Raw genomic sequence first — 55,670 nt, forward strand, 5'->3', positions numbered from 1 at the left:
ATTAGGCACGCCGCCAGCGTTCGTCCTGAGCCAGGATCAAACTCTCCGATAAAGTTGTGCCGGCCTTACGGCCAGCGATTTATCTCAAGCTGATTAAGCTCAATCATTCGTTGCTGACGAGAATTTCTTCTCATTAATGTCTCGATTTCTCGAGACGCTTCAATCACTCGTTGTTCAGTTTTCAAAGGACAATCTCGGCTTTAATGGCCTCGTCGTCGTTCGCTAAGTTTCAGCGGCGACTTGATTAATATATCACAGATTGACTATTCATTGCAAGCTTTTTTTAAATTTCTTTTTTGCTTGGCTTGTTAAATGAAAACTTTGTCGAATCAGCGAAATTTAATTTACCATGAAGGTCCGTCTTAAGTCAAGACTTTTTTTGATGCTGGACACGATTCCTCGCGTATTTAGAAATTTCCCTCGGCGAAGCAAGCCTGGCATACATACGGAAGATAACCTTATAGCGGGATTCTATAGCTTTCTTAATCTCCTCGTCCATTCTCTTATCGTTCAGATCGAAGAGCATTTCGTCTAATTCTTTTCTTAGCACATAGTCCAGTTCTCTGCATTCCCTGTCATTAAAAAGAAATCCAAGCATCAACTTATTCTAGCTCCCCTCAAAATCGACTCTGCATCCACAACAGCGAGAAGGCTCCTGCATCCATTCGGACGCAGGATACCGTTCCGCTTTACTGTTATGCTCATGTTTTGTCATTTTTATGACGGGGTTCAAGAAAATTTTTACAATTGTTATCCTTTTAAAAGCCAGAGAGTCACTGTGCTTTCAACGACAGCTGCAAGGAGCAACGTTCCTACGACAAGCAAAATTAACGGTCGGGTCAGCCTCATAACACGCTTAAATTCTGCCGCGGCGTTCCCGCTTCTTTTGGGAGAGAAGAGTCCCCCGATCATTTTGATAACAAGAATTCCGAGTCGAAGACCATAGGCGCAAGCTACGATAATAGCCGGAATCTCCAGTATTCCATGCGGCAGGATTCCTTTCAGAACATAAGCAAGGCTTTGCGCTTCCATCTGATATTGGATGACATACCCCAACAGCATCCCGTTTACCAGGAGCACCATTAAGGGAAGAATACCGAAAAACAATCCTAGGTATACAAACATCAATGACTTGATCGCGTTGTTCAGGAAAATAACGATAAACAGCCAGAGGTTAAGATTTTCTTTGCCTTTAACCAGTCCTGAAATTTGCTCAAGGCCCTTCATCTGCTGGTCCAGAAAAGCCTGAAAGCGGTCCGGATACATTGTCCCCAGTACTAAACCAGCTGCGAAAACCAAAACGGAAGCAATCAGGTAATGCTTCATTTCTCCGAAATGCTTAAACAGCTCTCTCCACTTCAATTTCCTGTTCTCCTTTCTCTTTAACGCATAACTCGATGGTACGAGCATACATTTTACTAAGCCGGAATACAAGTCCAAGGAGAAGGAGGCAGGAGCAAGCGTGAGCCATTTTTACGTCTTTAACGGCAAGAAAATAAAACAAGCCGTCTTTATCGGCGTCGCCGTAGTTTTCGCCGCAGGTATCGTTTATTCCGAACGGGGGAATATGGCGGTTTTTTCAAGCGGGGGTCCCGCGGCAATTTACAATGTCAAAACGGAGAAGAAACAGATCGCGTTGACGTTCGACATCTCATGGGGGGAAACGCGTACGGCTCCGATCCTGGATGTGCTGGAGCAGAAAGGTATCAAAAACGCGACGTTCTTTCTTTCCTCGCCCTGGAGCAAAAGCCACCCCGATATTGTAAACCGAATTATCAAGAGCGGTTATGAAATCGGAAGTCACGGCCATAAGCATGTGAACTACAGCAGTCTGGGAGACGAAGAGATCCGCAAGCAAATTCAGACCGCAGACGGAGTCCTAAAGGAGTTTACCGGCAAAAGTCCGAATCTGATCCGTATGCCTAACGGCGATTTCGACAAGCGCGTTCTCGGTATTGCAGACCAGCTGGGATATAAGGTTATTCAATGGGATACGGATTCACTGGATTGGAAAAATCCCGGAGTGGATACCATTATCAATCGCGTTGTAAGTAAAGCGCATCCTGGCGATATCGTCCTGCTCCATGCCAGCGATTCCTGCAAACAGACCCATGAAGCCCTTCCCGCCATTATCGACCAGCTTAAGAACAAGGGGTATGAATTCGTGACGGTAACGGAGCTGATGAAACAGGCGCAGACTGAAAATAAAGCCGTAGAAGAACAGTCGTTTAAACAGGTTTACTAAACTCCTCCGGTACATACATTTTTTTTGAAACGGCCAAATCTAACCAACTTTCTCAGTAATCAACCATGTCACCCCTTTATGAAAAGGCTCCCCCCCACACATACTAACGGTACTAATTTAGGGGAAAGGAGCTTGTGTGCACAATGAATCGGAAAACAGTGCGTTATGTTCCTGCCTTAGTTGCAGTTATTCTCTTGGCTTCCTGCAGTTCCAACAATTCTTCACAGGGGTCTTCATCGTCCCAGGGCAATTATAAAGAAACCAAATCCATGGTGCTTGACATTCTAAAGTCGGACGAGGGCCGTGCGGCAATCGATAAAGCCTCCCGCTCCAGCTTATCTTCGGCAGGTTCGGGCAGTTCTTCGGTCAGCATGTTGACCGACGGTCAAAAATTGCAGATGCAAACGGCGGTCAAGGATGTTCTGACCAGTACGGAAAGCAGTAAATTCGTAAGGGATATGATGAAAGACCCCCGTTTTGCCGGTGATTTCGCCAAAGTGGTGAGTACGCAGAATAAACAGCTCCACAAGGATCTCATGAAAGATCCGGAGTATCAGAAACAACTCCTGCAAATTATGAAAAATCCCGAATACCAGCAGCTCATGATGGAACTGACTCGGACGACCCAGTACCGTCAACAGATGATGAATGTCATTCAGGAATCTTTCCAGAGCCCCTTGTTTCAAGCTCAAATGCTCACGATTATGAGAAAAGTAATGGAAGAGGGTATCATACCTAAAGGGGCCGGGGGCCAAGGCGGCGGACAGGGTGGCCAAGGCGGTAAAGGCGGTAAAGGCGGCGGCCAAGGTGGTGGCCAAGGTGGCGAAGGCGGTCAGCAAGGCCAGGGGGACCAAAAAAACAAACAAGATCAAGGCCAGGAAAGCGATCAAGGAGATCAAGGCCAGGATGAGAAGGAATCCCCGAACAAAAAGGGAAAGAAGGATCAGGACTCCGAATATTAAAAAAAGGACTGATGCTTGTGCATCAGTCCTTTTGAGTGTGTTGAACGACACTCCGTGCCAGCTCCAGATACAGTTGGCCTGTGTTGGAATCTTCTTTGTACACCGACGGGGAATAATCCGGTTCGGAAATATGATTGTCCGGTGCGCCCAATGGAATTTGGGCAAGCAATTGAGTATGCAGCTGTTCCGCCAGCATGCCTCCTCCGCCGCGGCCGAAGACGTAGTCTTTCTCCCCGCATTTGGAGCACTCGTAGTAAGCCATGTTCTCCACCACACCGATAATCTCATGTTTGGTATGCACGGCCATGGCGCCCGCTCTGGCTGCTACAAAAGCGGCAGTAGCGTGAGGGGTCGTAACCAGGATCTCTTTGCTTTGCGGAAGAAGCTGATGAATATCCAGCGCGATGTCGCCCGTACCGGGAGGCAGATCGAGCAGCAGGTAGTCCAGTTCTCCCCAATCCACTTCGTGGAAGAAGTTATGGAGCATCTTCCCCAGCATAGGTCCACGCCAAATCACCGGCGAGTTATCCTCCACAAAGAAACCCATGGAGATAACTTTAACGCCGAACTTTTCTACGGGGATAATCCGGTTATCAACAAGCTGAGGCTGCTCCTCTATTCCCATCATATCCGGAATACTGAAGCCGTAGATGTCCGCATCCATAATCCCCACTCTCTTACCGAGACGCGCCAATGCAACAGCAAGGTTCGCCGTTACGGTGGACTTCCCTACACCGCCCTTACCGCTTGCGACGGCAATAAAATTAACGGGGGACTCCGGATTCAGCAATGGAGCCGTTTCTTGTCCCGTTCCGGCAATGGTGCCGGCAGTCTCCGCGCTTCCCGCCTCAGATACATTCGCATAAGCGGAAAGCTGGTTTTTCTCATAATCCGTTATTTCACGAAAACGAATATGAACCCCTTCGGCTCCGGTTTGGGACAAAGCGGATTCAATGCGTTCCTTTAGACTTGCTTTGTAGCTTTCATCCGTAACGGACAAAACACACGTAAGAGAAACGCGGTTCTCTTTAATGACCACGTCTTTAACGAAGTTCAGTTCTACGATAGAAGCTCCGTAAGTCGGATCTGTTATAGGCTCAAGCGATTGCCGGATAAGCTCTTTGGTCACCATCTGTTCCACCTCGGTAGGCTTATTTCTGTTCAGATCATTATAACATACCGATTAGGACGAACGCACTTTCTCCCCGGAGAAATAACGCAGAATCGCTTGATAAACGGACGCGGCAACTTTCTTTTGATACTTATCGTCGGCCAAGAGCCTCGATTCCTCCGGATTGGATAAAAACCCGACTTCGACGAGCGCACTCGGCATTTTCAAGGTTTTCAGCAAATAAACGCCGGTATCGGCCTTCTTGGCGACACGCTCCGTATTTTCCAGATTTTTTTTGAGTTCGTTCTGGATGAGTGTGGACAAAGTTGCGTTGTCCGGGTGATTCGGGTAGTAGAACGTTTGTGCGCCCCTCCACTTATCGGACGGAATGCTGTTCAAATGAATGCTGAGAAACAAGTCGGCTTTCTTGCTGTTTATGAATTCGGCTCGGCTTAACAAATCTTCTGTTTTTCGGCGGCTGAGTCCCTTCGTTCCCTCCAAGGCCAAATCCGTATCCGTTTCTCTTGTCATCACCACCATAGCACCGGCCTGCTGCAAATAATCACGCAAATACAAAGTGATCGCGAGGTTGATATCCTTCTCTATTACGCCGGATTGGCTGACCGCCCCTCCGTCAGGGCCTCCGTGCCCGGCATCCAAAGCAATCGTCTTCCCTGAAAGAGGCATGGACCATTCGCTCCATGTTCGTGTCGAGGGCAGCTCGTAGGTGTACATAAAGGCCATCAGCATAACCAGCAGGCCCGCCATGATGATCTTAATGCCGCTGTCCCAGGTCAGCCATACGACAAACCTTTTTCTTGGTCTCCGCATGAAAAAATCCACCTCTGTTCCCCAATAGACTCCATTCATCTATATGGGACAGGGTGGACAATTATACCTACTGCGCGGACGTGCCTACAGGCTCTGACATGCCCTCTATGAGCACTTTCGCCACTTCCGGGCGTGTAAACTCCTGCGGCGGACATTGGCCGTCACGCAGCAAGGCGCGTACTTTCGTACCCGACAGGTGCAGATGGTCAGCTTTGTCGTGCGGGCAAGTTTTGCTCGATGCCATATTCCCACATTTCGTGCAGTAAAAGCTATGCTCGAAGAAAAGAGGCGTAATGCCGATTTCCTCCGGTGTAAAGTTACTGAAGATTTCCTGGGCTTCATAAGTACCGTAGTAGTCGCCTACGCCCGCATGGTCGCGGCCTACGATAAAATGGGTACAGCCGTAGTTTTTGCGGACCAGAGCATGGAAGATCGCTTCCCGCGGACCCGCATAGCGCATGGCAGCCGGAAAAACACCGAGAAAAGCACGATCCGAAGGATAATAATTTTCAAGGAGAACGAGGTAGCTTTTCATCCGGACATCTGCGGAAATATCATCGGACTTGGTCTCGCCAACCAACGGATTCAGAAAAAGGGCATCGACGATTTCCATGGCCGATTTTTGAATATATTCATGGGCCCGGTGGACCGGATTGCGGGTTTGGAACCCTACGATAGTCCGCCAGTTCTTCTCGTCAAAAATTCGGCGAGTCTCGGCCGGATCATAGTAAAAATCTTCGAATTTGGCCGGTTTCGGCCTGTTCAACACTTGGACGGGCCCTCCGACATAGGTGGATGGTTTCGTCAGCAGCTTTTGGACGCCAGGGTGCTCCTTATCGTCCGTTTTAAAGACTTTACGGGCTTCGAGCTGCTGAGCGGCCTTGTAGATGCTGGCCACGTTTATAAGACCGTATACGACGCCATCCTCTTCTCCCACCAAAGCCGCTTGCTTACCAACAGCGAGTTCCTTCGCAACGGCTTCTTCAACCGCCAGGGTCACAGGTATGCTCCATACGGTGCCATCCGCCAATCGCATGCGTTCGACAACCGAAACGTAATCTTCTTCATTCAGAAAACCGGTTAACGGGGAAAATGCTCCTACACCAATAAGATCAAGGTCCGAAATGGCCCAGTTGTTTATACGGATTTGAGGCAGTTCGCCCGCCGCTGCAAGAAGTTGTTCGCGTTCGCTTCCCGTAACCAGGCGATTAATCAAAGTGCCGCCGTGAGGCGCTATTGAAGATGGCATGGATGTCTCTCCTTTAGTCTTCTAATAATTTCGGTTTCTCGCTTACTTATGGAGCCCGCATTCCGTTTTGTCATTGCCTGCCCAGCGGCCCGCACGCGGATCTTCACCCGGAGCGACCGCCTTAGTGCAGTGGCTGCAGCCGATACTAGGGTAGTTCTGATCGTGAAGCGCATTATAAATAATACCATTGGAACGAATATACTCCCATACATCGTCCGAAGTCCAGCTAGCAAGCGGATTAAACTTAACCAGACCGAATTTCACATCGTATTCAACCTTCTTGGCATTTGCCCGGGTCGGAGCTTGATCTCTGCGAATTCCCGTAATCCATGCGTCATAATTTTTCAAAATATCCGTCAAGGGATCCACCTTACGGATGTTGCAGCATTCGTTCGGAGCGGATAGCCACAGCTCGGCGCCATACTGAGCCGCTTGCTCTTCCAGTGTGAGCTTAGGGAGAACTTGAATAAAAGATTTTTGATAGTGGTCTTGTAAACGATCTCTTGTGTCATACGTCTCCTGGAAATGCACATTAGTGTCCAGATAGAAAATGTCTGTTTCCGGACTCACCTTTTGCAGCATATCCACCAGCACTACGTCTTCCGCACCGAAGCTACATGCGAGCGTAATGCTTGGGAATGTATGAACCGCCCATCGAATAAGCTCTTCGGGTGACTGGTTCTCAAATTCTTCGGCGGCTTTGTTCACTAACGCTTCCTTTTCGAACAAATTCATATTTGTACCCTCCCATTTTAATTCCGAGTATCCTAATCTGTTTTGTTATTTTACTTCATTATAAATCACAACTTAGTGTTGTCAATAGTCTAAAGGCAACCTTTTTATCATATTGAACAAAAGGTCGATAAATTCGGATGTTATGTCGGAATTATAGAGTATTATAACGAACATTTTAAGGGGCCATTAATCCGTAACGGTCAAAAGACTGCTAAAAGGACACAAAAAAACCCTTCCGGTACATTTCTGTACACAGAAGGGTTTGCTTTGTATAACCGATCTTAACGTTTCGAGAACTGAGGAGCACGACGAGCTGCTTTCAAGCCGTACTTCTTACGTTCTTTCATACGAGGATCACGAGTCAAGAATCCAGCGCGTTTCAGAGAACCGCGGAATTCAGGATCTGCTTTAAGCAGTGCGCGGGAGATGCCATGGCGAATTGCGCCGGCTTGTCCGCTCATTCCGCCGCCGTTAGCCAGTACGAGTACATCGTACTTGCCAATTGTTTCGGTCAGCGTCAGAGGTTGTTTCACGATTAGTTTCAGCGTTTCCAGGCCGAAGTATTCGTTAAGGTCACGTTTGTTGATGATGATGCGTCCTTCGCCCGGTACTAGACGCACACGTGCTACCGAATGCTTACGACGACCGGTTCCGTAGTATTGAACTTGTGCCACAAGTCAGTCCTCCCTTTCAATTAACCCCGAAGTTCCCAAACTTCTGGTTGTTGTGCTTGGTGTGGATGTTCCGCGCCTGCATATACTTTCAGCTTCAGCTTCATGCTGTTGCCAAGACGTGTCTTAGGCAGCATGCCGTGAATAGCAAGTTCCAGTACACGCTCAGGCTTTTTGTTCAGCATATCTTGAGCTGTCGTAACTTTCAGACCACCTGGGTGCATCGAGTGACGGTAGTATTTCTTGTCTTGCAGTTTGTTGCCGGTCAGATGAATCTTCTCAGCGTTGATGATGATTACGAAATCTCCGGAATCCACGTGCGGGGTGAATTGCGGTTTGTGTTTGCCGCGGATAATGCTTGCAGCTTCACTAGCCAGACGTCCGAGCGTCTTGCCGGTAGCATCAATGATGTACCATTTGCGTTCAACTTCATTCGGCTTAGCCATATATGTGGTACGCATGCTCTGATCCTCCTAAAAATATATCTCCGAACTTTATTAACAAACATAGTCATAGGTTAAAATACGTCTTGAATCTTTGAGTGTTTTTGAAGTCGGGGCCGTGGGGTAGCCCTTCAAGAAACACCATCACATATTTTACAGCATAGTCCAGGGAATAGCAAGAATTAAATTACATTATTCCGCGTATTCTACATTCCACAGCATCAGCCCGTGGGCTTCGGCCGTCGGGCCCGCAAGCGCCCGGTTACGTCCCCTCAAAATCGCAGCCATTTCTTCGGCTGGGCGTTTGCCTTCCCCGATTTGTATCAATGTTCCCACGAGAATCCGGACCATGTTGTAGAGAAAACCGCTGCCGGTGAAATAAAAGCGAAGCTGACCCGGCTGGTTGGGCTCGACAGACATTTGATCCGTTTCTTCAACGATCCAAGCGTCATAAATCGTACGAATACGCGATTCGGCTACGGTTTTGACCGAACAGAACGAGGAGAAGTCGTGCGTGCCTAGGATCGCCGCTAGAGCGTCTCTCATGGCATCCACATCCAAAGGGTTGGGATGGTGGAATTGGTATCGGCGTTGAAAAGTATCCGGTATCCGCGCAGTACGGATCGTATAGGAATAGGTTTTTCTTTTTGCCGACTTGCGGGCATGAAAAGATAGGGGCACTTCATCCGCACGAAGCGCAACGATATCTTTCGGAAGCCTGGAATTAAGAGCAAGGCACCAGCGTTCTGCGGGGATCTGGGAGGCTGTAGTGAAGTTGATCACCTGAGCGCGGGCGTGAACGCCAGCGTCCGTCCGCCCTGATGAGGTGATCTTCACCGTCTCCCCGGACAGCATCCGAATGGCCCGTTCCAGATAATCCTGGACCGTATTGCCATGAGGCTGCGTCTGAAAACCCGAGTACGAGGTGCCGTCATAACTTACCGTTATTCTTATATTTCTCACGAAACCATACCCTCCGTATACCGAACGGACAGGTTGATCGGGAGGTGAGTACAATCCGGTCAGATTGCAAAAAAAGGGCTTCAGCAGAATCCAAAGATTCTGTCCACCCTTTCCCACCCTTCGTTACGCCCGGTCTACCAGTTCCAGATATACCATAGGAGCAGCATCTCCACGACGAGGTCCCAGTTTCAGGATACGTGTGTATCCACCTGGACGCTCAGCATAGCGAGTTGCCAGCTCGGAGAACAACTTCTGGATTGCATCCTGGTCTCCTGCGGTTTCACGACGAACAAATGCAGCTACTTGACGACGAGCATGCAGATCTCCGCGTTTCGCTAATGTGATGAGCTTCTCGGCGATAGAGCGAACTTCTTTCGCTTTCGCTTCAGTTGTTTGAATGCGCTCGTTAATGAAAAGGTCCGTTACGAGGTCGCGGAACAATGCTTTCCGCGCACTGGAGTCACGGCCTAACTTTTGATATGCCATGTCTTAACCCTCCTTCTGAGGTGATTATTCTTCCGTACGCAGGCCAAGACCCAGCTCTTCGAGCTTCTCTTGAACTTCCTCAAGAGATTTACGGCCAAGGTTACGCACTTTCATCATATCTTCTTCGGTTTTGGTGATCAGCTCTTGCACGGTATTGATACCGGCACGCTTCAGGCAGTTGTAAGAACGAACGGAAAGATCCAGTTCCTCGATCGTCATCTCGAGAACTTTCTCTTTCTTATCTTCTTCTTTCTCTACCATGATCTCCGCATCTTTGGCTTCATCGGTTAATCCAACAAAGAGCATTAGGTGTTCCGTCAGAATCTTCGCACCCAGACTTACTGCTTCCTCAGGGCGAATACTTCCGTCCGACCACACTTCGAGGGTTAGTTTGTCGTAGTTCGTCACCTGGCCGACACGAGTGTTCTCTACCGTGTAGTTCACACGCGTGATCGGAGTGTAGATCGAGTCAACCGGAATGACGCCAATAAGTTGCTCATCCCGTTTGTTCTTATCAGCCGGCACATAACCGCGGCCTCTGTTCGCATGAATTCTCATATGAAGACGAGAGTCAGACGATAGAGTCGCGATATGAAGATCCGGGTTCAAGATCTCCACATCACTATCTCCGCGAATATCAGCAGCTGTGATTCTACCTTCTCCTTCGGCGTCGATCTCCAGTACTTTTTCTTCGTCTGAATGGATTTTCAAAGAAAGACCTTTCAGATTCAGAATAATCTCCGTTACGTCCTCCATAACTCCCGGAATAGTCGAGAATTCATGGAGAACTCCGTCGATTTGTACAGAGCTAACCGCAGCACCCGGTAGTGAAGACAGTAAGATACGACGTAGTGAGTTACCTAATGTGGTCCCGTATCCGCGTTCCAGCGGTTCTACGACGAATTTGCCGTAAGCTCCGTCTTCGCTTAAAGATACGGTCTCTATTTTTGGCTTTTCGATTTCGATCATGAAATTAACCCTCCTTCAAAACGTCGTTACCCTGGAACATTTCCATAAACGATGTAGTATGCCTATCCTTCAACATCATTATTCACATGTTTAGAATATTTATACCACATGCCGACTTGAAATTACACGCGACGACGTTTTGGAGGACGGCAACCGTTATGCGGAATTGGTGTTACGTCCTTAATCAGGTTGACTTCGAGACCAGCAGCCTGCAAAGAACGAATTGCTGCTTCACGGCCGGCGCCAGGGCCTTTAACCATGACTTCAACAACTTTCAGACCATGTTCCATAGCGGCTCTAGCTGCAGATTCAGCAGCCATTTGCGCAGCAAACGGAGTGCTTTTACGGGATCCTTTGAAGCCCAGGTTACCGGCACTTGCCCAGGAAAGCGCGTTTCCATGAGGATCCGTGATCGTTACGATTGTATTGTTGAATGTGGAACGGATGTGTGCCACACCGGATTCAATATTTTTACGGTCACGACGTTTCGTACGGACGACTTTTTTAGGTTTAGCCATTGTTCACTCTAACCCCCTTTATTATTTCTTCTTGTTAGCTACAGTCCGACGAGGACCTTTACGTGTACGAGCATTGGTTTTCGTGCGTTGACCACGAACAGGCAGGCCACGACGATGACGGATACCACGGTAGCATCCGATTTCAACCAGACGTTTGATGTTCAGAGCGATTTCGCGACGAAGGTCGCCTTCCACTTTGATCGTTTTGTCGATAACTTCACGAATTTTGCTTACTTCTTCTTCCGTAAGATCGCGAACACGAGTGGATGCGTCAACGCCAGTTTGGCTCAGAACTTTCTGAGAAGTCGTTTTACCGATACCAAAAATGTACGTCAATGCGATTTCAACGCGCTTGTCACGCGGTAAGTCTACACCAGCAATACGTGCCATTGTTGAACGTGCACCTCCTTTTAGCCTTGTTTTTGTTTATGTTTCGGGTTTTCACAAATTACCATGACGTTGCCTTTGCGACGAATGACTTTGCATTTCTCGCAGATCGGCTTGACCGACGGTCTTACCTTCATGTTTATTACCTCCTGAGAGTTTGCCACCGCAAACTTGCTTCGTAAGGGTTGGCCGCTATGTCGGCTAAGACTGCGGCGTTGCAGCTATTTATTTGAACCGATAGGTTATACGACCTCTCGTCAAGTCATATGGGGATAATTCTACAGTAACCTTGTCGCCAGGTAAAATCCGAATGAAGTGCATTCTGATCTTTCCGGAAACATGGGCCAAAATTTTATGTCCGTTCTCAAGCTCTACCTTAAACATTGCGTTCGGAAGAGGTTCGATTACTGTACCTTCCACTTCAATTACATCTTCTTTAGCCACCGATTATTCTCCTTTCTCATCTGCCTCAGATTGTAGACTGTCGATAAACTTCTTCACCGCATGTCTTAACTTGGCATTCGTAACACGGCTGCTTTCCGTTAAACTTCTGGAAACTTCTCCGCTGATCACAGGCTGAAGCTGAAGATGCTGAACATTCTTCTTCTTCGGCTGGTCGAATCTGCGTTTATCGCCATCGGCAATCCAAACGAATCTGGAATCCTCCGCTCGGATGATAACCGCATATTGACCTTGATCTTTGCCTCGGAGAATTTTTACGATTTGACCGGGCTGCGGCAGCTGTTCCTGACCTACCAATTCGCTCACCTAAGCCTTCAGCTGGGTTAATATTTCATAACCGTCTGCCGTAATGGCAATGGTATGTTCGAAATGTGCACATAAGGAATTATCTACGGTAACTACGGTCCAATCATCCTCGAGTGTCTTTACGAATCGCTGTCCGACGTTCACCATAGGCTCGATCGCAAGTACCATACCGGGTTTAAGCCGGGGGCCTTTGTCCCGAATCCCATAGTTGGGAATCTGCGGATCTTCGTGAAGCTCCGTGCCGATCCCGTGACCGACATATTCACGAACAACCGAGAAACCCGCGTCTTCGATCACTTGCTGTATGGCGTGTGAGATCGTATACAGCCGGGCGTCCGGTTTGGCTTCCGCCAATCCGGCTAACAGCGAACGTTCAGTTACTTCCAGAAGTTTCTTTGCGGTTTCAGAAATTTCACCGACGCCATAAGTCCAGGCCGAATCACCATGATATCCTTTGTATTGTGCCCCGATATCAATGCTGATAACGTCGCCTTCGACTAATTTGCGGCTGCCGGGAATGCCGTGCACCAATTCTTCATTAACTGAAGTGCAGATGCTGCCAGAGAAACCGTTGTAGCCTTTGAAAGAGGGTACGGCACCTTGACTGCGAATGTATTCCTCAGCGATTTTATCCAGGTCCTTAGTCGTAACGCCCGGGCGAACCGATTCAGCCATCAACTTGTGGGTTTCGGCTACGATCCGACCTGCCTCACGCATAAATTCCAACTCTACTTCGGACTTACAAATGATCATTCAGAATGACCTCGCAGCAATGAACTGATTTGGGAAGTTACATCTTCGATATCCTGCTCCCCATCAACCTCGCGCAATACGTTACGTTTCTGGTAGTACTCAAGAAGCGGTGCTGTCTTCGACGTGTATTCGTCCAAGCGGGTACCGACTTTCTCTTCCGTATCATCGGATCTCTGATACAATTCGCCGGAGCATTTGTCGCATACGCCTTCCTGCTTCGGAGGATTGAAAATCACGTGATACGTGGCGCCGCAGGATTTGCAGATACGGCGACCGGTCAGTCTGGCCAGCAGGAAGCTGCGATCCACTTTCAAGTTAATGACGTGATCGATTCGCTTACCAAGAGATTGCAGGATCTCATCTAAAGCTTCCGCTTGAGCAATCGTACGCGGAAAACCATCGAGAAGAAATCCTTTATCGCAATCCGGCTGCTGCAGTCGTTCACGAACAATACCGTTAGTGATTTCGTCTGGAACAAGTTTGCCTTGATCGACATAGGATTTAGCTTCTATGCCGAGCGGCGTCCCTTGACTCATTGCCAATCTAAAGGCATCGCCGGTTGAAATGTGAGGAATCTGAAATTCACTGACAATTTTCTCCGCCTGAGTACCTTTACCCGCACCCGGAGGACCCATAAATAAAACGTTCACGTTTTCCCCTCCTTCGGCACTTAGTAGTACGAACAGCACAATAGGTGCCGATGCCGCAACAAAGTGCCTACATCAGAACCTATTGCTATTTGTTGATAAATCCTTTGTAATGACGTTTGATCAGTTGGCTTTCTACTGTTTTCAACGTCTCCAATGCCACACCCACGAGGATGAGAAGTGAAGTTCCGCCGATCCGAACCGAAGTTGGCAAGCCTGCCAGAGCCCCGAAGATCATTGGGAGAATCGAGATGAAAGCCAGGAAGAAAGCGCCGGACAAAGTAATTCTCGACATTACTCTTGTCAGATAGCTGGAAGTTGGTTTTCCGGGACGAACGCCTGGAATATAACCGCCATTCTTCTTCATTTGATCAGCCATTTGCACCGGATTAATCTGTACAAACGTGTAGAAATAGGTGAAACCGACAATCAGTAGCACATATAGAGCAAGCGCAATCGGCGCCGAATTGTTAATGCTTAGATTGCGGATAATCCAATCCGCAAATGGATTCCCCGCCCAGAAACCTGCAATAATCGTCGGGAATTGAAGCAGTGATACGGCAAAGATGACCGGAATTACTCCTGCAGCATTCACTTTCATGGGAATGTGCGTGCTCTGTCCGCCGTACATTTTCCTCCCTACAACACGCTTAGCGTATTGTACGGGTATCTTCCGAACTCCCTGCTGAACGTAGATAACGCCAACGATAATGGCTACTACTACGATCAGAATGAGGACGACTTTCAAGATGTTCAGGAACAGGGCATCTCCTGCATTCGCAAACTGCGTCTGGTAAATCTGACTGATTCCTGTCGGAATAGCAGCTACGATTCCCGCGAAGATAATAATCGAAATCCCGTTTCCGATCCCTTTTTCAGTGATCTGCTCACCTAACCACATCAGGAACATCGTTCCTGCCGTCAAGACAATCGCTATCAGAGAGTAGGTAGCAAAGCTTGGATTGATCACAAGCCCCTGGAAGGAGTTGTTAAACATGATCGCATATCCATAAGCTTGAATCACGCCAAGCACAACCGTTAAATAGCGAGTAAGCTGGGCCGATTTCTTTCTCCCCACTTCTCCCTCTTTCGCCCACTGTGTAAGCCTTGGAACAACGTCCATGGACAGTAGTTGAACGATAATCGAAGCCGTAATGTACGGAAAGATCGACATCGAGAAGATGGAGAACTGGAAAAGCGCTCCGCCGGAGAAAGTATTCAGCAATCCGAACACGCTATTCTGGTTGGCCTGATCCTGCAGCTTCAAAAGCTCTGCATTGATATTGGGTACCGGAATGAAGGCACCGATTCTGTAGATGATTAACACGAGAAGCGTGAAAATGATTCTCTTACGCAAATCCTCTACTTTAAAGATGTTGGACAGGGTCCGGAACATTAAATCACCTCGGATTGACCGCCGGCAGCCTGGATTTTATCTACCGCAGATTGGGAAAACTTGTTCGCCTTAACTGTAAGCTTTACAGTGAGTTCGCCGTTTCCAAGAATCTTAATTCCATCTTTAGGTGATTTAACAACACCCGTTTCCATCAGAAGCTCAGGAGTTACTTCCGTACCAGCTTCGAACTTGTTCAGGTCTTCCAGGTTAACGATAGCAAATTCCTTACGCGTTGGGTTCACGAAACCACGCTTAGGGAGACGACGGTAAAGTGGGTTTTGTCCACCTTCAAAGCCTGGACGAACACCACCGCCGGAACGGGCGTTCTGACCTTTGTGACCGCGTCCGGAAGTTTTTCCGAGTCCGCTACCTACACCGCGACCGAGACGCTTGCGAGTGTGGCGTGCGCCTTCTGCAGAGCTCAGCTCATGTAATTTCATAGTTGCACCTCCTCTTGATTGAATGTGTTACTTATGCTTGAATTTCTTTAACTTCGATAAGGTGGCTGACTTGATTAATCATACCACGGATTGCTTCATTGTCGCTTTGAACAACAGAATGGTTCAGCTTTTTGAGGCCAAGAGCTTGAACCGTCTTTTTCTGTGTTTCCGGACGTCCAATCAGGCTACGCTTAAGGGTAATTTGAAGTTTAGACATGTTTATCCTCCTTAACCCATCAACTCTTCAACGGTTTTGCCGCGAAGTTTGGCTACTTCTTCCGCTTTCTTCAGACGGGAAAGACCTTCTAAAGTAGCGTTCACCATGTTCATGGAGTTCGAAGAACCCAGGGATTTTGTTAAAATGTCGCCAACGCCAGCTAGTTCGAGTACTGCACGAACCGGGCCGCCAGCAATTACTCCAGTACCTTGGGAAGCAGGTTTCAGCAGCACACGTCCAGCGCCGAAATGACCAGTTACAAGGTGAGGAATCGTAGTTCCAACGATAGGAACGTGGACGAGGTTCTTCTTAGCATCTTCGATTCCTTTGCGGATTGCATCAGGAACTTCGGAAGCTTTACCGATACCAGCGCCGACATAGCCGTTACCATCGCCTACTACGACAAGAGCGCTAAAGCTAAAGCGACGTCCGCCCTTTACAACTTTAGCAACGCGATTAATATGAACAACTTTTTCAGTCAGCTCTAAAGTGTTAGGATCTACACGCAAGTCGTTTACCTCCTTATGAGATGTTTTCTTAGAATTCTAGACCAGCTTCACGAGCTGCTTCGGCCAGAGCCTGAACACGTCCGTGATAGAGATATCCGCCGCGGTCAAATACTACTTGGCTAACGCCTTTTGCTTTTGCACGATTCGCAACCAGTTCGCCGACTTTACGAGCAGCTTCGACGTTACCGCCGTTGCTGACCTCTTTAAGCTCTTTGTCCTGAGTGGATGCCGATGCCACTGTTACTCCGTTCACATCGTCAATGATTTGCGCATACATGTGCTTCTCAGAGCGGAAAATGTTCAAGCGAGGACGTGCTGTCGTCCCTTGAATTTTCTTACGAACACGCAGGTGTCTTTTCAGACGTGCTTTATTCTTATCGCCTTTAGTAATCATGGGTTGCACTCCTTTCATCTATATTCCGATGTCAGGCCGGCCTTAGGCCGCCTTACTTCTTCTTACCAGCTTTACCTTCTTTGCGGATAATGCGTTCGCCTTCGTACTTAATACCTTTACCTTTGTACGGCTCAGGTTCACGAACGGCACGGATTTTGGCAGCAGTTGCGCCAACGAGTTCTTTATCGATCCCTTTAACAATCACTTTCGTGTTGCTAGGTACGTCGAATTCGATTCCGCCTTCAGGGTTGATTTCAACCGGGTGAGAGTAACCTACGTTCAGGACGAGTTTGTTTCCGGTTTTGTTAGCACGGTAACCTACGCCAACAAGCTCCAGATTTTTCTCGAAGCCTTGCGTTACTCCTGTAACCATGTTGTTCAATACGCTGCGAGTCGTGCCGTGCAGGGAACGATGCAGTTTATGATCAGAAGGTCTTTCAACCGTAATGACATTGTCTTGTACGGATACCTTCATATCTTTGTGAAGTTCGCGGGAAAGGGTTCCTTTCGGTCCTTTTACCGTGATTGTCGTGTTCTCAAGCTTTACGTCAACGCCACTTGGAACAGTAATTGGTTTGCGACCAATACGAGACATGTTTGCACCTCCATTCAATCGAGTCTAAATTACCAAACGTAGCAGAGAACCTCTCCGCCGGATTTTGCTTGACGAGCGTCTTTGTCCGTCATCACGCCACCGGAAGTGGAGATGATAGCGATACCCAGACCGCCAAGTACCCGAGGGATCTCTTGGGATTTTGTGTATACGCGCAGACCAGGTTTGCTGATACGTTTCAAACCGGTGATTACGCGCTCGTTATTCGGACCGTATTTCAGGAACAAGCGGATGATGCCCTGCTTGTTATCTTCTACGAATTCAGCGTCACGGATGAAACCTTCATTCTTGAGGATTTCAGCAATCTCTTTCTTGATCTTGGAGGCCGGAATTTCTACCGTCTCGTGACGAACAATGTTTGCATTACGAATGCGTGTAAGCATATCTGCAATTGGATCAGACATAACCATGGATGTGAACCTCCTTCCCGAAAATAAGTGGATTACCAGCTTGCTTTACGCACACCTGGAATCTGGCCTTTATATGCTAGTTCACGGAAACAAATTCTGCAAATTTTAAATTTGCGGAGAACGGAATGCGGGCGGCCGCAACGTTCGCAGCGAGTGTACGCCTGCACTTTGAACTTAGGGGGACGTTGTTGCTTGATTTTCATCGAAGTTTTTGCCACTTAAATTACACCTCCTACAAGTTTTCGCCTGAAAACTCTCTCCGATCATTATCGGCAGGGGCTTCCTTCCGAAAGCTCCGTGATGATTTGTTCTTACTTCACAAACGGCATTCCGAGTTGGGTAAGCAGTTCACGAGCTTCTTCATCCGTATTCGCAGTCGTTACGATTACGATGTCCATACCACGAACTTTATCAATTTGATCGTATTCGATCTCTGGGAAGATCAGTTGTTCTTTAAGACCAAGCGTGTAGTTACCGCGTCCGTCGAACGCTTTGGAGGAAACTCCACGGAAGTCACGTACGCGCGGAAGCGATACGTTGAACAATTTGTCCAGGAATTGATACATGCGTTGGCCGCGCAGTGTTACTTTAACGCCGATCGGCATGTTCTCACGAAGTTTGAAACCCGCGATGGATTTCTTCGCACGAGTGATTACCGGTTTTTGACCCGCAATTTTTTGCAGATCCTCTACGGCACTGTCGAGCACCTTGGAGTTCGAAACAGCCTCACCAACCCCCATGTTGATGACTACTTTCTCGATCTTAGGAACTTGCATAACAGTGGTGTAGTTAAACTTCTGCATCAGAGCAGGAGTGATTTCATTCAAGAAACGATCTTTCATTCTTGCTGCCATTCTGGTGCCTCCTTTCCGCACTTAGTCGATTAATCGATAGCTTCGCCGGATTTTTTCGCAATACGTACTTTAGTTCCGTTCTCAAGGACCTTGTAACCTACACGAGTCGGCTTGCCGCTCTTAGGATCCACGAGCATTACGTTGGAAGCGTGAATTGCAGCTTCTTGAGTAATGATTCCGCCTTGAGGGTTCTGCTGGGAAGGTTTCGCATGTTTTTTGATCATGTTCACGCCTTCGACCAGAACACGATTTTCACGCGGGTAAGCTGCGAGAACGCGACCTTTCTTACCTTTGTCTTTGCCGGAGATAACAAAAACTGTGTCGTCTTTCTTTACATGCAGTTTATGGTTATGAGACTCAAGTCTCTTTTTCGTTCTTGGCATGTTGATTACACCTCCTAAGCTTTCGTATGAAAGCTAACTTCGTAAGAGCTGCCGGACTTCCCAGAAGAAAGCCGCGCCGCAATTTAATTAAGCTGCCTGTGTTAGATAACCTCAGGAGCAAGAGAAACGATCTTCATGAAGTCTTTATCACGAAGTTCACGAGCAACTGGTCCGAAAATACGAGTTCCACGAGGGCTCTTATCATCTTTTACGATAACTGCCGCGTTCTCATCAAATGTGATGTAAGATCCGTCTTTACGACGAGCGCCGCTCTTTGTACGAACGATTACCGCTTTGACTACATCACCTTTTTTGACAACGCCCCCTGGTGTTGCTTCTTTCACAGAGCAGATGATCAAATCACCGATATTGCCTACACGACGACCAGTACCGCCAAGCACACGAATGCACATCAGCTGTTTCGCACCGGAGTTGTCCGCAACCTTCAAACGAGATAATGGTTGAATCATGTTAGTCCCTCCTTTCGGATTTTACCTGTTGGTTAAACAATAACTGCTTTTTCAACGATCTCAACGAGACGGAAACGCTTGTCTTTAGACAATGGGCGAGTTTCCATGATTTTCACGGTGTCGCCAATTTGCGCTTCATTGTTCTCATCGTGAGCTTTAAACTTCTTCGTATATTTAATCCGCTTGTGGTACAAGTCGTGTTTTTTGTAAGTTTCCACGGCAACAACGATGGTTTTATCCATTTTGTCGCTGACCACTTTACCGATTTGGACTTTACGTTCGTTACGCTCTGCCATATACGAGCCCTCCCTTCTGAATTTGCTTAACCAATCCCGAGTTCTCTTTCACGCAAAACTGTTTTCGCACGGGCGATTTCTTTGCGCAGCTTCTGAATTTGAACCGGGTTATCCAGTTGTCCGGTAGCTAGTTGAAAACGGAGGTTAAAAAGTTCTTCCTTGAAACCGTTAATTCTTTGTTCAATCTCAGCAGTGGTTAAGTTGCGGAATTCACTAGCCTTCATGTGCTTCACCACCCACTTCTTCTTTCTTCACGAACTTACATTTAACGGGAAGCTTGTGCATAGCAAGACGCATAGCTTCGCGAGCAACTTCTTCGCTAACACCGGCAAGTTCGAACATAACTTTACCTGGTTTTACTACGCTGACCCACTTCTCAACGTTACCTTTACCGCTACCCATCCGAACTTCAAGAGGCTTTTGGGTGATAGGCTTCGAAGGGAAGATTTTGATCCACACTTTACCGCCACGCTTGATGTAACGAGTCATGGCAATACGTGCTGCTTCGATCTGACGGTTTGTGATCCACGCAGGCTCAAGAGCCTGGAGACCGTATTCACCGAAAACAACTTCAGTGCCGCCTTTAGCGCGACCTCTCATTTTACCGCGGTGTTCTTTGCGGTGTTTTACACGTTTAGGTACTAACATGATTAGTTACCTCCTTCCGATTGAGCCTTTTTCTTAGCTGTCGGAAGTACCTCTCCACGATAGATCCATACTTTCACACCGATCCGTCCGTAGGTCGTGTGCGCTTCAGCTGTACCATAATCGATATCCGCACGAAGCGTGTGGAGTGGAACTGTTCCTTCGCTGTATCCTTCCGTACGGGCAATCTCCGCTCCGCCCAGACGACCGCTGGTCGAAACTTTAATTCCTTTAGCTCCCGCTCTTTGCGTTCTTTGCATCGCTTGTTTCATAGCACGACGGAAAGATACGCGGCGCTCAAGCTGTTGTGCAATGCTTTCTGCAACGAGGACAGCATCGAGCTCAGGGTTTTTCACTTCTGCAATGTTGATGTGTACTTTCTTACCTGTCATGTTGGCAATGTAGTTACGGATGTTTTCAACTTCCGCTCCACCTTTACCGATAACCATACCAGGTTTAGCTGTATGAATCGTCACGTTAACGCGATTAGCCGCGCGCTCGATATCGATATGGGACACTGCAGAATCTTTCAGCTTGTTCTTCAGATATTCACGAATTTTAACGTCTTCCATCAGCAGGTCGCCGAAATCTTTCTCAGCATACCACTTGGATTCCCAATCGCGAATAATACCAATTCTAAGACCCACCGGGCTTACTTTTTGACCCACACGTTATCCCTCCTTATTTCTCAGATACCACAACAGTGATGTGGCTGGTACGTTTATTGATACGGCTTGCACGACCCATCGCACGAGGGCGGAATCTTTTCATGATTGGACCGTGGTTCACATAAACTTCACTAATAACAAGTTTGTTAGGATCCATCGAATAGTTGTGCTCAGCGTTGGCAATTGCGGAGTTCAGAACTTTCTCCACGATCGGAGAAGCTGACTTTGGAGTATGGCGAAGGATTGCAACCGCATCGCCTACTTGTTTGCCGCGAATCAAGTCAATTACCAGCTGCACTTTGCGAGGAGCGATCCGAACGAATTTAGCAGCAGCTTTAGCTTGCATAGTAGTACCTCCTCCCAGTAAAAATAACGATTAGCGCTTGCCTGTTTTCTTGTCGTCATCGTGACCTTTGTACGTACGAGTTGGTGCAAACTCACCGAGTTTGTGTCCGACCATATCTTCCGTTACGTATACAGGCACGTGTTTTCTTCCGTCATACACCGCGATTGTGTGGCCCACGAATTGCGGGAAAATCGTGGAACGACGAGACCAAGTTTTAACTACCGTTTTCTTGCTCGACTCATTCAGTTCTTCGACCTTTTTCATCAGGTGTCCGTCGATAAAAGGACCTTTTTTCAAGCTGCGACCCATTGAAGCCCCTCCCTTCTCTGAACCATAAGATATTCAGATGTGTATAAATTACTTCGTGCGACGACGTACAATGTACTTGTCAGAAGCCTTGCCTTTTTTGCGAGTTTTATAACCGAGTGTCGGTTTGCCCCATGGGGACAACGGAGACTTACGTCCGATTGGAGCGCGGCCTTCACCACCACCGTGTGGGTGATCGTTCGGGTTCATTACTACCCCGCGGACTTCTGGTCTCTTACCGAGCCAACGATTACGTCCCGCTTTACCGATTTTCACAAGTTCGTGATCTTCGTTACCTACAGAACCGATTGTCGCGCGGCAGCCTTTAAGCACTTTGCGAACTTCGCCCGAGGAAAGACGAATTGTCACGTACACATCTTCTTTACCAAGAAGTTGAGCTTCCGTACCGGCAGCACGAACCAATTGTCCGCCTTTGCCTGGCTTCAACTCAATGTTGTGGATAACTGTACCGACCGGAATGTTTTCCAGAGCCAGTGCGTTACCTACTTTAATGTCGGAACCCAATCCGGATTGGATTTGATCGTCGACTTTCAGACCTTTAGGAGCGATGATGTATCTCTTCTCCCCGTCTGCATAGTGGATCAGAGCAATGTTAGCGGAACGGTTTGGATCGTATTCGATTGTAGCAACGCGACCCGGAATGCCGTCCTTATTGCGTTTGAAGTCGATGATGCGGTATTTACGCTTGTGTCCGCCACCGTGGTGACGAGTAGTGATTTTACCTTGGTTGTTACGACCAGCTTGTTTGCTCAGAGGAGCAAGCAGGGATTTCTCCGGTGTGGATGTCGTGATTTCTTCGAAGGAAGATACCGACATGGCACGTCTTGCTGGAGAGGTCGGTTTATACTTTTTAATTGGCACCTGTGTTACCTCCTTACTTTAGAGATATTGTTATACCGTTTCAAAGAACTCCAGCTCTTTGCTGTCTGCGCTAAGTGTCACGATGGCTTTCTTCCATTCGGAAGTGTAACCGGAGTGACGTCCTTGACGTTTCGGCTTCGCCGGCATTCTGAGTGTGTTTACGCTGGATACTTTCACTTTAAAAATTTGTTCGATCGCTTGCTTGATTTCCGTTTTGTTAGCGCGGATTTCAACTTCGAACACATATTTCTTGTCAGCCATCATTTCCGTAGAACGTTCCGTGATGACCGGGCGCTTGATAATATCGCGTGGGTTCTTCATTGCGCAAGCACCTCCTCTACCTTCTGAACCGCATCCTTCGTAATGATCAATTTGTCATGAACCATTACGTCAAGTACGTTGATTCCATCAGCAACAACGAATTTAACTCCCGGAATGTTACGAGCGGAGAGAGCAACACTATCTTCATAAGAAGCAGCAACCACGAGAGCTTTGCGCTCAACGTTGAGGTTTTTCAAAATAGCTACGAATTCTTTCGTCTTCGGAGCATTCATTTGAAGCTGATCCAGAACGATAATGTCGTTATCGATTACCTTCGAGGACAAAGCCGACTTGATTGCAAGACGACGAACCTTCTTAGGCAGTTTGTAACCATAGCTGCGAGGAGTCGGTCCGAATACGACACCGCCACCCTTCCATTGTGGAGCACGGATACTACCTTGACGAGCACGGCCAGTACCTTTTTGTTTCCACGGCTTACGTCCGCCGCCGCGTACTTCAGAACGTCCTTTAACCTTGTGAGTTCCTTGACGAACGGATGCTTGCTGGAGCAAAACAGCTTCATGCAGAGCGTGTACGTGAGGTTCGATACCGAACACCGCATCAGACAGTTCTACTTCACCGACTTGTGTGCCGGATACATTATAAAGAGCTACTTTTGGCATCAGTCTTCCTCCTTTCTTACTTTTTCACCGCGGATTTCACGCTTACGTAGCTGTTTTTAGGTCCAGGAATGGAGCCTTTAACAAGAATCACGTTGCGTTCCGCATCAACTTTAATTACTTGCAGGTTTTGCAGGGTTACGGTTTCGCTACCCATATGTCCTGGCAATTTCTTGCCTTTCATTACACGGTTAGCTGCGATGGAACCCATCGAACCCGGTCCACGATGATATCGGGAGCCGTGAGACATTGGACCCGTATGCTGATTGTGTCTTTTGATAACGCCTTGGAATCCTTTACCTTTGGAAGTTCCAGATACGTCAACAAATTCACCCTCGCTGAACAGATCAGCTTTCAGCTCTTGGCCAACTTCGTACTCACCCAGTGCCACTCCACGAAATTCTTTAACGTAGCGCTTAGGAGCAGTGTTCGCCTTCTTGGCATGACCAATTTCAGGCTTAGTTGCATTTTTTTCTTTCTTGTCCGCGAAACCGATTTGGATCGATTCGTATCCGTCGTTATCCACATCTTTCTTCTGCAGAACCACACAAGGTCCAGCTTGGATAACAGTGACAGGCACTACGTTTCCTTCCGGTGTAAACACTTGAGTCATTCCAAGTTTTTTACCTAAGATACCTTTCATCGTTGACACCTCTTTTCCTTTTCGTTTCTTCTATATATAGAAGCTTTATAGTTTAATTTCAATATCGACGCCGGACGGTAAGTCCAGTCTCATCAAAGCATCCACAGTTTGTGGTGTAGGATTCACGATATCGATCAGACGCTTGTGTGTACGCTGCTCGAATTGCTCACGAGAATCTTTGTATTTGTGTACCGCACGAAGAATCGTGATAACTTGCTTCTCAGTTGGAAGCGGAATCGGACCGGAAACACTTGCTCCGGAACGTTTGGCAGTTTCAACGATTTTCTCAGCCGATTGATCGATCACTCTGTGATCATAAGCTTTCAAACGGATACGAATTTTTTGCTTTGCCATATAAGTCCCTCCTTCTATCGCCCAATTTAGTATCGGACATACTCCGTGAAAATCTCCTGACAACCACTCCCATGGCAAAGGGGCCGGGTGTGCCAGCAACCTCTCACATCATCGCAACGTCACAGACCAACGCTCACTATTATATCGAATACCAAAGATAAATGCAACATTTTTATACGACAAATATCTAGAAACGGAAAGGTTTCCGAAAATGTCGCTTTTATGTGCACAATCGTTCGATTTACTTTATAGATAGTAATGCTAGTTTAGTCTTTGACATCGGATGTGTCTGGCCGAACTTATTGGCCGATTAATAAGCATTCATGTAAAAAGGCCCCACCACCAAGGGCAGGGCCTTCGTCTTACTTCGTTACAGTACAGGGGTCTCGTTACAGTACGTGTTGCTTATGAAGATCGTCGTTAGACGATATTATTTGCTGATTGTTGCTACTGCGCCGGCACCAACAGTACGGCCGCCTTCACGGATCGCGAACTTAGTACCTTGCTCGATAGCGATTGGGTTGATCAGTTCTACCGTTACAGTGATGTTATCACCAGGCATAACCATTTCAGTTCCTTCTGGCAGGGTGATGATACCCGTTACGTCAGTTGTACGGAAGTAGAACTGAGGACGGTAACCCGTGAAGAAAGGCTTGTGACGGCCACCTTCTTCTTTAGTCAGAACGTAGATTTGTGCAGAGAAGTTAGTGTGCGGGTTAACGGAACCTGGCTTCGAAAGAACTTGTCCGCGCTCGATGTCTTTACGGTCTACACCACGAAGCAGTGCGCCGATGTTGTCACCAGCTTGAGCGGAATCAAGAAGCTTACGGAACATTTCCACGCCTGTAACTACGCATTTGCGAGTTTCTTCAGCGATACCAACGATTTCAACTTCGTCTTGTACTTTAACAGTACCACGCTCTACACGGCCTGTAGCAACTGTACCACGACCTGTGATGGAGAATACGTCCTCGACAGGCATAAGGAAAGGCTTGTCAGTTTCGCGTTCTGGAGTTGGGATGTAAGTATCGACTTGCTCGAAGAGCTCGACGATTTTGTCAGCCCACTGGCCATCTGGGTTTTGCAGAGCTTCACGAGCGGAACCACGAATGATCGGAGTGTCGTCGCCTGGGAACTCATACTCGGAAAGAAGATCACGGATTTCCATTTCAACCAGTTCAAGAAGCTCTTCGTCTTCAACCATGTCGCATTTGTTCATGAATACGACGATGTAAGGAACGCCTACTTGACGGGAAAGAAGGATGTGTTCGCGAGTTTGCGGCATTGGGCCGTCAGCTGCGGATACAACCAGGATTGCTCCGTCCATTTGAGCCGCGCCAGTGATCATGTTTTTAACATAGTCGGCGTGACCTGGGCAGTCTACGTGAGCGTAGTGACGGTTAGGAGTCTCGTACTCAACGTGTGCCGTGGAGATTGTGATACCACGCTCGCGCTCTTCTGGAGCTTTGTCGATTTGGTCGAACGCTACTGCGGAACCACCATATCTTTTGGACAGTACGTTAGTGATCGCAGCTGTCAGAGTTGTTTTACCGTGGTCGACGTGACCAATAGTACCGATATTAACGTGCGGTTTATTACGTTCGAATTTAGCCTTTGCCATGTTAAACAATTCCTCCTCGGGATAAAGTTTAAGCTTAATTTTATATTAAGCGCCTTTGTTTTTTGCAATGATTTCTTCTGCAATAGTTCTAGGCACTTCTTCATAATGCGAGATTTCCATGGAGTAAACACCGCGACCTTGCGTTCTGGAACGAAGTGTCGTGGAGTAACCGAACATTTCGGAGAGAGGCACCTTAGCACGGATGATTTGCGCACCCGAACGGTTATCCATACCCTCAATGCGTCCGCGGCGGGAGTTCAGGTCGCCCATTACGTCGCCCATGTACTCTTCCGGAACCGTTACTTCTACTTTCATGATCGGCTCAAGCAGGGCCGGGTTACATTTGTCCTTAGCTGCTTTAAGAGCCATGGAACCAGCGATTTTAAACGCCATCTCATTGGAGTCAACATCATGGTAAGAACCGTCAACGACAGTTGCTTTGATGTCCACAACAGGGAATCCGGCGATTACACCGTTCTTCATGGATTCTTCAATACCAGCTTGGATCGGAGCAATGTATTCTCTAGGAATAGCACCACCGACGATTTTGCTTTCGAACACGAAGCCTGTTCCAGGTTCCAGCGGTTCGAACTCAACCCAACAATGTCCGTATTGACCACGGCCACCGGATTGACGAACGAATTTACCTTCAACCTTGGCACCGGACTTGAACGTTTCGCGGTAAGCAACCTGCGGTTTACCTACGTTGGTGTCCACTTTGAACTCGCGACGCATACGGTCAACGATGATTTCCAAGTGAAGCTCGCCCATACCCGCGAGGATCGTTTGACCGGTTTCCTCGTTAGTGCTGGCACGCAGTGTAGGATCTTCCTCGGTAAGCTTGGAAAGCGCTACGCCCATTTTGTCCTGGTCGGCTTTCGTTTTAGGCTCAACTGCGATTTCGATAACCGGTTCAGGGAAGTTCATGGACTCCAGGATAACCGCGTTTTTCTCGTCACAGAGGGTGTCGCCTGTACCTGTATCTTTCAAACCTACGGCTGCCGCGATATCCCCTGCGTAAACTTCGGAGATCTCTTGACGGCTGTTAGCGTGCATTTGAAGAATACGGCCAACGCGCTCACGCTTGCCTTTGGTAGCATTCAGAACATAGGAACCGGACTGCAGAACGCCGGAGTAAACACGGAAGAACGTGAGTTTACCAACGTAAGGGTCGGTCATGATTTTGAATGCAAGCGCAGCAAAAGGTTCCGTATCGGAAGATTTGCGAGTCGTTTCGGTACCATCTTCAAGAATACCTTGAATGTCAGGTACGTCGACCGGAGCCGGCAAATAGTCGATAACAGCGTCAAGCATAGGCTGAACCCCTTTGTTACGGTAAGAAGAACCACAGATAACCGGGAAGATTTGAACGGATACCACGCCTTTGCGGAGAGCAGCTTTCAGCTCAGCAACCGTAATTTCCTCGCCTTCCAAGTATTTCATTGTAAGCTCTTCATCAAGCTCGGCAACTTTCTCAACAAGCTCCAAACGAAGTTCAGCGACTTTATCTTTGTACTCCGCTGGAATCTCGATGTCTTCTACTTCTTTACCAAGGTCATCCTTGTAAAGAATAGCTTTCTCTTCGATGATGTCGATGATGCCGACAAAGTCGTTCTCAGCACCGATCGGAAGCTGAATAGCTACCGCATTGGCACCCAACTTGTCACGCATCGAATCAACTACTCCCAAGAAGTCAGCGCCGATGATGTCCATTTTGTTTACGTAAGCAATACGAGGAACGCTGTATTTGTCAGCCTGTCTCCAAACGGTTTCAGACTGAGGCTCTACGCCTTCCTTCGCACTGAATACACCAACTGCTCCATCCAATACACGCAGGGAACGTTCAACTTCTACTGTGAAGTCAACGTGTCCCGGGGTATCAATGATATTGATGCGGTGATTTTTCCATGCAGCAGTGGTAGCGGCGGAAGTAATCGTAATTCCGCGCTCCTGTTCCTGCTCCATCCAGTCCATCGTAGCTGCACCTTCGTGCACCTCACCGATTTTGTGGGTACGGCCTGTGTAGTACAGGATCCGTTCGGTTGTAGTCGTTTTACCCGCATCAATATGCGCCATGATCCCGATATTACGCGTATCTTTTAAGGAGAACTCTCTTGCCATGGTTTTGTCTCCTTCCTAATTCGAGGATCAGAATCCTACCAACGGTAGTGAGCAAACGCTTTGTTCGCTTCTGCCATTTTGTGTACATCTTCACGTTTCTTAACGGAAGAACCGGTGTTGTTGCTAGCGTCGATGATTTCGAAAGCCAGTCTCTCTTCCATGGTTTTCTCACCACGAAGACGAGAGTAGTTTACGAGCCAACGCAGACCAAGAGTCGTACGACGCTCAGGTTTAACTTCGATCGGAACTTGGTAGTTAGCACCGCCGACACGGCGAGATTTAACTTCCAGCACCGGCATGATGTTCTTGATGGCTTGTTCGAAAACTTCCATCGGCTCCTTACCGGTACGCTCTTGAACGAGTTCAAATGCGTTGTATAGAATCGATTGTGCTACCCCTCTTTTACCGTCGATCATGATGCGGTTAATCAAGCGAGTAACCAATTTGCTATTGTAAATCGGATCTGGCAATACGTCTCTGCGTGTTACTGGACCTTTACGAGGCATAGTGATCCCCCTTTCCCCAAAAAATAAATGCTCGAAAAATTATTACTTCTTAACTTTAGGACGCTTCGTACCGTATTTGGAACGAGCTTGCATACGGTTGTTAACACCGGACGTATCCAGTGCACCGCGAACGATGTGGTAACGTACCCCCGGAAGGTCTTTAACCCTTCCGCCGCGAATCAGAACAACACTGTGCTCTTGCAGGTTGTGTCCGATACCCGGAATGTATGCAGTAACCTCTACACGGTTCGTCAAACGCACACGTGCGTATTTACGAAGTGCGGAGTTCGGTTTCTTAGGAGTCATTGTACCTACACGAGTACAAACACCACGTTTTTGTGGAGCGCTGATTTCCGTGGACTCTCTTTTCAGGGCGTTAAAACCTCTTTGGAGAGCTGGGGATTTCGATTTAACGACTTTAGCTTGACGTCCTTTACGAACTAGCTGGTTAATTGTTGGCATGCCGCCACCTCCTCTCTAGCATTTCTTACTTCCTTTATTGCAAGCCCACAGATCCAGGCGAGTCGTAAAAAAGCAAAGGAAAGTTTTTGTTTTTAGACTCAGCAAAAATAAGTTGGTTATTCTCACATGAAATCTAGAAACAAAAACACTCGACCTTACTATTTATCGACGATCGCAGCCACAGCGGCCCCCACTTCAATTCCACATGCTTTTCCAAGCAGTTTCATAGAATCTACGTAAGTAACCTCTACTCCTGACTTGCTGCAGAGATTAACAATCTTAGTAGTCAATCGCGGATCTGCATCTTTGGCAACAATAACTTCTAATGCCTGACCAAGCTCGACGCTTTTCGTTGCTTGCTTTGTGCCGACACTTAACTTCGAAGCCTGTTTTACTTTGTCATATGTCATAATCCCATATCCTCCAAAGAACAGGAAAGAATATTAATTTAGGCACACTACGATATATTAGCATCTCGGCAAGGTAGTGTCAAGAATATTGCCCGTCTCCTTTGATTTTTTTTACAAAGCCTCGGGAGACGGGCATTTTATTGCCGAATCAGTTCCGTTTATTCAACGGATACCGCTTCTTTTTCTGTATTTTCTTCTTCAGACGGTTCCTGGTTCGGATCTACGACCCGAATGTTCCGGTAACGGGTCATACCCGTACCTGCAGGAATCAGCTTACCGATGATAACATTCTCTTTGAGACCGAGCAACTGATCGACTTTGCCTTTAATCGCGGCATCCGTCAATACGCGAGTCGTCTCCTGGAACGATGCCGCGGAGAGGAAGGAATCCGTCTCCAGCGACGCTTTCGTAATCCCGAGAAGGATCGGTTTAGCTACTGCCGGTTCTTTATCCGCAAACAAAGCTACTTTGTTTGCTTCTTCGTATTCGTGCATATCTACGAAAGAACCTGGCAGAAGCGTCGTGTCACCGGCGTCAACGATACGAATCTTGCGAAGCATCTGACGAATCATAACTTCAACGTGCTTATCGTTAATTTCTACACCCTGGTTCCGGTAAACGCGTTGAACCTCTTGAAGGATGTAGTTTTGAACGCCGCGGATACCTTTGATACGAAGCATTTCCTTCGGATCGATCGAACCTTCGGTCAGCTCATCCCCGGCTTCGATCGTCTGTCCGACAATCGCTCTTACACGGGAACCGTATGGTACCGCATATACACGGGACTCGGCTTCGCCCTGAACTTCAATTTCACGGCGATCCTTGGCTTCGCGGATCTCTTTAACAAGTCCGTCGATTTCGGAGATAATCGCTTGACCTTTCGGATTCCGGGCTTCGAAAAGTTCCTGAATACGCGGAAGACCTTGCGTGATATCGTCTCCGGCTACGCCCCCGGTATGGAACGTACGCATGGTAAGCTGCGTTCCCGGCTCACCGATGGATTGAGCCGCGATAATACCGACAGCTTCCCCGATTTCAACGTGCTGGCCAGTCGCCAAGTTACGTCCGTAACACTTCTTGCAGACCCCGTGACGGGAACGGCAGCTGAGAACGGAACGAATTTGAAGACGTTCAATATTCGCATCAATAATCGCATTCGCAATGTTGGCTTCAATCAGCTCATTGCGGTTTACGATAACTTCGCCCGTCTCCGGGTGACGAATCGTTTCAAACGCATAGCGGCCTTCAATACGGTCAAATAGGTCTTCGATGACCTCTTTACCGTCTTGAATTTTGCTGACGATAAATCCTTTATCCGTTCCGCAATCGTCTTCACGGACGATAACGTCTTGGGCTACGTCAACGAGACGTCGAGTCAGGTAACCCGAATCCGCTGTACGAAGGGCCGTATCGGCAAGACCTTTACGGGCACCGTGCGTGGAAATAAAGTATTCCAAGACGGTAAGGCCTTCACGGAAGTTCGATTTAATCGGCAACTCGATGATTTTACCGGACGGGTTGGCCATCAGACCACGCATACCGCCCAGCTGGGTGATTTGCGATTTGTTACCCCGTGCTTTGGATTCAACCATCATGTTGATGGAGTTGTATTTGTCGAGGGATCTCATCAGGATATCCGTGATTTCATCCTTCGTTTTGCTCCAGATCGCGATAACACGGTCATAACGCTCGTCGTCGGTAATAAGACCGCGGCGGTATTGGTTCGTTACCGTGCGTACCTTCTCTTCGGAATCTTCAAGGATCTTCTTCTTCTCGTTAGGTACCACGACATCCGCCACGGCAACCGTAATACCGGCTTTAGTGGAGTATGTGAAGCCGAGTTCTTTGATCTTGTCGAGAATGACCGAAGTTCTGGTCGTATGGTAATTACGGAAGCACTCGGCAATAATCGAACCGAGGTAGTCTTTACCGACCGCTTTCGCTTCCGGCAGCTCTTCCATTCTGGCACGGATGTTGGAGCCTTTTTCAAACACGAAATAGTCGTCGGACGGGCCGTTAAGCAGATTCGCTTTAGTCGCATCGTTGATATACGGGAAGTCATCCGGGAAAATTTCGTTAAAGATAATTTTACCGATGGTCGTAATCAGATAAGCGTTCTGTTGGGCTTCCGTAAAGTTCTTCTTATTCAAAACCTTAGCTGGGATAGCTACGCGGGCATGCAGCTCGGCAGTCCCGTTCTGATAAGCGGAAACGGCTTCGTTAACGGAACGGAAAATCAAGTTCGCTCCGCGGCCATGCTTGTTGTCCGTAGTCAGATAGAAGCTTCCCAGAACCATATCCTGCGATGGAGTTACGACCGGCTTGCCGTCTTTCGGGTTAAGAATGTTGCCTGCCGCAAGCATGAGAAGGCGTGCTTCAGCCTGCGCTTCAGCGGAAAGCGGCACGTGAACGGCCATTTGGTCACCGTCGAAGTCGGCGTTATAGGCCGTACATACGAGCGGATGCAGCTTGATGGCGCGCCCTTCGACCAGAATCGGTTCGAACGCCTGGATACCCAATCTATGCAGTGTGGGGGCACGGTTCAGAAGAACCGGGTGCTCCTTAATGACTTCTTCAAGGACATCCCAAACTTCGGGGCTAACGCGCTCTACTTTGCGTTTCGCGCTTTTGATGTTATGGGCAAGACCTTTGTTTACGAGCTCTTTCATAACGAAAGGCTTGAATAGCTCCAATGCCATCTCTTTAGGCAGACCGCACTGGTACATTTTAAGGCTAGGACCTACAACGATAACGGAACGGCCGGAGTAGTCGACACGTTTGCCGAGCAAGTTCTGACGGAAACGGCCCTGCTTACCTTTCAGCATATGGCTGAGAGATTTAAGCGGACGGTTACCGGGACCCGTTACCGGACGACCGCGGCGGCCGTTATCGATCAAAGCGTCAACGGCTTCTTGAAGCATACGCTTCTCGTTCTGAACGATAATGTCCGGAGCGCCCAGGTCGAGAAGACGCTTCAGGCGGTTGTTACGGTTAATAACGCGACGATACAGATCGTTAAGATCGGAAGTCGCAAAACGTCCGCCGTCCAGCTGAACCATCGGGCGAAGTTCTGGAGGAATAACCGGCAGCACATCAAGAACCATCCAGTCCGGACGGTTTTTCGAATTACGGAAAGCTTCCATAACTTCCAGACGCTTGATCGCCCGGTTGCGGCGTTGGCCTTGAGCGGTTTTGAGTTCTTCTTTCAAGGACTCCACATCTTTGTCGATGTCGATATCCTGCAGAAGTTTCTTAACCGCCTCGGCGCCCATACCCGCTTGGAAAGCATAACCGTATTTCTCGCGGTAGCTGCGGTATTCTTTTTCGGAAAGAAGCTGCTTCTTCTCAAGAGGCGTGTCTCCAGGGTCCGTTACTACATAGGATGCAAAGTAGATAATCTCTTCAAGGGAACGAGGAGACATATCCAAAGCAAGACCCATGCGGCTAGGAATACCTTTGAAATACCAGATGTGGGATACGGGAGCGGCAAGCTCAATGTGTCCCATACGTTCGCGGCGAACTTTCTGACGTGTTACTTCAACGCCGCAACGGTCACAAACGACCCCTTTGTAACGCACACGCTTGTATTTACCGCAGTGACACTCCCAGTCTTTCGTCGGTCCGAAAATCTTCTCGCAGAACAAACCTTCTTTCTCCGGTTTCAAGGTTCTGTAGTTGATGGTTTCCGGTTTTTTAACTTCCCCACGGGACCACGAACGGATCTTCTCAGGTGAGGCCAATCCAATTTTCATAAATTCGAAGTTGTTTACGTCCAACAAGGAGCAACCCTCCTTAGAATGTGCTAGTTATGGGAAGGAGGCGGACTGCTATGTCCGCCTTTCCTCTATCAGTTGCAGCTATTCGACTCCAATTTCTGCCCCTTCAAGGTTCAGATTAAGCTTGTCACTGGTCGTATCTTCCTCATCATCGAGTTCTTTCATCTCGATCTCCTCTTCGTCGCCGGACAGGATTTTAACGTCCATTCCCAAGCTTTGAAGCTCCTTGATCAATACTTTAAACGACTCCGGAACACCCGGCTCCGGCACGTTCTCGCCTTTGACGATGGATTCGTACGTTTTAACACGACCGACCACGTCATCGGACTTCACGGTCAGGATTTCCTGCAGCGTGTAAGCCGCGCCGTAGGCCTCCAGGGCCCATACTTCCATCTCCCCGAAACGCTGTCCGCCGAACTGGGCTTTACCGCCCAGAGGCTGCTGTGTAACGAGAGAGTACGGACCTGTGGAGCGGGCATGGATTTTATCATCGACCATGTGCGCCAGTTTAATCATGTACATGACGCCAACGGTAACTTCGCGTTCAAAAGCGTCGCCTGTGCGGCCGTCATAAAGCTTCGTTTTACCGTTGCGCTGCATGCCGGCTTCTTCCATCGTATCGAACACGTCGTACTCGCGCGCTCCGTCGAATACCGGCGTGGCCACGTGGATACCGAGCGCTCTGGACGCCATACCCAAGTGAACCTCCAGTACTTGACCGATGTTCATACGCGAAGGTACGCCCAGCGGGTTCAGCACGACTTCTACAGGCGTTCCGTCCGGCATGAACGGCATATCTTCCTCAGGGAGGATACGCGCGATAACCCCTTTGTTACCGTGACGTCCGGCCATTTTATCACCCTCGGAGATTTTACGCTTCTGGGCAATGTAGACACGAACGAGCTGGTTAACGCCCGGAGGCAGTTCGTCGCCGTTCTCGCGTGTAAATACCTTCACGTCTACGACGATTCCGTCGGTTCCGTGAGGAACACGCAGGGAGGTATCTCTCACTTCACGCGCCTTCTCACCGAAGATCGCATGCAGGAGACGCTCTTCTGCCGTCAGTTCCGTTACGCCTTTCGGCGTTACTTTACCGACGAGAATGTCGCCCGCGCCGATTTCGGCACCGACGCGGATAATTCCGCGCTCGTCGAGGTTCTTCAGAGCATCTTCGCCGACATTCGGAATGTCGCGAGTGATCTCTTCCGGACCGAGCTTCGTATCCCGGGCTTCGGACTCGTATTCTTCGATGTGAATGGATGTGTACACATCTTCTTTTACAAGTCTTTCGCTCAGAAGGATCGCATCCTCATAGTTGTAACCTTCCCATGTCATAAAGGCAACGACTACGTTACGGCCCAGAGCCAATTCACCCTGTTCCGTCGAAGGACCGTCGGCAAGGATGTCGCCCGCTTTAACAAGCTGACCCTTTTGAACGATCGGACGCTGGTTGATACACGTACCTTGGTTGGAACGCATAAATTTGTGAAGCTTATGCTTGATAAGATTGCCGTTAACCAATTTACCGTCCACCAGTTCCTGGCGGCGCAGCCAAATTTCATTGCCGGCAACTTTTTCAATAATTCCGTCATGTTTGGCAACAATACAAACACCGGAGTCTTTAGCGGACTTATGTTCCATTCCCGTACCGACGAGCGGCGCCTTAGGAATAAGGAGCGGAACGGCTTGACGCTGCATGTTGGATCCCATGAGGGCACGGTTGGAGTCATCGTTTTCCAAAAACGGAATCAACGCTGTCGCAACCGATACGACCTGCTTAGGAGATACATCCATGTAGTCGACGCGTTCTTTAGGCAGGGTCAAGATATCATCTTTATAACGAACGATAACACTGTCATTAACGAATGTTCCTTCTTCCGTAAGTTCAGCATTCGCTTGTGCGACGACGTAGTTATCCTCTTCATCCGCTGTCATATACACGATTTCATCCGTAACCACACCGGTTTTCGGATCGACGTGACGATAAGGAGCTTCGATAAATCCGTATTCGTTGATCCGCGCGAAGGTGGACAAGGAGTTGATCAACCCGATGTTCGGACCCTCCGGCGTTTCAATCGGACACATCCGGCCGTAGTGGGAGTGATGGACGTCACGGACTTCAAAGCCCGCGCGTTCACGCGTCAAACCACCGGGACCGAGTGCGGACAAACGACGTTTGTGTGTCAGTTCAGCCAACGGATTCGTCTGGTCCATAAATTGCGACAGTTGGGAGCTTCCGAAGAACTCTTTAATCGCGGCAATCACCGGACGTATGTTGATCAGAGCCTGTGGCGTAATAACGTTCGCATCCTGAATGGACATACGCTCGCGAACGACACGTTCCATACGGGACAAACCGATACGGAACTGGTTCTGAAGCAGTTCACCAACCGAACGGAGACGACGGTTACCGAGATGATCGATATCATCCGTGTTTCCGATTCCGTGCAGAAGGTTTATAAAGTAGTTAATGGACGAAATGATATCGGCCGGTGTAATGTTCTTAACGGACTTGTCAATGACAGCGTTAGAAATTACCTTAACTACTTTCCCGTCTTCGATCGGGGAGTATACATCGATAGTTTGAACCGGAATGATCTCTTCTCCGGCAACCCCGTTAGGAACGGAGTAATCCTTAAAGCCAATCTTCTTCTCCAGGAAAGGCAGCACTTCGTCAAGCAGACGACGGTCAAGCAGTTGACCGGCTTCAGCAACGATTTCGCCCGTTTCCGGATCCGCGAGAGTTTCGGCAAGCCGTTGGTTGAACAAACGGTTCTTGATATGAAGCTTTTTGTTGATTTTGTACCGGCCCACGTTGGCGAGGTCATAACGCTTCGGATCGAAGAAACGCGCTACAAGCAAGCTTCTTGCGTTATCCAATGTCGGAGGCTCGCCAGGACGAAGACGCTCGTAAATTTCAATCAGCGCTTTATCCGTTGAATCGGTGTTGTCTTTGTCGAGTGTGTTGCGTATATATTCATTGTCGCCAAGAAGATCAAGAATCTCGGCATCGGTTCCGAATCCAAGTGCGCGCAGAAGAACGGTAACCGGAATTTTACGTGTGCGGTCGATTCTCACATAAATGATATCTTTCGCATCCGTCTCTAATTCCAGCCAGGCTCCCCGGTTAGGAATAACCGTAGCCGTGTAAGTCTTTTTACCGTTCTTATCCACTTTAGTGCTATAATAGACGCTAGGAGAACGAACGAGCTGGGAGACAATTACACGTTCAGCACCGTTAATAATAAAGGTTCCGGTTTCGGTCATGATCGGGAAATCGCCCATGAACACTTCCTGTTCCTTTACTTCTCCGGTTTCCTTATTGATCAGACGTACCTTCACCCGAAGCGGTGCAGCGTAGGTTACGTCCCGCTCTTTGGATTCGTCCACGGAATACTTAGGCTCTCCTAAGCTGTAGTCAATAAACTCAAGCACTAGATTCCCCGTAAAATCCTGAATCGGTGAGATATCTAAAAACATCTCCCGCAATCCTTCATCCAAAAACCATTCGTATGATTTTTGCTGAATTTCAATCAGGTTGGGGATGTCCAGCACCTCATTAATTCGAGCATAAGTCCTGCGTTTGCGTCGTCCAAATTGAACAAGATGTCCCGCCAACTTCATTCACCCCTTAAGTCTACTCAGTTCATAAAAATAAATAAGAAAAACTTCTATCGACGTACACTTCAGGCGGCGCCGTCTTGTATGTTGGCACCCCCTTAAGGAAGGGCGTCTAAGCCGGGCGCACGCTAAGGTTGGACATCTCCGATCTTGTCAGAGAGCCCGTCCGAAGAAGCGACTGCAATGGATGGAGGTTTTTCTTGTTGATCCGCATCGTTATGACTAGTACTACTATTTTGTTAGAATTTCCTAAAATTTCAACATTATACTCAACGTTTGAAATTTTATTCATTTCTCTCCAAAAAAAATGCTTGACATTTTCTTTAACGAAAGACATCAAGCCCATCTTAATACTGACATTTTTTAATGATACCATATCAAGATTGTCAAGTCAAACTTTTTTCTCAAACACTTGACTATTTCTTAAAGGCCCGTAATATACGGTAGCCTTTGTCTTTTGTAACCTCTTCAGCCTCTCCGAAAAGCTCTTCCATCTTAACTAATGCCGATGGCGACCCTTGTTTCTTCTGGATAACCACCCACAAAGCCCCTCCGGGATTCAGGCATTCGTAAGCCTCTTCAAAAATAGCATGCACGGTTTGTTTGCCTGCCCGTATAGGTGGATTCGTCAGTACGACGTCAAACTTTTCCGCCTTTACCGCCTCCAGCTTATCGCTTTGAAGAACGGAAACATTCCGGATCCCGTTGCGTTCCGCGTTTTGCCGCGATAGTTCTACAGCCCGTTCGTTGATATCTACCATCGTCACATGACCGGCCGGATATTTAAAAGCCGCACTCAGTCCGATCGGTCCATATCCGCAGCCCACATCCAAAACACGAGCCTTAGCCGGCAGTGCTATAGTTTCAATTAACAGACGGCTGCCAAAATCAACCTCGTTTTTGGAAAAAACGCCGGCGTCCGTCATCAACCGGAGCTTGCGATCCCCCACTTGAAACTCTATTTCCCGCACATCGTGTTTCACTGTCGGTTTTTGCGTGTAATAGTGATCCGTCATCGCCTGCGCTCCTTTGTATTCAAGTCGCTATTCCTACCCTAGAATACCCGGAATTATGGAGCTCTACATAAACTGCATGCAAAAAGCTCTATAAATTCAAAAGAAACCTCTTGAAGCCGGGCTTCAAGAGGTTTCTCGTGTAAAGCAAAATTATTTCACTTCGATGGAAGCGCCAGCTTCTTCGAGTTTTGCTTTTACTGCTTCTGCTTCTTCTTTGCCTACTTTTTCTTTGATAGGCTTCGGTGCGTTGTCAACCAGGTCTTTTGCTTCTTTCAGACCAAGACCAGTGATTTCGCGAACGACTTTGATAACGTTGATTTTGGAAGCACCAGCGTTGTTCAGGATTACGTCGAACTCGGATTGCTCAGCAGCTTCAGCACCGCCAGCAGCGCCGCCCATTACTGCAACTGGAGCTGCAGCAGTGACGCCAAATTCTTCTTCAATTGCTTTAACCAGATCGTTCAGTTCAAGAACTGTCATGCCTTTAATGGCTTCCAAGATTTGCTCGTTACTCATGGTTAAACCTCCATTATATTCATTCGAATTATTTTTGGGTAAAAATTAAGCTTCCGCTCCGCTTTCTTGCTTTTCAGCCACAGCTTTAACCGCAAGAGCGAAGTTGCGTACAGGTGCTTGAAGCACGCTGAGGAGCATGGAGAGAAGACCTTCGCGGGAAGGCAGATCTGCCAGTGCTTTGATTTGAGTTACATCCACAACTTTACCTTCAACAACGCCCGCTTTAATGCTCAGGCTTTCGTTTTTCTTAGCAAAGTTGTTAAGGATTTTCGCTGCAGCGACAACGTCGTCTTTGCTGAACGCGATAGCAGTCGGACCTGTCAGATGTGCATCCAGTTCCGTCAGCTCAGCGTTAGCAGTTGCACGTCTTACCATCGAGTTCTTAAGAACTTGGAATTCTACGCCTGCTTCACGTAGTTGCTTACGAAGTTCCGTTACTTGCGCAACGTTAAGACCACGATAGTCGGTTACGATTGTGCAGGAGCTTGCACGTAGTTTGTCCGACAAGTCGGATACGATCTGCTCTTTTTCTGCTAAAATCTTTGCGTTTGCCATAGGTACACCTCACTTCTTGTCAATCTGGTTTTCACCGAATCTATTACAAGCATTTCCGCAGCCTAAGCATAAGAAATGCCTTCGTAGACTCTACGAAGGCATGACACTTCCGGTATAACCCGAACTTATATCATAACACCTCGGCAGGACATTAAGCTGTTTGGGAAGTTCCCATCGGCACCTGCTGTCTACGGTCTATATATTCGTTTGTTAAACTAACGACTTCAGTTATATTATCACGTTCGACATAAGATGTCAACCGTAGAATAACTTATCTGAAGGATTGAAGGTTCACGCGAACGCTCGGGCCCATTGTGGAGGAAATTGCAACGCTTTTCAGGTATACACCTTTAGCAGCGGCAGGTTTCGCTCTGAGCAGTGCGTCGATCAGCGCTTTGAAGTTCTCGGAGAGCTTGTCAGCGTCGAAAGATACTTTGCCGAGTGGAGCATGAATTTGTCCTGCTTTATCCAGGCGGTATTCGATTTTACCAGCTTTGATCTCTTGAACAGCTTTGGTAACGTCGAAAGTTACGGTACCTGCTTTAGGGTTAGGCATAAGGCCTTTACCACCGAGCAGACGTCCGAGCTTACCGACTTCACTCATCATGTCAGGAGTAGCTACGCAAACATCGAATTCGAACCAACCTTGCTGGATTTTGTTGATCATATCCTGATCGCCTACAAAATCAGCGCCGGCTGCTTCTGCTTCTTTAGCTTTGTCGCCTTTCGCGAATACGAGGACGCGCTTAGTTCTACCAGTACCGTGCGGAAGTACAACTACGCCGCGGACAGCCTGGTCCTGTTTTCTTGGGTCAACGCCAAGACGAACAGCAATATCAACTGTTTCATCAAATTTCGCCGGAGCTGTTTTCTTAACAAGCTCAATCGCTTCAGCCGGCTCATAAAGTGCATCGGCAGTAACCTGCTTAGCCACTTCGTTATATTTCTTACCGTGTTTAGCCATTTGTATTCCTCCTCTGTGGTCGTAACGGATTGCCCTCCCACTGTTTTGCGGCTTCCGGGGGAAGCCTACGAATCGAATTAGTCTTCGATCGTGATGCCCATGCTGCGAGCAGTACCTTCAACCATAAGCATTGCAGCCTCTACGGTTGCAGCGTTAAGGTCAGGCATTTTCGTTTCAGCGATTTCGCGAACTTTCGCACGCTTAACCGTTGCAACTTTCTTCTTGTTCGGTTCGCCGGAACCTTTTTCGACGCCAGCTGCGATACGAAGAAGTACGGCTGCCGGAGGCGTTTTCGTTTCGAATGTGAACGAACGGTCCTCGAATACAGTGATAACAACCGGAATGATCAGACCCGCTTGATCAGCAGTCTTAGCATTGAACTCCTTACAGAAAGCCATGATGTTCACGCCAGCTTGACCCAGAGCAGGACCGATTGGCGGAGCAGGATTCGCTTTCCCTGCAGGAACCTGCAGTTTCACCATTTTAATTACCTTTTTTGCCATGTGTGATGACACCTCCTTGCACGTAGTGTGGTTCGACGGGATCATTTCCCTCCCACCAGCAAAAGCCCATCCGCGAAAGAAACAGATCTGGCTAAGCTTTTCTTAAGGAACCAGCCAGAATCAGCAACCTGATTCCGCAAGAGAAACTTCCTCAATAGAGGGATTTGAATCGACGCAGTCTACAGTTTCTCCACTTGATGGAACTCAAGCTCCAGCGGAGTCTCTCGACCAAACATGTTGACATGAACCTTGAGCTTGCTCTTGTCTGCAATAATTTCTTCGACAGTGCCGACGAAATTCGCAAAAGGACCTACCTTCACGCGAACCGTTTCCTTCAGATCGAAATCGATCTTCGGTTTCGGTTCTTCCATTCCCATATGCTTCAGAATAGATTCGACTTCTTCCGGAAGCAGCGGAGTCGGTTTAGAGCCGGAACCCGTCGAGCCTACAAAGCCGGTTACGCCGGGAGTGTTGCGAACAACATACCAGGAATCGTCGGTTTGAATCATCTCTACGAGCACGTATCCGGGGTAAACTTTACGCATGACGGTTTTCTTCTTGCCGTCTTTGTTTACCAACTCTTCCTCCATGGGTACGAGTACGCGGAAGATCTTGTCCGCCATATCCATAGATTCAACGCGCTTCTCCAAATTGGCTTTGACTTTGTTCTCGTAACCTGAATAGGTATGAACGACATACCATCTTTTTTCCATATTTGCCACCTAGTTCCTGAATTTATTTGAAGACAAGCCGCAGCAACTCAGAGATCCCCAGGTCGAGCAAGAAAAAATAGACAGTCACGAAAGCCACCGTCACAAGGGTAACGGTCGTATAGCTGATCATTTCCTTGCGTGTTGGCCACTTGACCTTCTTCAGTTCGCTCCAGCTTTCACCAAAAAACGAGAACGAGGAGCCGAAACCCTGCTTCATTTTAGCTAAGAAAGCCACGCACTACACCTCCACAGACTATCTGGTTTCGCGATGAGCGGTATGTTCATTGCAATATTTGCAGAATTTCTTGAACTCCATACGGTCTGGATGGTTACGCTTGTTCTTGTTGGAAGTATAGTTCCGTTGCTTGCAGTTCGTGCAAGCTAGCGTCATAACAACTCGCATGTGTTACACCTCCCGTATCAAGATATACCCTTTTTTGCGCACAAAAAAAAAGCGATAGGGCTACCTGCAATACTTTAACATAACCGGTATGGGGTGTCAAGGATAACATCCTGCCCCGCGCATAGCAAAAAACCCTTTCTCGACCCGGGTTCTCTTCTCATTATCGACCAGCCGACATTCCCTTAAACGTACGTTAATTCCTTTATCATCCGGCGACAAAAATAAAAACACCCATTCACCGAAAGGGTGCCTCATCTATAAATCGCGTACTTCCAAGTAACGTTCCAGCTTGCGTTTGACCCGCTGCAGCGCGTTGTCGATCGACTTCACGTGGCGGTCCAGGTCTACCGCAATTTCCTGATAAGATCTTCCATCCAAATAGAGCATAAGCACACGGCGTTCCAGATCGCTCAGAATCTCGCCCATCTTGTCTTCGAGTCCGCTGAATTCTTCCTGATTGATAATCAGTTCTTCAGGGTCCGTAACCTTAGAGCCGCAAATAACGTCCAGCAGCGTACGGTCCGAATCCTCGTCGTAGATCGGCTTGTCCAGCGAAACGTAAGAGTTAAGCGGGATATGCTTCTGGCGGGTCGCCGTTTTAATAGCCGTTATGATCTGCCGCGTAATGCACAACTCTGCAAACGCTTTGAATGACGATAGCTTGTCTCCACGGAAATCACGAATCGATTTATATAAACCGATCATGCCTTCTTGCACGATATCTTCGCGGTCAGCGCCGATGAGAAAATACGAACGGGCTTTAGCGCGTACAAAATTGCGATACTTGTTAATCAGATACTCCAGCGCGTCGCTGTTGCCGCAATGGACAGCGTCGACGATATCTTCGTCAGTCTTGAGATCGTAATCAGTCATTCTAAGCTCTTTGAGGTCGACACTCACCAACAATCCCTCCGGCCTGCAAAACTACCAAGTTTGCTAAAAAGGATAGGATAAGTATACATTATGTAATCTTACATCGTCAATGCAAACGGACATTCTTTTTCCAGACTTTTTCAGAAGTGTCTGATGTTACTTCCCCCGCCGCCATTTCTCGAAGATCTCCCGCATTTCCTCATTCAGCTTACTGTCAAAGGTGTTTCGGCCGCTTTCAGCCTCTTCCCGAATACGTTTTCGGACCTCCGTGCGGCTCTGTTTAATTTTGACGAAAAGTTCGGAAGCCGGGAGACGGAGCGCGCCTTTGCCGAAAATCACATGCTGCTCGGTCATATCGGAGGTCGCCACGTAGATCTGACGGCGCCGGCCCGTCAGCTCGGTAACGAGACGCTCGATCAGTTCGTCGGCCGTTTCCTTCTCTTTCGTATACAGAACGCTGAGTCTGCTCTGCACGTATGTTTTGCCCAGTCCCGGGACCTGGTACGCGTCAAAAACCAGATAAACCTTTATGCCGGAAAAAGACTGGTATTCCGCCAATATGGTGATGAGCCTGTCCCTCGCCTCTTCCAGACTGCGGTCGCGCAGCTGCTTCAGCTCGGGCCAAGCCCCGATAATATTGTAGCCGTCCACAATCAGGAATTCTTTCATACGAGGTTATCCCGTAGTACGTTGTCTGACTACCTCGTACATCAGTACTCCCGCGGCTACGGACGCATTGAGCGAATTCACGCGTCCATGCATCGGCAGCTTCACAAGAAAATCGCACGACTCCTTGATCAGGCGACCGACTCCGCGACCTTCGTTGCCGATGACCAGAGCCAGCGGCATTTTAAAATTGCTGCGGTATACGTCGTCGGCCGCAGTCACGTCCGTGCCCGCTACCCAGACACCGCGTTCTTTCAGATCGCCGATAGTCTGGGAAATATTCGTCACGCGGGCTACGGGCACATACTCCACCGCTCCCGCCGATGTCTTCGAGACGGTAGCGGTCAAGCCGACGGAGCGCCGCTTAGGGATGATGACGCCGTGCACGCCGGTGCAGTCCGCTGTACGGAGAATGGATCCGAGATTATGCGGATCTTCGATTTCGTCGAGGATCAGAATGAACGGATCCTCTCCTTTGCGCTCGGCGCGCGCCAGGATGTCATCCACACTGGCGTAATCGTATGCCGCCACCTGGGCAACGACGCCTTGGTGCTGCAAATCCGGAGCAAGCTGATCGAGCTTGCGCTTGTCGGCTGTCTGCACGATGACGCCAAGCTTCTTGGCTTCCGCGGCAACGGGCTGGGCCAGCTGCTTCTGGGCGGACTCGCTCAGCCATATTTTATGAATGGTGCGGCCGGAGCGCAGCGCTTCGAGCACCGAGTGTTTACCGCCGATGTATTCTTCCATGGTCGTGCCTCCTATAATGATTCTGTTTAAAGTTTATGTGCATCGGACGGCGCTTCCGGATCTGCTCCGGCTGCCTCCGGCTCTCCGGAAACGTCGGCTTCAACTCTTCCGGTGCCGATATCCTTACCGCCAGGTTGATTGGAAGCGGGACCCCCTTCGGATTCCGGAGCTGCGAGAACCGTAATTTTCTCCGGCGCCAGTGAGGCTTCCATGATATAGTTCAGGCGTTCGTACGCCTGCTTATAGTACAAATAACCGATCAGAGATTCGAATGCGGTGCTGTGCCGGTATTCCAGCACATCCGCATTTTTGGCCGTCGAGCCGGATTTGGCGTTGCGCCCGCGCTTGACGATGTCCGTTTCTTCCTCCGTAAGAAGAGGCAGCAGCGCCTGCAGAGCCTTCGACTGCGCTTTGGCCGAAACGTAGCGCGTAGCGGTGCGGTGCAGGTGGTTGGGACGCTGGCTGGGCATGGAGATGACGTACTGACGGATAAACATTTCATAGACGGCATCTCCTACGTAAGCAAGGACCAGCGGATTAAGCAGTTCCGGCTTCTGGGAAGGCGGGTACCGGAACAGCTGCGCATTCAGCGTATCGGTAAGGCTCATTTCCGGCGCCAACGGATACCCTGCGGTGTATCTTCGAGGTAGATCCCCTTCTCGGTAAGCAGGTCGCGGATTTCATCGGCGCGCGCCCAGTTTTTCGCCCGTCTCGCTTCGTTGCGCTCTTCAATCAGTCCCTCGATTTCTTCGTCCAGCAGCTCATCCTCTTCTTTTGCCAGAATGCCGAGTACGGAATCGAAATTGCGGAAGCGTCCCATAATCAGTCTGAGTGTGGCCGCGGATACCCGCTCCTGCTGCAGCACACGATTAGCCTCCGTGACAAGATCGAAAACGGCGGTAATCGCATCCGGAGTATTAAAATCGTCGTCCATTTTCGAAATAAACTGGGCTTCGATTTCTTTCACGCGCGCCTCAACCTGATCGTCCAGCGCATCTTCCTGAGCGATGCCGAGACGGTGCTTCAGGTTGGTCACACAATTCTGGATACGGTCCAATCCGTTGCCGGCTTGCGTTAACCCGTCTTCGCTGAAATTAAGCGGATTCCGGTAATGGGAGGACAGCATGAAAAAGCGCAGCGTCTCTGGTTTGATCTTTTTGGCAATCTCTCTGATCAATACCCCGTTGCCGAGGGATTTGGACATTTTTTCGTTATCGATATTGAGGAATTCGTTGTGGAGCCAGTATTTCGCCATCGGCTTGCCCGTAATGGCTTCCGTCTGGGCAATCTCGCACTCATGATGCGGGAACGTGAGGTCTACGCCGCCGCCGTGAATGTCGATCGACTCTCCCAGGTACTTATGCACCAGAGCGGAGCATTCGATATGCCAGCCGGGACGACCGTTGCCCCACGGACTGGACCAGAACACCTCGCCCGGTTTTGCCGCTTTCCAAAGGACGAAATCCTGCGGATTTTCCTTGCGCTCATCCACTTCGATACGGATTCCGTACTGAAGCTCATCCAGATTCTGATGAGACAGTTTTCCGTATTCTTTGAAACGGGAAGTCCGGTAATAGACGTCTCCGCCATTCTCGTAAGCGAAGCCCTGCTGCACCAGCGAATTAATGAAGGTGATGATGATTTCCATGTTGTCCGTTACCCGCGGATGAATCGTGGCCGGCTCGATCCGGAGGGTTTTCATATCTTCCATATAGGCGGCGATAAAACGGTCGGCCAGCTCCTGCACGGTCTCCCCTGTTTCTTCCGCTTTGCGGATCAGCTTATCGTCCACGTCCGTAAAGTTCACCACGTAGGTCACTTCGTAACCGACATAGGTTAAATAGCGGCGTACGACATCGAAGAAAATCGCCGGGCGTCCGTTGCCGATATGAATATAGTTATATACGGTCGGGCCGCACACATACATTTTCACCTTGCCCGGTTCAAGAGGTTTAAATTCTTCTTTTTCTCTTGTCATCGTATTAAACATTCTGAGTGTCATGCTCCCTAACGCCTCCATTCTTGATCTTCTCTTCTTCTAATTGTTCCCTTAATTCGTCGATTTGCACCTGTAAAGTGCGGCAAAGATCAAGTACCGGATCGGGCACGTTGCCGTGATCCAGCCGGTTAACCCGGATTCCGTCCCTTTTCACAATCTTTCCGGGAATGCCCACTACCGTAGAGTTCGCGGGAACTTCCTTAAGCACGACCGCATTCGCGCCGATCATCGCATTGTCTCCCACTTTAAAAGAGCCCAGGATCTTGGCCCCGGAGGAGATAACCACCTTACTGCCGATCGTCGGGTGCCGCTTGCCTTTCTCTTTTCCCGTTCCGCCGAGAGTGACTCCCTGATAAAGAATAACGTCATTGCCGATTTCACACGTTTCGCCAATCACTACCCCCATCCCGTGATCAATAAACAGCCTTTCGCCGATTGTGGCTCCCGGGTGGATTTCGATGCCCGTCATAAAGCGGCTGAACTGCGAAATGATACGTGCCGCCGCAAAAAGTTTGCGGGTATACAACCAGTGAGCAATCCGGTGCGCCCAAATGGCATGGAGCCCGGAATAAGTAAATACAACCTCGAACCAGCTTCGGGCGGCAGGATCATTGTCGAAGACGGCTTTTATATCAGAACGTATGGTTTTCCACAAGGTTCATCACCTTCTATTCGTTTCTGGGATGTTTAGCTCCTACCAACTGCTCCCGGCAAAATTAAAAAGCCTCCGCAGCCGTAAGGCTGCAGAGGCGTATAATCGCGGTTCCACTCTGCTTGGTGACTGTGAAGTCTCCCAACTCTGCGTTGTTAACGGGTACGACCCGGCTGAACCTACAGAGGCGTAAGCCATCATTCGGCGCAGCAGCTCACAGGTGCATTTCCTCATAAAGGGATCGGATAACTTTCAGCCCAGCGTATTACCGCTCGGTTATCCTCTCTGGAGATTCCGTGTTATGGGTACTCTCCTGTTCGGCGCTGTTCATAAACGTATAAAGTTGGTATCAGTATAGCTCAAAAGAGACAGCTTTACAATAAGGCGCGAAGCCGTTCCTGCACTTTTTCGCGGCCCAGCAGATGGATGGTCATGTTCAGGTCTCTTCCGTGCATCTGTCCCGTCAAAGCTACGCGGATGGACATAAAGAGCTGTTTGCCTTTATAGCCGGTTTCCGCCTGCACCGCTTTAAGCAGCTTCTGCACATTTTCCGGCGCCAGACTATCGGCCGCTTCCACCTGTTTCAAGAAGCTTTGCACCACGACCGGCACATGCTCTTCGGCAAGCAGTGCGGCCGCTTCATCGTCGAAAGCCAGCTTTTCGCGGAAAAACAGCTCGGCGAGATCTACGATCTCCGCAGCGTAACGAAGCTGTTCCTGGTACAAACCGACGAGTTCGGTCGCCCAGCGCTGTTGGTCTTCGGAGAGTTCCGCCGGTATAAGCCCCGCTTTTTGAAGATGAGGAACAGCCAGTCCGGCGATTTTTTCGAGCGGTGCCTGTTTGATGTAATGATTGTTCATCCAGTTAAGCTTGTCCATATCGAAGACGGCCGGGCTTTTGGAAACACGGTCCAGATCGAACTGTTCCACAAGCTCCTCCAGTGTGAACATCTCCACTTCGCCTCCGGGAGACCAGCCCAGCAAAGCGATGAAATTCACGACCGCTTCCGGCAGATAACCCAATTCGCTGTATTGTTGTACGAATTGAATGATGGACTCGTCACGCTTGCTCATTTTTTTACGGTCCGGGTTGAGGATCAGCGAAAGATGCGCAAAATCCGGGACCGGCAGGCCGAGCGCCTCATACAGCATGATCTGGCGCGGTGTATTCGTCAGATGCTCCTCGCCCCGGATGACGAGGGAGATTTTCATGAGGTGATCGTCCAGTACAACGGCAAAGTTGTAGGTCGGAATTCCATCGGGACGGACGATAATAAAGTCGCCGATTCCGTTCGTTTCGAATTCGACTTCTTCACGTACTTTATCTTTAAATGCGATAATCTTATCCTTCGGTACGTGGAACCGAACAGAAGGTTTACGCCCTTCCGCTTCGAACCCCGCCTTCTGCTCGGCGGTCAGGTGGCGGCATCTTCCCGAATACTGCGGAGTTTCTCCGCGCGCTTCCTGCTCTTCCCGTTCGCGCTCGAGCTCCTGCTCGGTGCAGTAGCAGGGATACGCGTTCCGCTCGCTCAGCAGCTGATCGATAAACGGCTGGTACAAACCCAGACGTTCCATCTGGCGGTAAGGAGCGTACGGCCCGCCGATATCGACGGATTCGTCCCAATTCAGCCCAAGCCAGCTTAAGCCGTCCAGCTGATTCTGTACACCGGACTCGACATGGCGGGTCTGGTCTGTATCTTCGAAGCGGACCACGAATTGGCCGCCGTTTTTACGGGCAAGCAAATAATCGAATAAAGCGGTACGGGCTCCACCGATATGAAGATGTCCGGTCGGACTCGGTGCGTAACGTACGCGGAGTGGGGTACTCATGGTATTAGCCTCTCTTCCGTTTTCCCTTGCGGGATCCTTTGAAATAATAATTTATGATAGCACACCTTTTATCAAACAAACAACCGACTGCGCCGCGATTCCTTCGCCTCTTCCGGTAAAGCCGAGCTGCTCCGTAGTGGTCGCTTTTACGTTCACCTGCTCCAGTTCCGCATCCAGCGCCCGGGCAATAATTTCCGCCATTTGCGGAATATACGGGGCCATTTTGGGCTTCTGTGCGATGATGGTGGAATCCACGTTGCCGAGCCGGTACCCGCGTTCTTTGGCCAGGGACCAGACCCGCTTTAACAGCACCAGGCTGTCCGCATCCTTGAATTCGGCAGCCGTATCCGGGAAATGCTTGCCGATATCGCCCAGACCCAGCGCCCCCAGTATGGCGTCGGTAATCGCGTGAAGCAGCACATCCGCATCCGAGTGCCCGAGCAGTCCCTTTTCATACGGAATCGTAACGCCTCCGATAATACACGGGCGGCCCTCCGCTAACTGATGCACATCAAACCCTTGTCCTACTCGAATCATCCGTCTATTCTCCTCTCCTGTTGCCTAACAACCATTCTGCCCATGGCAGATCTTCGGGGGTAGTGATTTTGATATTGGCATAATCCCCTTCGACGACGTGCACCGTATGCCCCGCCCGTTCGACGAGCATGGCATCGTCTGTGCCAAGGAAACCGTCGCGGACTGCCTCCTCATGCGCTTCTTTTAAAAGAGAAAACCGAAAAGCCTGCGGCGTTTGGATCGCCCACAAGCTTTTGCGGTCGGGTGTGGACATGATCTGGCCATCCTCACTCACGACCTTGATCGTGTCTTTAACGGGAACGGCCAGCACGGCTGCACCCATATCTATAGCTTTGTCCAGACAAGCTCCTACCTGCTCTTCTGTAACGAGCGGGCGTACGCCGTCATGGACAAGCACCCACTGCGTGTCCGCGCCGAGCGCCTCCAGTCCGGACCGGACCGAGTCCTGCCGTTCCGCACCGCCGGCTATGACCCGGCTGACTTTATGCAGCCCGTAGCGGGCGGCATACGATTCGCAGCGCGGGACGTCCGCTTCCCCGGTCACCAGCACGACGGAGTCGATGCGGGCCATCTTCTCGAATAGTTCCAGCGTATGTACCAAAATCGGCTTGCCCGCCAGCTCCAGATATTGTTTACTTTCCGCCGTTCGCATTCGTGAACCTCTGCCTGCCGCAACGACGATGACGCCGACTTTATTCACCTGCATACCTCCGGTTACCACCGGGTTTTGCTGCTGCAGTCTTTTTCCTCTGCTTTAACGTGCCAAGCTGCAGCCCCAGCGAAATACTCTCCCTATGATAACCCTTTATTGCGCTTTTTCCAAGAGCTTGGGCTTCGCGAAGATCATTCGTCCCGCTGACGTTTGAAGGACACTGGTAACCATGACTTCAAGCAGGGAGCCGATAAAGTCCCGTCCGCCTTCCACGACGATCATCGTTCCGTCATCCAGATACGCTACTCCTTGTCCATGCTCTTTGCCGTCCTTGATGACTTGGACCAGAATCTCTTCACCGGGGAGCACCACCGGTTTCACGGCATTCGCCAAATCGTTGATGTTCAGAACGGATACGCCCTGGAGTTCACAGACCTTGTTCAAGTTGTAATCGTTGGTGATCACTTTACCTTGAAGCACCTTGGCGAGCCGGATAAGCTTGCTGTCCACCTCGGAAATTTCTTCGAAGTCGCCTTCATAGATAAGAACTTTCACGTCAAGTTCCTTCTGAATCTTATTTAAAATATCCAATCCGCGCCTGCCGCGATTACGTTTGAGCAAATCGGAAGAATCCGCGATATGCTGCAGCTCCTCAAGGACGAATTCCGGAATAACCAGCGTTCCTTCAATAAACCCCGTTTTGCAAATGTCCGCGATCCTTCCGTCTATGATCACGCTCGTATCGAGAATCTTGTGTTCTTCCGGCATTTTTCCTTTGCCGCTTCCGCCGTCTTTCCGGCTGCTCAGAAGTTCGGAGATTTCCTCGCTCTTGCCGTACCCGATCCGGCCGCCCATGAAGGCCAGAAGAACGGTAGCCATAGCCGCCACTACCACATGAACCCGCTCAAGCGCCGGGAATACCAGCACGGCTGCAAGCAGCCCTACGATCGTACCGAATGCGGCCGGAAGTAGATCGGAAGCGGGCATTTGCGATAAGCTGTTTTCTCCGCGCCGCACCAGTCTTAAAATAAGGCCCATGCCTATCCATGACACGATAAACATCCCGATAAATCCCGCTCCAGCTGCCGTGTAATCCGCAACCGCTCCACCGTTGATTCCCGATAATTGAATAATGGCATCACTCCACCCGTAACCGAGCGCACCACCTAAGACGGCAATAATCCATTGAATCCATTTCATCGTACGGATTCACCTCCATCATCCAAAGTAAGAGGATCCTCTCCCCTGTTACAAGTATGTTCCAAATGTTGGATGAATAAACACGCGGCAGGTGTCAGATTGCCTCGCTACCCTAATTTCTATATAATGAGATGGAGACGAAACTAAAATGAGGTGCATGAGATGAGTGCCCTGTCCCTGAAAGATTTCCAGGAACAAGTTGGTGAACTGCTGCTTCGCCATCGCAGCCTGCTTGATGTATTGTCCAAATTCCAACAATCCAATGCCGGTGTGAACCGCTCTGTCATCAAATCGATTACCGAATGCGGCTGCGTTGAAGTCAATGCCAAGAAACAGGAGTATTCTCCCGAAATGACATTGGACCAGGCCAAAGTCGAGCTGCAAACCCATTTGGAAGGCCAGTTGTGCGAACACTGCATGGAGGCGATTTCCACTGAAATCGGTAAGCACCTTTTTTATCTTTCCGCTCTAAGCAATCTTCTTGATGTGAACTTGGAAAAAGTACTTGAAGACGAATCGAAAAAATGCTCGACACTCGGATTTTTCAATATGTCTTAGTATAGAAAAAAAGCATGTATTCTCCTCCGCAGCCCGGATGAAAATAGATGCTTTTTTTGTTCACCAAAATACCGATTCAGCGGCAAAAAAAAGAACAGGAAGCCTATGCTCCCTGCTCTTTTTTATAGATGAGTTTTTGAATTCGCCAGATCTTCGGTCGTTTCCATAGCTTTGTGCTTTCTGCGGCGAAGAACGAAGAGGCGATCAACGTTTTTTTTTAAGCCATAAAGCGCATAAATCACAAGCGGTATGAAAATCATTTTGGAAATGAAGGATGGTTTGCTGATTCCGATAATTACGGCGATGATCACAATGATCGGTGTAATCCAGATAGCGGCTTTGGGAATTCCCGCTTTCTTAAAGTTCGGATATTTGACGTTACTCACCATCAGATAGGAAAGCAGCACTGTGCTGACCAGCAGAACATAGACGTTAAGCTCGCTGTGGAACAATGCCAGCGTTGCAAGTATGCCGCCTGCCGCCGGAATAGGTAAGCCGATAAAGTAACCCGGTGTACCTGCCACCACATTAAAACGTGCCAGACGAAGAGCTCCGCAAATCGGGAATATGGCCGTTACGACCCAAGCTGCCGCGGCAGGACGGATATCGCCGAATGCGACAACGTACATAATGAATGCCGGTGCTACACCGAACGAAATGACATCCGACAAAGAATCCAGTTCTTTACCAAACTCACTCTGTGCGTTAAGCGCACGAGCAACTCGTCCATCCAGACCGTCGAGCAGCATAGCCACAATGACAAGTACGGCCGCCGTATCCGGTCTTTCATTAAACACGAGAATAATGGCCAGAACGCCTAAAAACAGATTCCCAACAGTAAACAAGCTAGGAAGCGATTTAGTTATCATATTAGTTTAGTCCACCTCTAAATATACTGTACCCCATTAAAACAACGTGATTCAACCCATATTTATACTTTATGATTGTATGCAATTTAAATATGCCTGTCAATTAATACTTGCTCCTGAATTCTGCGCAACCCTTCCTTGATCGCTCTCGCCCGGACCTCTCCGATTCCGTCTACCTCATCCAGCTCTTCGATTGTCGCCACCGTGATATGAGGCAAGTGACCGAATTTTTCCACCAAATTACTGATAATGATAGAAGGAAGCCGCGGAATTTTATTGAGTACCCGGAACCCTCTCGGGGAAACAAGTTCCTCCGATACGGCGTTGGTGTGCGGATAGCCGAGCAGCCGGATAATGTGATGCGGATCGAGCAATTCTTCGGAAGAAAGACGCTTGAGCCCCAGCAAAATATCTTTGATCTTCTCTTCGCTGAGTTCCCGGACATAATCCTTCAGAAGCAGACGAACTTCCAGCTCCGTATTACCGACCAGTTCTTCCAACTGCATGGAAATCAGACGTCCTTCAGTTCCAAGCTCCGTGATGTATCTGTTAAGCTCGTTCTTAATACGCAGCACCATTTCTACCCGCTGAATGGCATTGGTGACATCATGCAGAGTCACAAGCTCTTCAAACTCGGAAGCGCCCAGATTGATTAAGGACTGATCCAGTTCCGTCTTGTATCGCTCCATCGTCTGGATCGCCTGATTCGCCTTGGTCAGAATGACCCCGATATCCTTGAGGGAATACCGCAGGTTTCCTTGATACAAGGTAATAATGTTCCGCCGCTGGGAAATAGACACAACCAGTTTATTCGTCTGCTTGGCAACCCGCTCGGCCGTACGATGCCGGATTCCCGTCTCGGTCGATGGAATCGAAGAGTTCGGAATCAGTTGGGTATTCGCATACAAAATTTTCTTCGCATCTTCATTTAGAATGATGGCTCCGTCCATTTTGGCCAATTCATACAAATAGTTTGGCGTAAAATCGCAGTCGATGGAAAATCCGCCGTCCACGATTTCCATGACTTCCGGAGTACATCCAACGACAATCAAGGCTCCCGTTTTGGCACGAAGCACGTTCTCGAGCCCATCGCGGAAAGGCGTACCCGGAGCGACCAGCTGGAGCAGTTGGCTCATGACGTCTCGTTTAGTTTCTTCTTTGCTCATGTTAATCCTCCTGAAGCATTTCCGTTCTGTTAGCCGAGCGTGTTCCGCTATGCCTTGTTTTCAATAAATCTGTCTTAAGGGCCGAACGAATCCGGCCGCATAGACTTTTAAACTAGTCCAATGCCGCTTTTAAAGCTTCGGACACCGTGCTTACGCCGACCACTTCGATGCCCTTTGGAGGCGTCCAGCCCTTGAGGCTTTTCTCCGGCATAATGACGCGCCGGAAGCCGAGCTTCTGCGCTTCCTTGACCCGCTGGTCGATACGCGATACGCCGCGGACCTCTCCCGTGAGCCCGACCTCACCGAACACGGCGTCGTAAGCCTGCGTCGGCTGCTCTTTGAAGCTGGAGGCGATGCTTATCGCCACCGCCAGATCGACAGCCGGCTCATCGAGCTTGACTCCGCCGGCTACGTTCAAGTAAGCGTCCTGACTCTGAAGGAACAGGCCGACCCGTTTCTCCAAGACCGCCATAATGAGCGACAGCCGGTTATGGTCGATTCCCGTAGCCATTCTTCGCGGAGACGGGAAGTTGGTTGACGAGACAAGCGCCTGAATCTCAACCAGGACCGGTCTCGTTCCTTCCATGCTGGCGACGACTGTCGAGCCGGCTACGCCAAGCGGGCGCTCGGACAAGAAAAGCTCCGACGGATTGCTCACTTCGGCCAGCCCGGTTTCCCGCATTTCGAAGATGCCGATTTCGTTCGTGGAACCGAACCGGTTTTTAACCGCACGCAAAACGCGGTAGGTGTGATGCCGCTCCCCTTCAAAATAAAGCACACAGTCCACCATATGTTCAAGCAGGCGCGGTCCTGCAATGGCGCCTTCCTTGGTCACATGGCCGACAAGAACCGTCGCTATATTCTTAAGCTTAGCTATGCGCATGAAATGGCTTGTGCATTCACGTACTTGGGAAACGGTTCCCGGGGCGGAGGATACGCTTGGATGATAGACGGTCTGAATGGAATCGATGACCAGAAAATCCGGCTGGAGCTCCTGGATCGCCTCTTCAACCACTTCCATATTCGTTTCGCAGAGCACGTATAGATTCGGCGAAACGGCATCCAGCCGGTCCGCGCGAAGCTTCGTCTGACGAATCGATTCCTCGCCTGAGATATATAAAACCTTCCGCCCCTCTTTGGTCAGCGAATGCGAGGTTTGCAGGAGCAGCGTCGATTTGCCTATGCCGGGGTCTCCCCCAACCAGAATGAGCGAGCCGGGCACGAACCCGCCGCCCAAAACGCGGTTGAGCTCTCCGTTATCCGTGAGCACACGCTGTTCAACACTGCTTTCTATGTTTATGATCGGAGTCGGTTTTTCTTTCGTCCGCAGGAAAGAAGAATTCATTCCCTGGGTCTTGACAACCGTCTCCACTTCTTCGGCAAAACTGTTCCACGCTCCGCAGCCGGGACATTTGCCGAGCCACTTCGGGGTTTCATACCCGCACTGCTGGCAGATGAATTTCGTTTTTGTTTTACTCATGGCGCGAAGTTCCCCTTCTCTTTCTACGCCTAAAACGGGCAAACCGTTCCAGCGTCATTCAAAGTTTACCATTTTTGCGAATGCTATGAAAGTACTTGGCAAAAGAAAAAGCATTTTACGGTACAACTGCGTACCGCAAAATGCTTGATTTTATATCTTATTTGGTCTGCGTCATCGCTTCTTCATTCCGAAGCACAACAAGTTCGCCGTCTTTTTCGTCTATAGTAAGGGAGTCGCCCTTGGAGATGCTGCCTTTGAGAAGCTCTTCGGAGAGACGGTCCTCAATGTGTTTCTGGATCGCCCTGCGAAGCGGCCTTGCTCCATAGCTTGGATCAAAGCCTTCCTTAGCCAGGAAGTTCTTCGCATTATCGGTGAGAATAAAGTCGACCTCTTGTTCTTTCAGGCGTTTGCGGAGCTCATCGGCCATGAGACTGACGATTTCAGCAATATGCTTCTGATCGAGAGAGTGGAAGACGATAATTTCATCGATCCGGTTCAGGAACTCCGGACGGAAACTTTTCTTCAGCTCGTTCATGACTTTGTCCTTCATGTTGTTGTAATCTTTGCCGGAATCTTGGACAGCCGTAAAGCCGAGTGTCGAGTTTTTCTTGATCGTATCGGCACCCACATTGGATGTCATGATGATCAAGGTGTTGCGGAAGTCGACGGTACGGCCTTTGGAATCGGTAAGACGTCCGTCTTCCAGCACTTGCAGAAGGATATTGAACACTTCGGGATGTGCTTTCTCGA

The 55,670-nt window shown here is 49.1% G+C and carries 72 protein-coding genes and 1 other annotated feature (1 of these 73 running past the window's edge); of the genes, 3 read left to right on the forward strand and 69 right to left on the reverse strand.

Features of this window, described 5'->3' with window-relative positions; genetic code table 11:
- Positions 1-367 precede the first annotated feature (367 nt).
- Both KVT34_RS27375 and KVT34_RS27380 read right to left on the reverse strand, forming a co-directional pair.
- Positions 368-598, reverse strand: coding sequence for a hypothetical protein (locus tag KVT34_RS27375; protein WP_009676794.1), 231 nt, complete (start codon positions 596-598; stop codon positions 368-370).
- 152 nt (positions 599-750) lie between these two features.
- Positions 751-1,326 carry a stage II sporulation protein M gene (locus KVT34_RS27380; RefSeq protein WP_254635194.1) on the reverse strand — a complete coding sequence of 192 codons (576 nt, stop codon included), beginning with the start codon at positions 1,324-1,326 and terminating at the stop codon, positions 751-753.
- Between the two features lie 136 nt (positions 1,327-1,462).
- On the opposite strand from KVT34_RS27380, the gene pdaB reads away from it, so the two are divergent.
- Positions 1,463-2,245 (forward strand): polysaccharide deacetylase family sporulation protein PdaB, encoded by a 783-nt coding sequence (pdaB, locus tag KVT34_RS27385; protein WP_217562928.1) that lies wholly within the window; start codon positions 1,463-1,465, stop codon positions 2,243-2,245.
- A 143-nt stretch (positions 2,246-2,388) separates the two neighbouring features.
- Positions 2,389-3,207, forward strand: coding sequence for a spore germination lipoprotein GerD (gerD, locus tag KVT34_RS27390; protein WP_217562929.1), 819 nt, complete (start codon positions 2,389-2,391; stop codon positions 3,205-3,207).
- 22 nt (positions 3,208-3,229) lie between these two features.
- Here the strand turns inward: gerD and KVT34_RS27395 are convergent, their stop codons facing one another.
- The 63 genes from KVT34_RS27395 to KVT34_RS27705 form a co-directional block, all read right to left on the reverse strand.
- Complete coding sequence (locus tag KVT34_RS27395; protein ID WP_217562930.1) at positions 3,230-4,339, reverse strand: Mrp/NBP35 family ATP-binding protein; 1,110 nt, start codon at positions 4,337-4,339, stop codon at positions 3,230-3,232.
- 51 nt (positions 4,340-4,390) lie between these two features.
- Positions 4,391-5,149: an N-acetylmuramoyl-L-alanine amidase CwlD gene (cwlD, locus tag KVT34_RS27400; RefSeq protein WP_217562931.1), complete on the reverse strand. Its 759-nt coding sequence runs from the start codon at positions 5,147-5,149 to the stop codon at positions 4,391-4,393.
- Positions 5,150-5,216: 67 nt separating this feature from the next.
- Positions 5,217-6,398 carry a sulfate adenylyltransferase gene (gene sat, locus KVT34_RS27405; protein ID WP_217562932.1) on the reverse strand — a complete coding sequence of 394 codons (1,182 nt, stop codon included), beginning with the start codon at positions 6,396-6,398 and terminating at the stop codon, positions 5,217-5,219.
- Between the two features lie 42 nt (positions 6,399-6,440).
- Entirely contained in the window at positions 6,441-7,133 is a 693-nt protein-coding gene (locus KVT34_RS27410) for a phosphoadenylyl-sulfate reductase (RefSeq protein WP_217562933.1), read from the reverse strand.
- 281 nt (positions 7,134-7,414) lie between these two features.
- A complete protein-coding gene (gene rpsI, locus KVT34_RS27415; RefSeq protein WP_009676832.1) occupies positions 7,415-7,807 on the reverse strand; it encodes a 30S ribosomal protein S9 in 393 nt (130 codons plus the stop codon).
- 20 nt (positions 7,808-7,827) lie between these two features.
- Positions 7,828-8,265, reverse strand: coding sequence for a 50S ribosomal protein L13 (gene rplM / locus KVT34_RS27420; protein WP_042235549.1), 438 nt, complete (start codon positions 8,263-8,265; stop codon positions 7,828-7,830).
- A 174-nt stretch (positions 8,266-8,439) separates the two neighbouring features.
- Positions 8,440-9,210: a tRNA pseudouridine(38-40) synthase TruA gene (truA, locus tag KVT34_RS27425; protein WP_009676806.1), complete on the reverse strand. Its 771-nt coding sequence runs from the start codon at positions 9,208-9,210 to the stop codon at positions 8,440-8,442.
- Positions 9,211-9,333: 123 nt separating this feature from the next.
- Positions 9,334-9,696 (reverse strand): 50S ribosomal protein L17, encoded by a 363-nt coding sequence (gene rplQ / locus KVT34_RS27430; RefSeq protein ID WP_009676799.1) that lies wholly within the window; start codon positions 9,694-9,696, stop codon positions 9,334-9,336.
- Positions 9,697-9,720: 24 nt separating this feature from the next.
- Positions 9,721-10,665 (reverse strand): DNA-directed RNA polymerase subunit alpha, encoded by a 945-nt coding sequence (locus tag KVT34_RS27435; RefSeq protein ID WP_009676831.1) that lies wholly within the window; start codon positions 10,663-10,665, stop codon positions 9,721-9,723.
- 122 nt (positions 10,666-10,787) lie between these two features.
- On the reverse strand, positions 10,788-11,183 hold the full coding sequence (gene rpsK, locus KVT34_RS27440) for a 30S ribosomal protein S11 (RefSeq protein ID WP_016423660.1): 396 nt from the start codon (positions 11,181-11,183) through the stop codon (positions 10,788-10,790).
- 21 nt (positions 11,184-11,204) lie between these two features.
- Positions 11,205-11,573, reverse strand: coding sequence for a 30S ribosomal protein S13 (rpsM, locus tag KVT34_RS27445; protein WP_016423661.1), 369 nt, complete (start codon positions 11,571-11,573; stop codon positions 11,205-11,207).
- 20 nt (positions 11,574-11,593) lie between these two features.
- Positions 11,594-11,707 carry a 50S ribosomal protein L36 gene (gene rpmJ, locus KVT34_RS27450; protein ID WP_003333770.1) on the reverse strand — a complete coding sequence of 38 codons (114 nt, stop codon included), beginning with the start codon at positions 11,705-11,707 and terminating at the stop codon, positions 11,594-11,596.
- A gap of 88 nt (positions 11,708-11,795) precedes the next feature.
- Positions 11,796-12,014, reverse strand: a complete 219-nt coding sequence (infA, locus tag KVT34_RS27455; RefSeq protein WP_009676800.1) for a translation initiation factor IF-1 — start codon at positions 12,012-12,014, stop codon at positions 11,796-11,798.
- Positions 12,015-12,017: 3 nt separating this feature from the next.
- The gene (locus tag KVT34_RS27460) at positions 12,018-12,329 is read right to left on the reverse strand and encodes a KOW domain-containing RNA-binding protein (protein ID WP_217562958.1); all 312 of its coding nucleotides are present in this window, start codon (positions 12,327-12,329) and stop codon (positions 12,018-12,020) included.
- A gap of 9 nt (positions 12,330-12,338) precedes the next feature.
- Positions 12,339-13,091: a type I methionyl aminopeptidase gene (gene map / locus KVT34_RS27465; RefSeq protein ID WP_217562934.1), complete on the reverse strand. Its 753-nt coding sequence runs from the start codon at positions 13,089-13,091 to the stop codon at positions 12,339-12,341.
- A complete protein-coding gene (locus KVT34_RS27470) occupies positions 13,088-13,741 on the reverse strand; it encodes an adenylate kinase (RefSeq protein ID WP_009676820.1) in 654 nt (217 codons plus the stop codon). Before KVT34_RS27470 ends, map begins: the two co-directional genes overlap by 4 nt.
- Positions 13,742-13,826: 85 nt before the next feature.
- Positions 13,827-15,134 (reverse strand): preprotein translocase subunit SecY, encoded by a 1,308-nt coding sequence (secY, locus tag KVT34_RS27475; protein ID WP_042235539.1) that lies wholly within the window; start codon positions 15,132-15,134, stop codon positions 13,827-13,829.
- Positions 15,134-15,574, reverse strand: a complete 441-nt coding sequence (gene rplO / locus KVT34_RS27480) for a 50S ribosomal protein L15 (RefSeq protein WP_009676816.1) — start codon at positions 15,572-15,574, stop codon at positions 15,134-15,136. Before rplO ends, secY begins: the two co-directional genes overlap by 1 nt.
- A gap of 31 nt (positions 15,575-15,605) precedes the next feature.
- The gene (gene rpmD, locus KVT34_RS27485; RefSeq protein WP_217562935.1) at positions 15,606-15,791 is read right to left on the reverse strand and encodes a 50S ribosomal protein L30; all 186 of its coding nucleotides are present in this window, start codon (positions 15,789-15,791) and stop codon (positions 15,606-15,608) included.
- 11 nt (positions 15,792-15,802) lie between these two features.
- Entirely contained in the window at positions 15,803-16,300 is a 498-nt protein-coding gene (gene rpsE, locus KVT34_RS27490; RefSeq protein ID WP_217562936.1) for a 30S ribosomal protein S5, read from the reverse strand.
- A 28-nt stretch (positions 16,301-16,328) separates the two neighbouring features.
- A complete protein-coding gene (gene rplR, locus KVT34_RS27495; RefSeq protein WP_217562937.1) occupies positions 16,329-16,694 on the reverse strand; it encodes a 50S ribosomal protein L18 in 366 nt (121 codons plus the stop codon).
- A gap of 52 nt (positions 16,695-16,746) precedes the next feature.
- Positions 16,747-17,289 carry a 50S ribosomal protein L6 gene (gene rplF / locus KVT34_RS27500; RefSeq protein ID WP_009676801.1) on the reverse strand — a complete coding sequence of 181 codons (543 nt, stop codon included), beginning with the start codon at positions 17,287-17,289 and terminating at the stop codon, positions 16,747-16,749.
- 29 nt (positions 17,290-17,318) lie between these two features.
- The gene (gene rpsH, locus KVT34_RS27505) at positions 17,319-17,717 is read right to left on the reverse strand and encodes a 30S ribosomal protein S8 (RefSeq protein ID WP_009676818.1); all 399 of its coding nucleotides are present in this window, start codon (positions 17,715-17,717) and stop codon (positions 17,319-17,321) included.
- Between the two features lie 32 nt (positions 17,718-17,749).
- Complete coding sequence (locus KVT34_RS27510; RefSeq protein WP_040953112.1) at positions 17,750-17,935, reverse strand: type Z 30S ribosomal protein S14; 186 nt, start codon at positions 17,933-17,935, stop codon at positions 17,750-17,752.
- A gap of 93 nt (positions 17,936-18,028) precedes the next feature.
- Positions 18,029-18,571: a 50S ribosomal protein L5 gene (gene rplE, locus KVT34_RS27515; protein ID WP_042235534.1), complete on the reverse strand. Its 543-nt coding sequence runs from the start codon at positions 18,569-18,571 to the stop codon at positions 18,029-18,031.
- Between the two features lie 29 nt (positions 18,572-18,600).
- Positions 18,601-18,954, reverse strand: a complete 354-nt coding sequence (gene rplX, locus KVT34_RS27520) for a 50S ribosomal protein L24 (RefSeq protein WP_009676802.1) — start codon at positions 18,952-18,954, stop codon at positions 18,601-18,603.
- A gap of 101 nt (positions 18,955-19,055) precedes the next feature.
- The gene (gene rplN, locus KVT34_RS27525; RefSeq protein WP_009676804.1) at positions 19,056-19,424 is read right to left on the reverse strand and encodes a 50S ribosomal protein L14; all 369 of its coding nucleotides are present in this window, start codon (positions 19,422-19,424) and stop codon (positions 19,056-19,058) included.
- Positions 19,425-19,456: 32 nt separating this feature from the next.
- Complete coding sequence (rpsQ, locus tag KVT34_RS27530) at positions 19,457-19,720, reverse strand: 30S ribosomal protein S17 (protein WP_217562938.1); 264 nt, start codon at positions 19,718-19,720, stop codon at positions 19,457-19,459.
- A gap of 26 nt (positions 19,721-19,746) precedes the next feature.
- Positions 19,747-19,944 carry a 50S ribosomal protein L29 gene (gene rpmC, locus KVT34_RS27535; protein WP_009676819.1) on the reverse strand — a complete coding sequence of 66 codons (198 nt, stop codon included), beginning with the start codon at positions 19,942-19,944 and terminating at the stop codon, positions 19,747-19,749.
- Entirely contained in the window at positions 19,934-20,368 is a 435-nt protein-coding gene (gene rplP / locus KVT34_RS27540) for a 50S ribosomal protein L16 (RefSeq protein ID WP_009676823.1), read from the reverse strand. Before rplP ends, rpmC begins: the two co-directional genes overlap by 11 nt.
- 2 nt (positions 20,369-20,370) lie before the next feature.
- Entirely contained in the window at positions 20,371-21,033 is a 663-nt protein-coding gene (gene rpsC, locus KVT34_RS27545) for a 30S ribosomal protein S3 (RefSeq protein ID WP_009676810.1), read from the reverse strand.
- A gap of 13 nt (positions 21,034-21,046) precedes the next feature.
- Entirely contained in the window at positions 21,047-21,379 is a 333-nt protein-coding gene (gene rplV, locus KVT34_RS27550; RefSeq protein WP_016423663.1) for a 50S ribosomal protein L22, read from the reverse strand.
- Between the two features lie 30 nt (positions 21,380-21,409).
- Entirely contained in the window at positions 21,410-21,688 is a 279-nt protein-coding gene (rpsS, locus tag KVT34_RS27555) for a 30S ribosomal protein S19 (RefSeq protein WP_042235527.1), read from the reverse strand.
- Positions 21,689-21,736: 48 nt separating this feature from the next.
- The gene (gene rplB / locus KVT34_RS27560) at positions 21,737-22,567 is read right to left on the reverse strand and encodes a 50S ribosomal protein L2 (protein ID WP_042235524.1); all 831 of its coding nucleotides are present in this window, start codon (positions 22,565-22,567) and stop codon (positions 21,737-21,739) included.
- A gap of 30 nt (positions 22,568-22,597) precedes the next feature.
- Complete coding sequence (gene rplW, locus KVT34_RS27565) at positions 22,598-22,888, reverse strand: 50S ribosomal protein L23 (RefSeq protein WP_009676809.1); 291 nt, start codon at positions 22,886-22,888, stop codon at positions 22,598-22,600.
- Positions 22,885-23,511: a 50S ribosomal protein L4 gene (gene rplD, locus KVT34_RS27570; protein WP_217562939.1), complete on the reverse strand. Its 627-nt coding sequence runs from the start codon at positions 23,509-23,511 to the stop codon at positions 22,885-22,887. The genes rplW and rplD overlap by 4 nt, the downstream gene beginning before the upstream one ends.
- A gap of 16 nt (positions 23,512-23,527) precedes the next feature.
- Complete coding sequence (gene rplC / locus KVT34_RS27575) at positions 23,528-24,151, reverse strand: 50S ribosomal protein L3 (RefSeq protein ID WP_217562940.1); 624 nt, start codon at positions 24,149-24,151, stop codon at positions 23,528-23,530.
- A 45-nt stretch (positions 24,152-24,196) separates the two neighbouring features.
- Positions 24,197-24,505, reverse strand: coding sequence for a 30S ribosomal protein S10 (rpsJ, locus tag KVT34_RS27580; protein ID WP_103998012.1), 309 nt, complete (start codon positions 24,503-24,505; stop codon positions 24,197-24,199).
- Between the two features lie 430 nt (positions 24,506-24,935).
- Complete coding sequence (tuf, locus tag KVT34_RS27585) at positions 24,936-26,126, reverse strand: elongation factor Tu (RefSeq protein ID WP_217562941.1); 1,191 nt, start codon at positions 26,124-26,126, stop codon at positions 24,936-24,938.
- A 45-nt stretch (positions 26,127-26,171) separates the two neighbouring features.
- Positions 26,172-28,247, reverse strand: a complete 2,076-nt coding sequence (fusA, locus tag KVT34_RS27590; protein WP_217562942.1) for an elongation factor G — start codon at positions 28,245-28,247, stop codon at positions 26,172-26,174.
- Positions 28,248-28,282: 35 nt separating this feature from the next.
- Positions 28,283-28,753 carry a 30S ribosomal protein S7 gene (gene rpsG, locus KVT34_RS27595; RefSeq protein ID WP_016423665.1) on the reverse strand — a complete coding sequence of 157 codons (471 nt, stop codon included), beginning with the start codon at positions 28,751-28,753 and terminating at the stop codon, positions 28,283-28,285.
- Between the two features lie 42 nt (positions 28,754-28,795).
- A complete protein-coding gene (gene rpsL / locus KVT34_RS27600; protein WP_042235505.1) occupies positions 28,796-29,215 on the reverse strand; it encodes a 30S ribosomal protein S12 in 420 nt (139 codons plus the stop codon).
- Between the two features lie 158 nt (positions 29,216-29,373).
- Positions 29,374-29,625 (reverse strand): ribosomal L7Ae/L30e/S12e/Gadd45 family protein, encoded by a 252-nt coding sequence (locus KVT34_RS27605; protein WP_009674511.1) that lies wholly within the window; start codon positions 29,623-29,625, stop codon positions 29,374-29,376.
- Positions 29,626-29,783: 158 nt separating this feature from the next.
- A complete protein-coding gene (rpoC, locus tag KVT34_RS27610; protein ID WP_217562943.1) occupies positions 29,784-33,404 on the reverse strand; it encodes a DNA-directed RNA polymerase subunit beta' in 3,621 nt (1,206 codons plus the stop codon).
- A 78-nt stretch (positions 33,405-33,482) separates the two neighbouring features.
- Positions 33,483-37,019 carry a DNA-directed RNA polymerase subunit beta gene (gene rpoB, locus KVT34_RS27615; protein ID WP_217562944.1) on the reverse strand — a complete coding sequence of 1,179 codons (3,537 nt, stop codon included), beginning with the start codon at positions 37,017-37,019 and terminating at the stop codon, positions 33,483-33,485.
- A 419-nt stretch (positions 37,020-37,438) separates the two neighbouring features.
- Positions 37,439-38,038: a class I SAM-dependent methyltransferase gene (locus tag KVT34_RS27620; RefSeq protein WP_217562945.1), complete on the reverse strand. Its 600-nt coding sequence runs from the start codon at positions 38,036-38,038 to the stop codon at positions 37,439-37,441.
- A gap of 150 nt (positions 38,039-38,188) precedes the next feature.
- Positions 38,189-38,554 (reverse strand): 50S ribosomal protein L7/L12, encoded by a 366-nt coding sequence (gene rplL, locus KVT34_RS27625; protein ID WP_009674515.1) that lies wholly within the window; start codon positions 38,552-38,554, stop codon positions 38,189-38,191.
- Between the two features lie 45 nt (positions 38,555-38,599).
- Positions 38,600-39,109 (reverse strand): 50S ribosomal protein L10, encoded by a 510-nt coding sequence (gene rplJ, locus KVT34_RS27630; RefSeq protein ID WP_217562946.1) that lies wholly within the window; start codon positions 39,107-39,109, stop codon positions 38,600-38,602.
- Between the two features lie 62 nt (positions 39,110-39,171).
- Positions 39,172-39,321 (reverse strand) — a sequence feature (ribosomal protein L10 leader region).
- A gap of 59 nt (positions 39,322-39,380) precedes the next feature.
- Positions 39,381-40,073: a 50S ribosomal protein L1 gene (gene rplA / locus KVT34_RS27635; RefSeq protein WP_217562947.1), complete on the reverse strand. Its 693-nt coding sequence runs from the start codon at positions 40,071-40,073 to the stop codon at positions 39,381-39,383.
- A gap of 77 nt (positions 40,074-40,150) precedes the next feature.
- Positions 40,151-40,576, reverse strand: coding sequence for a 50S ribosomal protein L11 (rplK, locus tag KVT34_RS27640; protein WP_009674499.1), 426 nt, complete (start codon positions 40,574-40,576; stop codon positions 40,151-40,153).
- A 179-nt stretch (positions 40,577-40,755) separates the two neighbouring features.
- Positions 40,756-41,289, reverse strand: a complete 534-nt coding sequence (gene nusG / locus KVT34_RS27645) for a transcription termination/antitermination protein NusG (RefSeq protein ID WP_009674510.1) — start codon at positions 41,287-41,289, stop codon at positions 40,756-40,758.
- A 22-nt stretch (positions 41,290-41,311) separates the two neighbouring features.
- Positions 41,312-41,524: a preprotein translocase subunit SecE gene (secE, locus tag KVT34_RS27650; protein WP_009674493.1), complete on the reverse strand. Its 213-nt coding sequence runs from the start codon at positions 41,522-41,524 to the stop codon at positions 41,312-41,314.
- An 18-nt stretch (positions 41,525-41,542) separates the two neighbouring features.
- Entirely contained in the window at positions 41,543-41,692 is a 150-nt protein-coding gene (rpmG, locus tag KVT34_RS27655; RefSeq protein WP_082211310.1) for a 50S ribosomal protein L33, read from the reverse strand.
- 255 nt (positions 41,693-41,947) lie between these two features.
- Positions 41,948-42,592 carry an RNA polymerase sporulation sigma factor SigH gene (gene sigH / locus KVT34_RS27660; protein ID WP_009674492.1) on the reverse strand — a complete coding sequence of 215 codons (645 nt, stop codon included), beginning with the start codon at positions 42,590-42,592 and terminating at the stop codon, positions 41,948-41,950.
- Between the two features lie 129 nt (positions 42,593-42,721).
- A complete protein-coding gene (locus tag KVT34_RS27665; protein ID WP_217562948.1) occupies positions 42,722-43,234 on the reverse strand; it encodes an NYN domain-containing protein in 513 nt (170 codons plus the stop codon).
- Positions 43,235-43,240: 6 nt separating this feature from the next.
- Positions 43,241-43,978, reverse strand: coding sequence for a 23S rRNA (guanosine(2251)-2'-O)-methyltransferase RlmB (gene rlmB, locus KVT34_RS27670; RefSeq protein WP_042235487.1), 738 nt, complete (start codon positions 43,976-43,978; stop codon positions 43,241-43,243).
- A gap of 26 nt (positions 43,979-44,004) precedes the next feature.
- The gene (locus KVT34_RS27675; protein WP_309244140.1) at positions 44,005-44,598 is read right to left on the reverse strand and encodes a Mini-ribonuclease 3; all 594 of its coding nucleotides are present in this window, start codon (positions 44,596-44,598) and stop codon (positions 44,005-44,007) included.
- Positions 44,583-45,980, reverse strand: a complete 1,398-nt coding sequence (gene cysS, locus KVT34_RS27680; RefSeq protein ID WP_217562949.1) for a cysteine--tRNA ligase — start codon at positions 45,978-45,980, stop codon at positions 44,583-44,585. The genes KVT34_RS27675 and cysS overlap by 16 nt, the downstream gene beginning before the upstream one ends.
- The gene (cysE, locus tag KVT34_RS27685; RefSeq protein ID WP_009674501.1) at positions 45,961-46,632 is read right to left on the reverse strand and encodes a serine O-acetyltransferase; all 672 of its coding nucleotides are present in this window, start codon (positions 46,630-46,632) and stop codon (positions 45,961-45,963) included. Before cysE ends, cysS begins: the two co-directional genes overlap by 20 nt.
- A 371-nt stretch (positions 46,633-47,003) precedes the next feature.
- Complete coding sequence (gene gltX, locus KVT34_RS27690) at positions 47,004-48,458, reverse strand: glutamate--tRNA ligase (RefSeq protein ID WP_217562950.1); 1,455 nt, start codon at positions 48,456-48,458, stop codon at positions 47,004-47,006.
- A 51-nt stretch (positions 48,459-48,509) separates the two neighbouring features.
- The gene (gene ispF, locus KVT34_RS27695) at positions 48,510-48,995 is read right to left on the reverse strand and encodes a 2-C-methyl-D-erythritol 2,4-cyclodiphosphate synthase (protein ID WP_217562951.1); all 486 of its coding nucleotides are present in this window, start codon (positions 48,993-48,995) and stop codon (positions 48,510-48,512) included.
- Positions 48,996-48,999: 4 nt separating this feature from the next.
- Positions 49,000-49,701, reverse strand: coding sequence for a 2-C-methyl-D-erythritol 4-phosphate cytidylyltransferase (gene ispD, locus KVT34_RS27700; protein WP_217562952.1), 702 nt, complete (start codon positions 49,699-49,701; stop codon positions 49,000-49,002).
- A gap of 99 nt (positions 49,702-49,800) precedes the next feature.
- Positions 49,801-50,847 (reverse strand): PIN/TRAM domain-containing protein, encoded by a 1,047-nt coding sequence (locus tag KVT34_RS27705; RefSeq protein ID WP_217562953.1) that lies wholly within the window; start codon positions 50,845-50,847, stop codon positions 49,801-49,803.
- Between the two features lie 162 nt (positions 50,848-51,009).
- On the opposite strand from KVT34_RS27705, the gene KVT34_RS27710 reads away from it, so the two are divergent.
- Complete coding sequence (locus KVT34_RS27710) at positions 51,010-51,405, forward strand: DUF1573 domain-containing protein (RefSeq protein ID WP_217562954.1); 396 nt, start codon at positions 51,010-51,012, stop codon at positions 51,403-51,405.
- Positions 51,406-51,527: 122 nt separating this feature from the next.
- Here KVT34_RS27710 and pssA read toward each other — a convergent pair whose 3' ends face one another.
- The 4 genes from pssA to clpC form a co-directional block, all read right to left on the reverse strand.
- Positions 51,528-52,274 (reverse strand): CDP-diacylglycerol--serine O-phosphatidyltransferase, encoded by a 747-nt coding sequence (gene pssA, locus KVT34_RS27715; RefSeq protein WP_217562955.1) that lies wholly within the window; start codon positions 52,272-52,274, stop codon positions 51,528-51,530.
- 86 nt (positions 52,275-52,360) lie between these two features.
- Complete coding sequence (gene disA / locus KVT34_RS27720; protein WP_042235469.1) at positions 52,361-53,440, reverse strand: DNA integrity scanning diadenylate cyclase DisA; 1,080 nt, start codon at positions 53,438-53,440, stop codon at positions 52,361-52,363.
- A gap of 112 nt (positions 53,441-53,552) precedes the next feature.
- Positions 53,553-54,920, reverse strand: a complete 1,368-nt coding sequence (gene radA / locus KVT34_RS27725) for a DNA repair protein RadA (protein WP_217562956.1) — start codon at positions 54,918-54,920, stop codon at positions 53,553-53,555.
- Positions 54,921-55,077: 157 nt separating this feature from the next.
- Positions 55,078-55,670 carry the 3' portion of an ATP-dependent protease ATP-binding subunit ClpC gene (clpC, locus tag KVT34_RS27730; protein ID WP_217562957.1) on the reverse strand. The gene runs 1,855 nt beyond the window's last position, so the window shows 593 of its 2,448 coding nt (coding positions 1,856-2,448); its start codon lies off the right edge, out of view; its stop codon occupies positions 55,078-55,080.

The organism is Paenibacillus sp. GbtcB18, from assembly GCF_019091125.1.
Lineage (GTDB): Bacteria > Bacillota > Bacilli > Paenibacillales > NBRC-103111 > Paenibacillus_F > Paenibacillus_F chitinolyticus.

Coding starts and splice junctions, on each gene's coding strand:
- KVT34_RS27375 (WP_009676794.1), bottom strand. CDS start 598: ATGCTTGGATTTCTTTTTAATGACAGGGAATGCAGAGAACTGGACTAT.
- KVT34_RS27380 (WP_254635194.1), bottom strand. CDS start 1,326: ATGAAGCATTACCTGATTGCTTCCGTTTTGGTTTTCGCAGCTGGTTTA.
- gerD (WP_217562929.1), top strand. CDS start 2,389: ATGAATCGGAAAACAGTGCGTTATGTTCCTGCCTTAGTTGCAGTTATT.
- KVT34_RS27395 (WP_217562930.1), bottom strand. CDS start 4,339: ATGGTGACCAAAGAGCTTATCCGGCAATCGCTTGAGCCTATAACAGAT.
- cwlD (WP_217562931.1), bottom strand. CDS start 5,149: ATGCGGAGACCAAGAAAAAGGTTTGTCGTATGGCTGACCTGGGACAGC.
- sat (WP_217562932.1), bottom strand. CDS start 6,398: ATGCCATCTTCAATAGCGCCTCACGGCGGCACTTTGATTAATCGCCTG.
- KVT34_RS27410 (WP_217562933.1), bottom strand. CDS start 7,133: ATGAATTTGTTCGAAAAGGAAGCGTTAGTGAACAAAGCCGCCGAAGAA.
- rplM (WP_042235549.1), bottom strand. CDS start 8,265: ATGCGTACCACATATATGGCTAAGCCGAATGAAGTTGAACGCAAATGG.
- rplQ (WP_009676799.1), bottom strand. CDS start 9,696: ATGGCATATCAAAAGTTAGGCCGTGACTCCAGTGCGCGGAAAGCATTG.
- KVT34_RS27435 (WP_009676831.1), bottom strand. CDS start 10,665: ATGATCGAAATCGAAAAGCCAAAAATAGAGACCGTATCTTTAAGCGAA.
- rpsK (WP_016423660.1), bottom strand. CDS start 11,183: ATGGCTAAACCTAAAAAAGTCGTCCGTACGAAACGTCGTGACCGTAAA.
- rpsM (WP_016423661.1), bottom strand. CDS start 11,573: ATGGCACGTATTGCTGGTGTAGACTTACCGCGTGACAAGCGCGTTGAA.
- rpmJ (WP_003333770.1), bottom strand. CDS start 11,707: ATGAAGGTAAGACCGTCGGTCAAGCCGATCTGCGAGAAATGCAAAGTC.
- map (WP_217562934.1), bottom strand. CDS start 13,091: ATGATCATTTGTAAGTCCGAAGTAGAGTTGGAATTTATGCGTGAGGCA.
- secY (WP_042235539.1), bottom strand. CDS start 15,134: ATGTTCCGGACCCTGTCCAACATCTTTAAAGTAGAGGATTTGCGTAAG.
- rplO (WP_009676816.1), bottom strand. CDS start 15,574: ATGAAATTACATGAGCTGAGCTCTGCAGAAGGCGCACGCCACACTCGC.
- rpmD (WP_217562935.1), bottom strand. CDS start 15,791: ATGTCTAAACTTCAAATTACCCTTAAGCGTAGCCTGATTGGACGTCCG.
- rplR (WP_217562937.1), bottom strand. CDS start 16,694: ATGATTACTAAAGGCGATAAGAATAAAGCACGTCTGAAAAGACACCTG.
- rplF (WP_009676801.1), bottom strand. CDS start 17,289: ATGTCTCGTATTGGTCGCAAACCAATTACTGTTCCAAGTGGCGTTGAC.
- rpsH (WP_009676818.1), bottom strand. CDS start 17,717: ATGGTTATGTCTGATCCAATTGCAGATATGCTTACACGCATTCGTAAT.
- rplE (WP_042235534.1), bottom strand. CDS start 18,571: ATGGCAGCAAGAATGAAAGATCGTTTCTTGAATGAAATCACTCCTGCT.
- rplX (WP_009676802.1), bottom strand. CDS start 18,954: ATGCCAAGAACGAAAAAGAGACTTGAGTCTCATAACCATAAACTGCAT.
- rplN (WP_009676804.1), bottom strand. CDS start 19,424: ATGATTCAACCATTATCTCGTTTGAAGGTTGCGGACAACTCCGGTGCG.
- rpsQ (WP_217562938.1), bottom strand. CDS start 19,720: ATGGCAGAGCGTAACGAACGTAAAGTCCAAATCGGTAAAGTGGTCAGC.
- rpmC (WP_009676819.1), bottom strand. CDS start 19,944: ATGAAGGCTAGTGAATTCCGCAACTTAACCACTGCTGAGATTGAACAA.
- rplP (WP_009676823.1), bottom strand. CDS start 20,368: ATGTTAGTACCTAAACGTGTAAAACACCGCAAAGAACACCGCGGTAAA.
- rplV (WP_016423663.1), bottom strand. CDS start 21,379: ATGCAAGCTAAAGCTGCTGCTAAATTCGTTCGGATCGCTCCTCGCAAA.
- rpsS (WP_042235527.1), bottom strand. CDS start 21,688: ATGGGTCGCAGCTTGAAAAAAGGTCCTTTTATCGACGGACACCTGATG.
- rplW (WP_009676809.1), bottom strand. CDS start 22,888: ATGAAGAACCCACGCGATATTATCAAGCGCCCGGTCATCACGGAACGT.
- rplD (WP_217562939.1), bottom strand. CDS start 23,511: ATGCCAAAAGTAGCTCTTTATAATGTATCCGGCACACAAGTCGGTGAA.
- rplC (WP_217562940.1), bottom strand. CDS start 24,151: ATGAAAGGTATCTTAGGTAAAAAACTTGGAATGACTCAAGTGTTTACA.
- rpsJ (WP_103998012.1), bottom strand. CDS start 24,505: ATGGCAAAGCAAAAAATTCGTATCCGTTTGAAAGCTTATGATCACAGA.
- tuf (WP_217562941.1), bottom strand. CDS start 26,126: ATGGCAAAGGCTAAATTCGAACGTAATAAACCGCACGTTAATATCGGT.
- fusA (WP_217562942.1), bottom strand. CDS start 28,247: ATGGCAAGAGAGTTCTCCTTAAAAGATACGCGTAATATCGGGATCATG.
- rpsG (WP_016423665.1), bottom strand. CDS start 28,753: ATGCCTCGTAAAGGTCCAGTAACACGCAGAGACGTATTGCCAGATCCG.
- rpsL (WP_042235505.1), bottom strand. CDS start 29,215: ATGCCAACAATTAACCAGCTAGTTCGTAAAGGACGTCAAGCTAAAGTC.
- KVT34_RS27605 (WP_009674511.1), bottom strand. CDS start 29,625: ATGACATATGACAAAGTAAAACAGGCTTCGAAGTTAAGTGTCGGCACA.
- KVT34_RS27620 (WP_217562945.1), bottom strand. CDS start 38,038: ATGACGGATCACTATTACACGCAAAAACCGACAGTGAAACACGATGTG.
- rplL (WP_009674515.1), bottom strand. CDS start 38,554: ATGAGTAACGAGCAAATCTTGGAAGCCATTAAAGGCATGACAGTTCTT.
- rplJ (WP_217562946.1), bottom strand. CDS start 39,109: ATGGCAAACGCAAAGATTTTAGCAGAAAAAGAGCAGATCGTATCCGAC.
- rplA (WP_217562947.1), bottom strand. CDS start 40,073: ATGGCTAAACACGGTAAGAAATATAACGAAGTGGCTAAGCAGGTTACT.
- rplK (WP_009674499.1), bottom strand. CDS start 40,576: ATGGCAAAAAAGGTAATTAAAATGGTGAAACTGCAGGTTCCTGCAGGG.
- nusG (WP_009674510.1), bottom strand. CDS start 41,289: ATGGAAAAAAGATGGTATGTCGTTCATACCTATTCAGGTTACGAGAAC.
- rpmG (WP_082211310.1), bottom strand. CDS start 41,692: ATGCGAGTTGTTATGACGCTAGCTTGCACGAACTGCAAGCAACGGAAC.
- KVT34_RS27665 (WP_217562948.1), bottom strand. CDS start 43,234: ATGAAAGAATTCCTGATTGTGGACGGCTACAATATTATCGGGGCTTGG.
- rlmB (WP_042235487.1), bottom strand. CDS start 43,978: ATGGAAGAATACATCGGCGGTAAACACTCGGTGCTCGAAGCGCTGCGC.
- cysS (WP_217562949.1), bottom strand. CDS start 45,980: ATGACACTCAGAATGTTTAATACGATGACAAGAGAAAAAGAAGAATTT.
- gltX (WP_217562950.1), bottom strand. CDS start 48,458: ATGAGTACCCCACTCCGCGTACGTTACGCACCGAGTCCGACCGGACAT.
- ispF (WP_217562951.1), bottom strand. CDS start 48,995: ATGATTCGAGTAGGACAAGGGTTTGATGTGCATCAGTTAGCGGAGGGC.
- ispD (WP_217562952.1), bottom strand. CDS start 49,701: ATGCAGGTGAATAAAGTCGGCGTCATCGTCGTTGCGGCAGGCAGAGGT.
- KVT34_RS27705 (WP_217562953.1), bottom strand. CDS start 50,847: ATGAAATGGATTCAATGGATTATTGCCGTCTTAGGTGGTGCGCTCGGT.
- KVT34_RS27710 (WP_217562954.1), top strand. CDS start 51,010: ATGAGTGCCCTGTCCCTGAAAGATTTCCAGGAACAAGTTGGTGAACTG.
- pssA (WP_217562955.1), bottom strand. CDS start 52,274: ATGATAACTAAATCGCTTCCTAGCTTGTTTACTGTTGGGAATCTGTTT.
- disA (WP_042235469.1), bottom strand. CDS start 53,440: ATGAGCAAAGAAGAAACTAAACGAGACGTCATGAGCCAACTGCTCCAG.
- radA (WP_217562956.1), bottom strand. CDS start 54,920: ATGAGTAAAACAAAAACGAAATTCATCTGCCAGCAGTGCGGGTATGAA.